At 57.2% G+C, this 55363-nt stretch carries 56 protein-coding genes, 5 tRNA genes and 2 pseudogenes (2 of these 63 cut by a window edge); 41 read left to right on the top strand and 22 right to left on the bottom strand.

Annotated elements, in window-relative coordinates:
- Window positions 1–1174: the 3' end of a Lon protease family protein gene (locus ACP7A4_RS01100; RefSeq protein ID WP_059763973.1), read on the top strand. The gene continues 1265 nt to the left of window position 1, outside the view; only the last 1174 of its 2439 coding nucleotides appear in the window; its start codon lies off the left edge, out of view; the stop codon is at window positions 1172–1174.
- A 236-nt stretch (window positions 1175–1410) separates the two neighbouring features.
- Window positions 1411–1728 (top strand): hypothetical protein, encoded by a 318-nt coding sequence (locus ACP7A4_RS01105; RefSeq protein ID WP_426245199.1) that lies wholly within the window; start codon window positions 1411–1413, stop codon window positions 1726–1728.
- Between the two features lie 10 nt (window positions 1729–1738).
- Here the strand turns inward: ACP7A4_RS01105 and ACP7A4_RS01110 are convergent, their stop codons facing one another.
- Window positions 1739–3571, bottom strand: a complete 1833-nt coding sequence (locus ACP7A4_RS01110) for a hypothetical protein (protein ID WP_426245201.1) — start codon at window positions 3569–3571, stop codon at window positions 1739–1741.
- A gap of 142 nt (window positions 3572–3713) precedes the next feature.
- Here ACP7A4_RS01110 and ACP7A4_RS01115 point away from each other — a divergent pair, with 142 nt between their 5' ends.
- The gene (locus ACP7A4_RS01115; protein WP_048362450.1) at window positions 3714–4202 is read left to right on the top strand and encodes a TIGR00645 family protein; all 489 of its coding nucleotides are present in this window, start codon (window positions 3714–3716) and stop codon (window positions 4200–4202) included.
- A 144-nt stretch (window positions 4203–4346) separates the two neighbouring features.
- Window positions 4347–4964: an FKBP-type peptidyl-prolyl cis-trans isomerase gene (locus tag ACP7A4_RS01120; protein ID WP_048362451.1), complete on the top strand. Its 618-nt coding sequence runs from the start codon at window positions 4347–4349 to the stop codon at window positions 4962–4964.
- 62 nt (window positions 4965–5026) lie between these two features.
- Here ACP7A4_RS01120 and ACP7A4_RS01125 read toward each other — a convergent pair whose 3' ends face one another.
- From ACP7A4_RS01125 to ACP7A4_RS01135, 3 genes are all read right to left on the bottom strand, one after another.
- Window positions 5027–5299 carry a hypothetical protein gene (locus tag ACP7A4_RS01125; RefSeq protein ID WP_048362452.1) on the bottom strand — a complete coding sequence of 91 codons (273 nt, stop codon included), beginning with the start codon at window positions 5297–5299 and terminating at the stop codon, window positions 5027–5029.
- Between the two features lie 207 nt (window positions 5300–5506).
- Window positions 5507–5848, bottom strand: coding sequence for a zinc ribbon domain-containing protein YjdM (locus ACP7A4_RS01130; protein ID WP_426245204.1), 342 nt, complete (start codon window positions 5846–5848; stop codon window positions 5507–5509).
- 184 nt (window positions 5849–6032) lie between these two features.
- Window positions 6033–7001 carry a polyprenyl synthetase family protein gene (locus ACP7A4_RS01135; protein ID WP_048362454.1) on the bottom strand — a complete coding sequence of 323 codons (969 nt, stop codon included), beginning with the start codon at window positions 6999–7001 and terminating at the stop codon, window positions 6033–6035.
- 241 nt (window positions 7002–7242) lie between these two features.
- Between ACP7A4_RS01135 and rplU the strand changes: the two genes are divergently transcribed.
- The 5 genes from rplU (at window position 7243) to ACP7A4_RS01160 (ending at window position 11005) form a co-directional block, all read left to right on the top strand.
- On the top strand, window positions 7243–7557 hold the full coding sequence (rplU, locus tag ACP7A4_RS01140; protein WP_003443915.1) for a 50S ribosomal protein L21: 315 nt from the start codon (window positions 7243–7245) through the stop codon (window positions 7555–7557).
- 34 nt (window positions 7558–7591) lie between these two features.
- Window positions 7592–7867 carry a 50S ribosomal protein L27 gene (rpmA, locus tag ACP7A4_RS01145; protein ID WP_003443913.1) on the top strand — a complete coding sequence of 92 codons (276 nt, stop codon included), beginning with the start codon at window positions 7592–7594 and terminating at the stop codon, window positions 7865–7867.
- A 194-nt stretch (window positions 7868–8061) separates the two neighbouring features.
- Window positions 8062–9288: an Obg family GTPase CgtA gene (gene cgtA, locus ACP7A4_RS01150; protein ID WP_048362455.1), complete on the top strand. Its 1227-nt coding sequence runs from the start codon at window positions 8062–8064 to the stop codon at window positions 9286–9288.
- Between the two features lie 123 nt (window positions 9289–9411).
- Window positions 9412–10530 (top strand): glutamate 5-kinase, encoded by a 1119-nt coding sequence (gene proB / locus ACP7A4_RS01155; protein ID WP_059764041.1) that lies wholly within the window; start codon window positions 9412–9414, stop codon window positions 10528–10530.
- Window positions 10531–10543: 13 nt separating this feature from the next.
- Window positions 10544–11005 (top strand): CreA family protein, encoded by a 462-nt coding sequence (locus ACP7A4_RS01160; RefSeq protein ID WP_203302243.1) that lies wholly within the window; start codon window positions 10544–10546, stop codon window positions 11003–11005.
- A 139-nt stretch (window positions 11006–11144) separates the two neighbouring features.
- On the opposite strand, the gene rpsT is transcribed toward ACP7A4_RS01160, so the two are convergent.
- Window positions 11145–11423: a 30S ribosomal protein S20 gene (gene rpsT, locus ACP7A4_RS01165; protein WP_003443902.1), complete on the bottom strand. Its 279-nt coding sequence runs from the start codon at window positions 11421–11423 to the stop codon at window positions 11145–11147.
- A gap of 251 nt (window positions 11424–11674) precedes the next feature.
- On the opposite strand from rpsT, the gene murJ reads away from it, so the two are divergent.
- From murJ to ispH, 6 genes are all read left to right on the top strand, one after another.
- Window positions 11675–13213, top strand: a complete 1539-nt coding sequence (gene murJ / locus ACP7A4_RS01170) for a murein biosynthesis integral membrane protein MurJ (RefSeq protein ID WP_059763982.1) — start codon at window positions 11675–11677, stop codon at window positions 13211–13213.
- A 118-nt stretch (window positions 13214–13331) separates the two neighbouring features.
- On the top strand, window positions 13332–14282 hold the full coding sequence (gene ribF, locus ACP7A4_RS01175) for a bifunctional riboflavin kinase/FAD synthetase (RefSeq protein ID WP_426245207.1): 951 nt from the start codon (window positions 13332–13334) through the stop codon (window positions 14280–14282).
- On the top strand, window positions 14279–17110 hold the full coding sequence (gene ileS / locus ACP7A4_RS01180; protein ID WP_203302245.1) for an isoleucine--tRNA ligase: 2832 nt from the start codon (window positions 14279–14281) through the stop codon (window positions 17108–17110). Before ribF ends, ileS begins: the two co-directional genes overlap by 4 nt.
- A complete protein-coding gene (gene lspA / locus ACP7A4_RS01185; RefSeq protein WP_048362460.1) occupies window positions 17103–17621 on the top strand; it encodes a signal peptidase II in 519 nt (172 codons plus the stop codon). Before ileS ends, lspA begins: the two co-directional genes overlap by 8 nt.
- Window positions 17614–18051 (top strand): FKBP-type peptidyl-prolyl cis-trans isomerase, encoded by a 438-nt coding sequence (locus ACP7A4_RS01190; protein WP_048362461.1) that lies wholly within the window; start codon window positions 17614–17616, stop codon window positions 18049–18051. Before lspA ends, ACP7A4_RS01190 begins: the two co-directional genes overlap by 8 nt.
- Window positions 18052–18117: 66 nt before the next feature.
- On the top strand, window positions 18118–19065 hold the full coding sequence (ispH, locus tag ACP7A4_RS01195) for a 4-hydroxy-3-methylbut-2-enyl diphosphate reductase (RefSeq protein ID WP_426245210.1): 948 nt from the start codon (window positions 18118–18120) through the stop codon (window positions 19063–19065).
- On the opposite strand, the gene ACP7A4_RS01200 is transcribed toward ispH, so the two are convergent.
- Window positions 19062–19583: a GspH/FimT family pseudopilin gene (locus ACP7A4_RS01200; protein WP_256209886.1), complete on the bottom strand. Its 522-nt coding sequence runs from the start codon at window positions 19581–19583 to the stop codon at window positions 19062–19064. The genes ispH and ACP7A4_RS01200 overlap by 4 nt on opposite strands.
- Before the next feature lie 247 nt (window positions 19584–19830).
- Here ACP7A4_RS01200 and pilV point away from each other — a divergent pair, with 247 nt between their 5' ends.
- From pilV to thiO, 5 genes are read left to right on the top strand one after another with little or no spacing between them, the layout of a single operon-like run.
- Entirely contained in the window at window positions 19831–20313 is a 483-nt protein-coding gene (gene pilV / locus ACP7A4_RS01205; protein WP_426245212.1) for a type IV pilus modification protein PilV, read from the top strand.
- A 13-nt stretch (window positions 20314–20326) separates the two neighbouring features.
- Entirely contained in the window at window positions 20327–20995 is a 669-nt protein-coding gene (locus ACP7A4_RS01210; protein WP_426245214.1) for a PilW family protein, read from the top strand.
- Window positions 20996–21004: 9 nt separating this feature from the next.
- Entirely contained in the window at window positions 21005–21547 is a 543-nt protein-coding gene (locus ACP7A4_RS01215) for a pilus assembly PilX family protein (RefSeq protein ID WP_059763997.1), read from the top strand.
- 10 nt (window positions 21548–21557) lie between these two features.
- Entirely contained in the window at window positions 21558–21959 is a 402-nt protein-coding gene (locus ACP7A4_RS01220; RefSeq protein ID WP_203302248.1) for a type IV pilin protein, read from the top strand.
- 32 nt (window positions 21960–21991) lie between these two features.
- Window positions 21992–23092, top strand: coding sequence for a glycine oxidase ThiO (thiO, locus tag ACP7A4_RS01225; RefSeq protein WP_426245217.1), 1101 nt, complete (start codon window positions 21992–21994; stop codon window positions 23090–23092).
- 710 nt (window positions 23093–23802) lie between these two features.
- Here thiO and ACP7A4_RS01230 read toward each other — a convergent pair.
- Together ACP7A4_RS01230 and ACP7A4_RS01235 are read right to left on the bottom strand one after the other, a co-directional pair.
- Window positions 23803–24030, bottom strand: coding sequence for a PP0621 family protein (locus tag ACP7A4_RS01230; RefSeq protein WP_048362469.1), 228 nt, complete (start codon window positions 24028–24030; stop codon window positions 23803–23805).
- Window positions 24031–24148: 118 nt separating this feature from the next.
- Window positions 24149–25162 carry an outer membrane protein assembly factor BamD gene (locus ACP7A4_RS01235; protein ID WP_048401365.1) on the bottom strand — a complete coding sequence of 338 codons (1014 nt, stop codon included), beginning with the start codon at window positions 25160–25162 and terminating at the stop codon, window positions 24149–24151.
- Between the two features lie 148 nt (window positions 25163–25310).
- Here ACP7A4_RS01235 and rluD point away from each other — a divergent pair, with 148 nt between their 5' ends.
- The 7 genes from rluD (at window position 25311) to ACP7A4_RS01270 (ending at window position 30413) form a co-directional block, all read left to right on the top strand.
- Window positions 25311–26273 (top strand): 23S rRNA pseudouridine(1911/1915/1917) synthase RluD, encoded by a 963-nt coding sequence (rluD, locus tag ACP7A4_RS01240; protein WP_048363011.1) that lies wholly within the window; start codon window positions 25311–25313, stop codon window positions 26271–26273.
- Entirely contained in the window at window positions 26270–27004 is a 735-nt protein-coding gene (pgeF, locus tag ACP7A4_RS01245; protein WP_426245219.1) for a peptidoglycan editing factor PgeF, read from the top strand. Before rluD ends, pgeF begins: the two co-directional genes overlap by 4 nt.
- Window positions 27005–27124: 120 nt before the next feature.
- The gene (clpB, locus tag ACP7A4_RS01250; protein ID WP_048362472.1) at window positions 27125–29689 is read left to right on the top strand and encodes an ATP-dependent chaperone ClpB; all 2565 of its coding nucleotides are present in this window, start codon (window positions 27125–27127) and stop codon (window positions 29687–29689) included.
- 310 nt (window positions 29690–29999) lie between these two features.
- Window positions 30000–30075, top strand: a tRNA-Asn gene (locus tag ACP7A4_RS01255).
- Window positions 30076–30084: 9 nt separating this feature from the next.
- Window positions 30085–30161: transfer RNA gene (locus ACP7A4_RS01260), tRNA-Pro, on the top strand.
- A 5-nt stretch (window positions 30162–30166) separates the two neighbouring features.
- Window positions 30167–30242, top strand: a tRNA-Lys gene (locus ACP7A4_RS01265).
- Between the two features lie 94 nt (window positions 30243–30336).
- Window positions 30337–30413, top strand: a tRNA-Pro gene (locus ACP7A4_RS01270).
- A gap of 286 nt (window positions 30414–30699) precedes the next feature.
- Here ACP7A4_RS01270 and ACP7A4_RS01275 read toward each other — a convergent pair.
- Together ACP7A4_RS01275 and glsA are read right to left on the bottom strand one after the other, a co-directional pair.
- Entirely contained in the window at window positions 30700–32229 is a 1530-nt protein-coding gene (locus tag ACP7A4_RS01275) for an amino acid permease (RefSeq protein WP_048362473.1), read from the bottom strand.
- Between the two features lie 24 nt (window positions 32230–32253).
- Window positions 32254–33198 carry a glutaminase A gene (gene glsA / locus ACP7A4_RS01280; protein WP_203302251.1) on the bottom strand — a complete coding sequence of 315 codons (945 nt, stop codon included), beginning with the start codon at window positions 33196–33198 and terminating at the stop codon, window positions 32254–32256.
- A gap of 168 nt (window positions 33199–33366) precedes the next feature.
- Here glsA and ACP7A4_RS01285 point away from each other — a divergent pair, with 168 nt between their 5' ends.
- Entirely contained in the window at window positions 33367–34764 is a 1398-nt protein-coding gene (locus tag ACP7A4_RS01285; RefSeq protein ID WP_059761487.1) for a glutamate decarboxylase, read from the top strand.
- 71 nt (window positions 34765–34835) lie between these two features.
- Here ACP7A4_RS01285 and ACP7A4_RS01290 read toward each other — a convergent pair whose 3' ends face one another.
- From ACP7A4_RS01290 to ACP7A4_RS01305, 4 genes are all read right to left on the bottom strand, one after another.
- The gene (locus tag ACP7A4_RS01290) at window positions 34836–36137 is read right to left on the bottom strand and encodes an NAD(P)/FAD-dependent oxidoreductase (protein WP_059761488.1); all 1302 of its coding nucleotides are present in this window, start codon (window positions 36135–36137) and stop codon (window positions 34836–34838) included.
- A gap of 66 nt (window positions 36138–36203) precedes the next feature.
- Window positions 36204–36377 carry a DUF3094 family protein gene (locus ACP7A4_RS01295; protein ID WP_048362477.1) on the bottom strand — a complete coding sequence of 58 codons (174 nt, stop codon included), beginning with the start codon at window positions 36375–36377 and terminating at the stop codon, window positions 36204–36206.
- A gap of 55 nt (window positions 36378–36432) precedes the next feature.
- On the bottom strand, window positions 36433–36960 hold the full coding sequence (locus ACP7A4_RS01300; protein ID WP_059761489.1) for an MOSC domain-containing protein: 528 nt from the start codon (window positions 36958–36960) through the stop codon (window positions 36433–36435).
- Window positions 36957–37586: a DUF1780 domain-containing protein gene (locus tag ACP7A4_RS01305; protein ID WP_059761490.1), complete on the bottom strand. Its 630-nt coding sequence runs from the start codon at window positions 37584–37586 to the stop codon at window positions 36957–36959. Before ACP7A4_RS01305 ends, ACP7A4_RS01300 begins: the two co-directional genes overlap by 4 nt.
- A gap of 131 nt (window positions 37587–37717) precedes the next feature.
- Between ACP7A4_RS01305 and ACP7A4_RS01310 the strand changes: the two genes are divergently transcribed.
- Window positions 37718–38404: an energy-coupling factor ABC transporter permease gene (locus ACP7A4_RS01310; RefSeq protein WP_048362480.1), complete on the top strand. Its 687-nt coding sequence runs from the start codon at window positions 37718–37720 to the stop codon at window positions 38402–38404.
- Between the two features lie 95 nt (window positions 38405–38499).
- Here the strand turns inward: ACP7A4_RS01310 and yacG are convergent, their stop codons facing one another.
- The 4 genes from yacG to ACP7A4_RS01330 are packed head-to-tail and all read right to left on the bottom strand — an operon-like array spanning window position 38500 to window position 41405.
- Entirely contained in the window at window positions 38500–38703 is a 204-nt protein-coding gene (gene yacG / locus ACP7A4_RS01315) for a DNA gyrase inhibitor YacG (RefSeq protein WP_059761491.1), read from the bottom strand.
- Entirely contained in the window at window positions 38700–39323 is a 624-nt protein-coding gene (coaE, locus tag ACP7A4_RS01320) for a dephospho-CoA kinase (protein WP_426245225.1), read from the bottom strand. Before coaE ends, yacG begins: the two co-directional genes overlap by 4 nt.
- Before the next feature lies 1 nt (window position 39324).
- Window positions 39325–40185, bottom strand: coding sequence for a prepilin peptidase (locus tag ACP7A4_RS01325; protein WP_426245227.1), 861 nt, complete (start codon window positions 40183–40185; stop codon window positions 39325–39327).
- Between the two features lie 2 nt (window positions 40186–40187).
- Window positions 40188–41405: a type II secretion system F family protein gene (locus ACP7A4_RS01330; protein WP_426245229.1), complete on the bottom strand. Its 1218-nt coding sequence runs from the start codon at window positions 41403–41405 to the stop codon at window positions 40188–40190.
- 222 nt (window positions 41406–41627) lie between these two features.
- Here ACP7A4_RS01330 and ACP7A4_RS01335 point away from each other — a divergent pair, with 222 nt between their 5' ends.
- Both ACP7A4_RS01335 and ACP7A4_RS01340 read left to right on the top strand, forming a co-directional pair.
- Entirely contained in the window at window positions 41628–42035 is a 408-nt protein-coding gene (locus tag ACP7A4_RS01335; RefSeq protein ID WP_059761495.1) for a pilin, read from the top strand.
- A gap of 46 nt (window positions 42036–42081) precedes the next feature.
- A tRNA-Thr gene (locus tag ACP7A4_RS01340) sits at window positions 42082–42157 on the top strand.
- A 68-nt stretch (window positions 42158–42225) separates the two neighbouring features.
- Here the strand turns inward: ACP7A4_RS01340 and ACP7A4_RS01345 are convergent.
- Complete coding sequence (locus ACP7A4_RS01345; RefSeq protein ID WP_426245231.1) at window positions 42226–43107, bottom strand: LysR family transcriptional regulator; 882 nt, start codon at window positions 43105–43107, stop codon at window positions 42226–42228.
- Window positions 43108–43273: 166 nt separating this feature from the next.
- On the opposite strand from ACP7A4_RS01345, the gene ACP7A4_RS01350 reads away from it, so the two are divergent.
- The 4 genes from ACP7A4_RS01350 (at window position 43274) to ACP7A4_RS01365 (ending at window position 47505) form a co-directional block, all read left to right on the top strand.
- Window positions 43274–44503 carry a tetratricopeptide repeat protein gene (locus ACP7A4_RS01350; RefSeq protein WP_426245233.1) on the top strand — a complete coding sequence of 410 codons (1230 nt, stop codon included), beginning with the start codon at window positions 43274–43276 and terminating at the stop codon, window positions 44501–44503.
- An 11-nt stretch (window positions 44504–44514) separates the two neighbouring features.
- On the top strand, window positions 44515–45447 hold the full coding sequence (locus tag ACP7A4_RS01355) for a DMT family transporter (RefSeq protein ID WP_203302259.1): 933 nt from the start codon (window positions 44515–44517) through the stop codon (window positions 45445–45447).
- A gap of 67 nt (window positions 45448–45514) precedes the next feature.
- A complete protein-coding gene (locus ACP7A4_RS01360) occupies window positions 45515–47005 on the top strand; it encodes an AlkA N-terminal domain-containing protein (RefSeq protein WP_426245235.1) in 1491 nt (496 codons plus the stop codon).
- A 2-nt stretch (window positions 47006–47007) separates the two neighbouring features.
- On the top strand, window positions 47008–47505 hold the full coding sequence (locus ACP7A4_RS01365; RefSeq protein WP_426245237.1) for a methylated-DNA--[protein]-cysteine S-methyltransferase: 498 nt from the start codon (window positions 47008–47010) through the stop codon (window positions 47503–47505).
- A 28-nt stretch (window positions 47506–47533) separates the two neighbouring features.
- Here ACP7A4_RS01365 and nadC read toward each other — a convergent pair whose 3' ends face one another.
- Window positions 47534–48382 (bottom strand): carboxylating nicotinate-nucleotide diphosphorylase, encoded by an 849-nt coding sequence (nadC, locus tag ACP7A4_RS01370; RefSeq protein ID WP_048363012.1) that lies wholly within the window; start codon window positions 48380–48382, stop codon window positions 47534–47536.
- A 351-nt stretch (window positions 48383–48733) separates the two neighbouring features.
- Here nadC and ACP7A4_RS01375 point away from each other — a divergent pair.
- The 5 genes and pseudogenes from ACP7A4_RS01375 to ampE form a co-directional block, all read left to right on the top strand.
- Window positions 48734–49411: pseudogene (locus ACP7A4_RS01375) on the top strand (DUF1631 family protein); the annotation flags it as partial.
- Between the two features lie 63 nt (window positions 49412–49474).
- Window positions 49475–49873, top strand: a pseudogene (locus ACP7A4_RS01380) (DUF1631 family protein); the annotation flags it as partial.
- 3 nt (window positions 49874–49876) lie between these two features.
- Complete coding sequence (locus tag ACP7A4_RS01385) at window positions 49877–50224, top strand: DUF1631 family protein (RefSeq protein ID WP_426245874.1); 348 nt, start codon at window positions 49877–49879, stop codon at window positions 50222–50224.
- A 93-nt stretch (window positions 50225–50317) separates the two neighbouring features.
- A complete protein-coding gene (gene ampD / locus ACP7A4_RS01390; protein WP_059761502.1) occupies window positions 50318–50881 on the top strand; it encodes a 1,6-anhydro-N-acetylmuramyl-L-alanine amidase AmpD in 564 nt (187 codons plus the stop codon).
- The gene (gene ampE, locus ACP7A4_RS01395) at window positions 50878–51714 is read left to right on the top strand and encodes a regulatory signaling modulator protein AmpE (protein WP_426245240.1); all 837 of its coding nucleotides are present in this window, start codon (window positions 50878–50880) and stop codon (window positions 51712–51714) included. Before ampD ends, ampE begins: the two co-directional genes overlap by 4 nt.
- A 198-nt stretch (window positions 51715–51912) precedes the next feature.
- Here ampE and ACP7A4_RS01400 read toward each other — a convergent pair whose 3' ends face one another.
- Both ACP7A4_RS01400 and cra read right to left on the bottom strand, forming a co-directional pair.
- A complete protein-coding gene (locus ACP7A4_RS01400) occupies window positions 51913–52695 on the bottom strand; it encodes a TatD family hydrolase (protein WP_203302265.1) in 783 nt (260 codons plus the stop codon).
- A gap of 2 nt (window positions 52696–52697) precedes the next feature.
- A complete protein-coding gene (gene cra, locus ACP7A4_RS01405) occupies window positions 52698–53693 on the bottom strand; it encodes a catabolite repressor/activator (protein WP_048401339.1) in 996 nt (331 codons plus the stop codon).
- Between the two features lie 341 nt (window positions 53694–54034).
- Between cra and ptsP the strand changes: the two genes are divergently transcribed.
- A protein-coding gene (gene ptsP / locus ACP7A4_RS01410; protein WP_426245242.1) for a phosphoenolpyruvate--protein phosphotransferase crosses the window boundary here: on the top strand, window positions 54035–55363 show its beginning. The gene runs 1533 nt beyond the window's last position; the window shows 1329 of its 2862 coding nt (coding positions 1–1329); the start codon lies at window positions 54035–54037; the stop codon falls past the right edge of the window.

The raw sequence follows: 55363 nt of genomic DNA on the forward strand, positions 1-55363 counted from the left end.
TGCCCGCCAGCTGTATTACACGTTGCAAGACCTGGACCCGGACTTCCAGGAGATGTTCCGTGTGCTGGTGGACTTCGACGAAGACATTCCCATGGTCGATGAGAGCCTTGAGCAGTTTGCCCAGTTGCTGACCACGCGCACGTCTGAGGAAGGCATGGCGCCGCTGACAGCTGATGCGGTAGCGCGGCTGGCGACGTACAGCGCCCGTTTGGCCGAGCATCAGGGGCGTTTGTCGGCGCGTATCGGCGATCTGTTCCAGCTGGTCAGCGAGGCGGATTTCATTCGCCATCTGGCCAACGATGAAATGACCGATGCGGGTCATATCGAGCGCGCGCTGAAAGCCAAAGCCACGCGCACCGGTCGAGTGTCGGCACGGATTCTTGACGACATGTTGGCCGGGATCATTCTGATCGACACCGACGGTGCGGCGGTCGGCAAGTGCAACGGCCTGACGGTGCTCGAAGTGGGCGATTCAGCCTTCGGCGTGCCAGCCCGTATTTCGGCCACGGTGTATCCGGGTGGCAGCGGCATCGTCGACATTGAGCGCGAAGTTAACCTCGGCCAACCTATTCACTCCAAAGGCGTGATGATTTTGACCGGGTACCTGGGCAGCCGTTATGCGCAGGAATTCCCGCTGGCGATCTCGGCCAGCATCGCGCTGGAGCAGTCTTACGGCTATGTGGATGGCGACAGTGCGTCACTGGGCGAGGCTTGCACGCTGATTTCAGCGCTGTCGAAAACGCCACTCAAGCAGTGTTTTGCAATCACCGGCTCCATCAACCAGTTCGGCGAAGTGCAGGCTGTGGGTGGCGTCAACGAGAAAATCGAAGGCTTCTTCCGCCTGTGCGAAGCACGCGGGTTGACGGGTGAGCAAGGGGCAATCATTCCCCAGGCCAACGTAGCGACGTTGATGCTGGATGAGAAAGTGTTGCAGGCGGTGCGCGAGGGCAAGTTTCACGTCTACGCGGTGCGCCAGGCGGACGAAGCCTTGAGCTTGTTGGTGGGTGAGCCTGCGGGCGAGCCGGACGCTGAAGGTCAGTTCCCGGAAGGCAGCGTCAATGCGCGGGTGGTTGAGCGGTTACGGGTCATCGCTGAAATGATCAGCGATGAAGACCTCAAAGAGGCCGAAAAGGAGTTGATCGCCGAAACCCTGGCCGCTAAAAAATCGGTTTAAAACCTACCCCGCAGGAGTTGGCGCAGGCTGCGCGCTGTTGATCATTGCGCTAAAGCTCGCAGCCTGCGCCAGCGCCATCGGGATGATTGCAAATGCGCGAACCTTTCCGTTGGTCACGGCGCCTTGGCGAGCGCTGTTTTTCTTCTATTCTCAGCACAAGGACCTCCACTGTCGTCACTGGAACGATGCAGCCCGTTGTGTGCGGCTGAATACAGGATCTACCGAGGGTCGCCGCCATGACGCGCAACCTTTGTCTTACCCGCCAATGCCTGGGGTTGGAAACACGCATCGAGTGCAGCGTGCGCCCGCTTGCAGGTGGTACGGGCATGTGGACGCTGTTGTTTGCCGCAGGGCTTGCCGGCGAGCAGCCGACCACGATCAAGTCCCAAGGCCCGTTCCCTGGCCCGTTCGCGGCTGAAACCATTCTTGAATCCATCTTTGAAAGCCTGACGCTGCACGGCTATCAGTTGGCGGATGATCCGCAGATCTGGTGCCTGCATGTGCAGGCCCAGTTGCGGCAGATCAACGGCGCGCGCAGTCACGCGTCTCGTTGATGGACAGCAATCAATGCGGCGGGTTGACCTCGGGCACTTTGTCCAGTTTGACCTCAAAGCCATATTCCACCGGTGTCAGGTCGGTGCGGGCATAGCTTTCAAGGTACGTCGGCTGGCCATAAAAGTAATGCACGTCAAAGGTGGGCGGGCCATCCGCCTCGCGACTGTGGCTTACGGCTAGCACTTCTTTCAGATAATTACCGGTCTTGTCTTTGGCGTAAAAGCGCCAGGCGTCAGAGGGGAACAGCGTTTGATCAACGATCAACGCATTGCCCTTAAGCTCCAGACCCTTGGGTAAATGGGCAACGTCCAGGGATTGTTGGTCGACGTTGGCGATGTACATCGGGATTGAGCCAATCGCGAAAGCGGGTGTTTCCGGGAACAGGTTGAGGTCATAGGTGATGACGCCGGTGTGCGGGTCAACATCGAAGGCTTCGGCGGGCAACTCCAGGGGTTCACTGCGATTGCCATTGTCGTCTTCGGCAAAGAAGGTCACCGGCGCGTCGGACGAGTCTGGCAGTACGCCCAGCAACTCGTCATTGAAGGTGGCCGGGTGGCTGAACTCCAGGGTCGCGGCGCTGGCGTCGTCAATCGACTGGCTGATGGTGACATTCTTTTTAAACTGCTCAGGGTCGAGGTTGGCGTTCTTCAGGTACGCAGGCGCCTGGTCGTCATAGACCACCACGGCCAGCGGCAATGGCTGTATGTCTTTGTTCACCACGTTTTTGTCGAGCCTGTGTACGGGCAGATCGAGTTCTTTACGCGTGACCGTCGCCGTCGAGAAGTCGAGCACGCTGATGTCGACGTGTTCGACCGTGCCGTTGAAGTAGACCTTGCTGTAGTGATTGGGGTGTTTTTTATCAAAGTCGACTTGTTCGTTGTCCAGCTGTTGCTCAAAGGCCTCGCTCCACGCGGTTTGCTTGAGCATTTCGGCCAGTTGCTGCTGATAAAACGCCAGTTGCTCGGCGTTTTCGTTGATCGAGCCTGCGCGTGAGAGAAATTGCCCGGACAGGTCGTGCGCCTGGATGATCAGCGGGTTTAGCTCGATGTCGCGCACAGGCTCGGCCAGCGCTGCGCTGTTACGAATATCGACCTCTGCAAAGTTTTTGCCCAGCGCCAACAGGGTCACGCTGATGCTGCCCTCGGTGCGGGTCTGGCCAACGTCATCGGCGCTCAGCTTGAAGTTGACCACTCTGCCCGGTGCAATGACTTCGACCTTGCCGTGCAGCATCAGTGGCTGGGGTTGCTGGATGTTCTCGGTTTCGATCCCGTCGATGTAGGGGTAGGTGACGGTCAGGTCGTCCGGGTTGCTCAGGTTGGCGCTGGAGGGGCTCAACTGGATGCCGGGGTCGGTCTCGGACCATTCGGCCTGAAAGGGCACCACCTGTTTGTTGCTCAGGGTGACGGACTGCCATTCCAGCACATGCGGGAACGGGAACTGCGAGGCGCTATTGAGCGGGAACGGGAACACCGGCTCCAGATCGGTCAGGTAGTCAGAGCTGGCGGGTTTGCGCAGCACAAACAAGCCATTGATGTAGGTGTCAGTCAGTGCCTGGGTGGTGGGGTAGTGCTTGAGCAGCGCCAGATCGTCGGTGGTGTATTGGGTCTCAATCGGCTTGTCTTGCAACTTGATACGCGCACGTTCAAGCAACAACAAAGAGCCACCGAGGTCGGCAACGGCATCCTTGAGTGGCTGGTCTTTGATGGTGTCCAGGTTCTGTTCGAACTGCGCGGTCCTTTCTTCCAGGCTGGCGAGTGGGTGTTTCTCATCCGGTGAACAGCCTCCTGTGGCGAGCAGCGCCAATGAGAGTCCGAGACCAGCCAAGGGGAGTCGCAGATCCATTCTTCAGTTTTCCTGTCCGTAAACGATGCCGAGTAGGAGGACACTAGCAGAAAAAGTTTTTACAGACTGTGTCTGGGGCTTCATGCCAGCTGTTTTCTCACTGATATACTCGCGCCCATTTTTCTACATCCTGTGAGATTCAATGGAACGCTTTATCGAAAATGCAATGTACGCTTCGCGCTGGATTCTAGCGCCGATCTATTTTGGTTTGTCCCTGGGGCTGCTGGCGCTGGCCTTGAAATTCTTTCAGGAAGTGTTTCACGTAATCCCTAACGTGTTTGCGCTATCTGAGTCGGACTTGATCCTGGTCATTCTGTCGCTGATCGACATGGCGCTGGTCGGCGGCTTGCTGGTGATGGTGATGATCTCGGGCTACGAGAACTTCGTTTCGCAACTGGACATCGACGAGCACAAAGAGAAGCTCAGCTGGCTGGGTACGATGGACTCCACGTCGCTGAAAATGAAAGTGGCCGCCTCGATTGTTGCGATCTCTTCGATCCACCTGCTGCGGGTGTTTATGGACGCGCGCAACATCGAGCCTCAGTACCTGATGTGGTACGTGATCATTCATATGACGTTCGTGATCTCGGCGTTTGCGATGGGTTATCTGGACAAACTCACCAAGCATTGATGCCCCATGCAGCTCGCGGCGCATAACCCGGGCTGCGAAGGCTTTGGGGGCTGTGGTAGTCTGCTCGCCCTTTTTTGGTTCAGGGCGTTTGGGGTCAGCGGTTGCGACTGGCTGGCCAGGAACGTCCCACAGCGGAGCAGTGTTATGTCCGAAGTAAATCTGTCGACCGACGAAACCCGCGTTAGCTATGGCATTGGCCGTCAGTTGGGCGACCAACTGCGTGACAACCCGCCACCGGGCGTGAGCCTGGATGCAATCCTGGCGGGCCTGACTGATGCGTTCGCCGGTAAAGAAAGCCGCGTAGGTCAGGAAGAAATGTCGGCCAGCTTTAAAGTGATCCGCGAGATCATGCAAGCTGAAGCGGCTGCCAAGGCTGAAGCGGCCGCTGGCGAAGGCAAGGCTTTCCTGGCTGAAAACGCCCAGAAAGACGGCATCACCACCCTGGCATCGGGTCTGCAATTTGAAGTAGTGACGGCCGGTGAAGGCGCTAAGCCATCCCGCGAAGACACTGTTCGCGTTCACTATCACGGCACCCTGATCGACGGCACTGTGTTCGACAGTTCCTACGAGCGCGGTGAACCTGCTGAGTTTCCAGTGGGCGGCGTGATTGCCGGCTGGACTGAGGCACTGCAATTGATGAATGCCGGCAGCAAATGGCGCATCTACGTGCCGAGCGAATTGGCTTACGGCGCACAAGGCGTTGGCAGCATCGCCCCACACAGCGTGTTGGTATTCGACGTTGAGTTGCTGGACGTTCTGTAAGAACCCGGTGTTTTAACGCCAGTGGCGGGTTTGCGGGTAAGCCCGCCACTGCGCAAGACGCATCATATTTCTATTTTGGCGTGATGCTCATGGGTGTCAGTCGAGCCGACAGGGCGCAATGCCCGGGCGTAGCAAAATAGAAACAGATTGCGCACTAACTCCTTGAGCACCACCGGCTCGCTGGAGTTAAGCCCCGAGAAATCCAGATCTCCCTGATCGTGCAGTTCGTTCAGCGCTTCTTCTTCCAGTACCGCACAGACTTCCCCGGTTTCCCGATGCAGGATTCGCAGATAGGGGTGTGGACGGTCCAGCCAGGCATCAATTAAATAAGTCATGGGTGTCGTCTCCTTGATGAATATCAATGAGAATAATTCTTATTCAATTAATAGCAAGTGCCTATTGGCGCAATTGTGTTTTTTCTGCGCAGAAATTGCTGTCGGTCAAAGTGACTGGCTTTTTGATATTGCGCATCAGTAGCGGCGGGATTGGAGCGGGGAGGGCGACACCTTCCTGCGCAGGGCGCAGGAAGGAATGCAGCACAATCAGACTTTACGCACGAACTCGGACTTGAGCTTCATGGGGCCGATGCCGTCGATTTTGCAGTCGATATCGTGGTCGCCGTCGCACAGGCGGATGTTTTTGACCTTGGTGCCAACTTTGACCACCAGCGAGGTGCCTTTGATTTTCAGGTCTTTGATAACGGTGATGGTGTCACCGTCGGTCAGCACAGTGCCCGACGCATCTTTGTAGACTTTTACATCGCTGATGTCTTCAGCCTCGCCATTGGCGGACCACTCATGGGCGCATTCCGGGCAGATCAGCTGTGCGCCGTCTTCGTAGGTGTATTCGGAATTGCATTTTGGGCAGGGTGGCAAAGTGCTCACTTGCGCTCCTTAAAAGTCAGGATGGCTAAAAGGCACGCATTGTATAGGGTTTTGTTGGCGGGCGGGGAAGTGCGGGGTGGTGCGCGCTTATCGCTTGTGCCGAAGGTTGCGGGGAGAGCTTTGGTAGAACGGGGGGACATGCCCCCCGTTTGCAGCCTGCTACGGCGATTACCAGGTGTGAGGTTCAGTGCGTACGTGCGACCGCAAATTCGCTCAACTCCACCAGCGCGTCGCGGTATTCGCTCGGCGGCAGGGCTTCAAGGCAAACAATGGCCTTGGCCACATAGTCGCGTGCCAGTTGGGCGGTGTATTCCAGCGAGCCGGAAGCCTCGACAGCCGCGCGGATGCTTTCCAGGTCTTCAATGCCACCTTTCTGGATCGCCTGGCGAACCAGGGCAGCTTGCTCCGGCGTGCCTTCGCGCATGGTGTAGATCAGCGGCAGGGTCGGCTTGCCTTCGGCCAGGTCGTCACCCACGTTTTTACCCAGGGTCTCGGCATCGCCACGGTAGTCGAGCAAATCGTCCACCAGTTGGAACGCCACGCCCAGGTGATCGCCAAACGTGCGCAGGGCTTCGCTTTGCTCGGGCGTTGCCCCGGCCAGCGCCGCAGCACTGTGGGTCGAGGCCTCAAAGAGCATGGCGGTTTTGCCGCGGATGACTTCCATGTAGGTTTCTTCGGTGGTGCTGGCATCGCGCACTTTGGACAGTTGCAGCACTTCGCCTTCAGCAATGATGCGCGTGGCTTGCGACAGGATTTTCATCACTGGCATCGAGCCCAGCTCCACCATCATTTCGAAGGAGCGCGAGTACAGGAAGTCGCCCACCAATACGCTCGGCGCGTTGCCCCATGTGGCATTGGCGGTCTTGCGGCCGCGGCGCATGCCGGACATGTCGACTACGTCGTCGTGCAACAGGGTGGCGGTGTGCAGGAACTCAATGGTGGCGGCCAGCAGACGCAAGTCGTCGCCTTCACGGCCCAGAGCCTTGCCACACAGCAACACTAATAAAGGACGAAGGCGTTTGCCGCCGGCCGACGTAATGTAGTCGCCGATTTTTGAGACCAGCGGTACGCGTGAGGTCAGCTGCTTCTTGATGATGCCGTCGACGGCGCTAAAATCGTCCGCAACCGTGCGGTAGAAAGCTTGGGGTTGCATCAGCGACAGGTGCTCCAGAAGGGTTGCGCGGCATGCTAGGTCGGGGGGGATGGCCTGTCAAGGCGCGATGGGCGGCCTCTTGCAACGTGCTGTTGCCTTGCGTACAATCGCGCACCCTGAACTTCCTGGGCAGCACCTGCCTTACGCAATTGCACTTGGGCCGTTCCAGCCCCATGCAGCCATGCCAGCCAATACCTTTACTTATAAAGCGCTGGGTGAGCAGGATTATCGGAGAAATACCATGTCGTACGCAGTAATCGTTACTGGTGGCAAGCAGTACAAAGTAGCTCCAGGTGAATACCTGAAGATCGAAAAACTGGAAATCGCTACCGGCGAATCCGTAACTTTTGATCGCGTTCTGTTGGTTGCCAATGGCGACGACGTGAACATCGGCGCTCCAGTTGTTCCTGGCGCCACTGTTGTTGCTGAAGTGATCTCCCAAGGTCGTCACGATAAAATCCGCATCATCAAGTTCCGTCGTCGTAAGCACCACATGAAGCGTATGGGCCACCGCCAGTGGTACACCGAGATCAAAATCACCGGTATTCAGGCTTAATTTCAGCCTAATTCCTCACTAGGAGAATTGACTCATGGCACACAAAAAAGCTGGTGGTAGTACCCGTAACGGTCGCGACTCAGAAGCCAAACGCCTTGGCGTGAAGATGTATGGCGGCCAGGCTATCATTCCGGGCAACATCATCGTGCGTCAGCGCGGCACCCAATTCCACGCTGGCTACGGCGTTGGTATGGGCAAAGATCACACCCTGTTCGCGAAAGTGGAAGGCGTGATCAAGTTCCAGGTTAAAGGCGCCTTCGGTCGTCGCTATGTAAGCATCGTTCCGAAGACTGCAGTCGTCGCGGCGTAATAGCTTGGTAGCTGGAAGAGCCCTGTCTTGCGACGGGGCTTTTTCGTTTGTGGGATGAGTCTCTTGCAAAACTGTTTGTATGGGCTGCCAGCGCTGGATTTAACGGCCGTTGATTGAGGTCGCTGCGCTCATTTTTGCAAGAGTCTTATGTCTTATGTTTATCGGCTCGTCCTGATGACGAGAGGCGTTTTGTTATGAAGTTTGTTGATGAAGTATCGATCAAGGTAAAAGCGGGCGACGGTGGTAACGGTTGCATGAGTTTCCGTCGCGAGAAGTTCATCGAAAATGGCGGCCCTAACGGCGGTGATGGTGGTGATGGCGGCTCGATCTTCATGGTCGCCGACGAAAACCTCAACACGCTGGTTGACTACCGTTACACCCGTCACTTTGACGCTGAGCGCGGTTCGAACGGCGGCAGCGCGGACTGCACTGGTCGCAAGGGTGAGGACCTGATCCTGCGCGTGCCGGTCGGCACCACGGTGATCGATGCGGGTACGCAGGAAGTCATTGGCGACCTGACCAAGGCGGGTCAGAAGTTGATGGTGGTGCAAGGTGGCTGGCACGGTCTGGGTAACACCCGATTCAAGTCCAGTACCAACCGTGCGCCGCGCCAAACCACGCCGGGTAAGCCGGGTGAGTTGCGTGACCTGAAACTGGAGCTCAAAGTGCTGGCCGACGTCGGTCTGCTGGGCTTGCCGAACGCGGGTAAAAGTACCTTTATTCGTTCGGTGTCCGCAGCCAAGCCAAAAGTGGCGGATTATCCGTTCACTACTCTGGTGCCTAACCTGGGCGTCGTCAGCGTTGATCGCTGGAAGAGCTTTGTCATTGCCGACATCCCGGGTTTGATCGAAGGGGCTTCGGATGGTGCGGGCCTGGGGATTCGCTTCCTCAAGCACTTGGCGCGTACTCGTCTGTTGCTGCACCTCGTCGACATGGCGCCGGTGGAGGGCACTGACAGCGCTGCGGATACTGCTGAAGTCATCGTTAACGAGCTGACCAAGTTCAGCCCGTCGCTGGCTGAGCGTGATCGTTGGCTGGTGCTGAACAAGTGTGATTCGTTGCCGCAGGATGAGCACGATGCACGCGTTAAAGAAGTGGTGGATCGTCTTGAGTGGACAGGTCCTGTGTATGTGATTTCGGCGATTGCCAAAATCGGTACCGACAAGCTGTGCCACGACATCATGCGCTACCTCGAAGATCGTGCTGACCGTCTGGCCAATGACCCTGCTTATAAAGCAGAGCTGGCTGAGCTGGATCAGCGCATCGAAGACGAAGCGCGTGCGCAGTTGCAAGCGCTTGATGACAAGCGTGCTCTGCGTCGCAGTGGCGTGAAGAGCGTCCATGATATCGGTGAAGATGACTGGGACGAAGAAGACGTTGATGACGAAGACGGTCCGGAAATCATTTACGTCCGCGACTGATTTGTTGCAGTAAACTACAGCGCCGCTCAATTGAGCGGCGTTTTAGCATCTACGAAACGGTAATCAAAAAATTTCCATGAGTGGCGCTCGGTCGCGCTGCTCTCAGGCATAGGTTGGATGATGATGCGGAGCAAGGTGACGGGTGCCCAGCGTTGGGTTGTGAAGATCGGCAGCGCATTGCTGACAGCCGATGGCAAAGGCCTGGATCGTGCAGCAATGGGTGTTTGGGTTGAGCAAATGGTCGCCCTGCACGAGGCGGGTGTTGAGTTGGTGCTGGTGTCTTCGGGCGCGGTTGCGGCTGGCATGAGTCGTCTGGGCTGGACCGTGCGCCCGAGTGCCATGCACGAGCTGCAGGCCGCTGCAGCAATCGGGCAAATGGGGTTGGTGCAAGCGTGGGAGTCGAGCTTTGCGGAACATTCCCGTCACACCGCACAAATTCTGCTGACGCATGACGATTTGTCTGATCGAAAGCGCTATCTAAATGCCCGCAGCACTTTGCGTGCGTTAGTTGAGCTGGGTGTTATCCCGGTCATCAACGAAAACGACACCGTGGTGACCGATGAGATCCGCTTTGGTGATAACGACACCTTGGCGGCGCTGGTGGCCAACCTGGTCGAAGCTGATCTGCTGGTGATTCTGACGGATCGCGACGGCATGTTTGACGCCGATCCGCGAAACAACCCTGATGCCAAAATGATTTACGAAGCCCGTGCTGATGATCCAGCGCTGGATGCGGTCGCAGGGGGCACGGGTGGCGCGCTGGGGCGTGGTGGCATGCAAACCAAGTTGCGTGCCGCGCGACTGGCCGCGCGCTCCGGGGCGCACACGATTATCGTGGGTGGGCGTCTGGAGCGCGTGTTGGACCGTTTGAAGGCGGGTGAGCGCCTGGGCACATTGCTGTCACCTGAGCGCGGTCTGCTCGCAGCGCGTAAGCAGTGGCTGGCGGGGCATCTCCAGACGCGCGGCACGCTAGTGCTGGATGAGGGCGCGGTAGCGGCCTTGTCGCAGGGCCATAAAAGTCTGCTGCCTGTGGGCGTGAAAGCAGTGCAGGGCGGTTTTCGCCGCGGTGAAATGGTGGTGTGCGTGGCGCCGGACGGGCGAGAAGTTGCACGCGGCCTCGCTAACTACAGTGCGGCGGAAGCGCAAAAAATTATCGGGCAGTCGTCAGATGCGATTGTCAGCGTGTTGGGTTATATGGCGGAGCCAGAGCTGGTTCATCGCGATAACCTGATTTTGGTCTGAGTGTGGGGTGCGTATGCGTTTGATCAAGGGGTTGTTGGGGTTGGTGCTGGCAATGCCGTTGCTGGCGTCGGCGCAGGAGATTGGCACGGTGTCGACCGTATTCAAGCTGGTGGGTCCAAATGATCGCATCGTGGTCGAAGCGTTCGATGATCCTAAGGTTGAAGGCGTTACCTGCTACTTGTCTCGCGCTAAAACGGGCGGTATGAAAGGGGGTTTGGGTTTGGCGGAAGATCGCGCAGAGGCGTCGATTGCATGCCGTCAGACCGGTCCGATCAGCTTTAAGGGTGAGTTGAAAGACGGCGATGAAGTGTTCAAGGAACGCACCTCGTTGGTATTCAAGACCATGCAGGTGGTGCGTTTCCTCGATAAAAAGCGCAATACGCTGGTGTACCTGGTGTACAGCGATCGTCTGATCGAAGGCAGTCCGCAGAACGCGGTCACAGCAATCCCGATCCTGCCGTGGCCTCACGGCTAGCGGCGGTTAGTAAAAAGCTGCGACAGGGGGCACTCTGATCGCAGCTTTTTTATGCCTGTCGATAATGTGAGTCAGCGCCTGCTTTTTTACGGGCAATAAAAAACCGACCCTGAGGTCGGTTTTTTAAAAAGCTTATCGCTTAAGCAGCAGTCGCAAGGTTCAACGCCTTGACGTGGCCATTCAGGCGGCTCTTATGGCGAGCAGCTTTGTTCTTGTGGATGATGCCTTTATCGGCCATACGGTCGATAACAGGAACAGCCAGAACATAAGCAGCTTGCGCTTTAGCGGCGTCTTTTGCGTCGATGGCTTTAACTACATTCTTGATGTAGGTGCGAACCATGGAACGCAGGCTGGCGTTGTGGCTGCGACGCTTCTCAGCCTGTTTTGCACGTTTTTTGGCGGAAGGTGTGTTGGCCACCGTCGAGCTCCTCGAAAGACTTTTAGGAAATAACAAACAAAATAGGCCGCGAATCATGCCGATGACGTGAAGGCTTGTCAAGGGCGATTGATACGATCCGCTGAGTGGTGGATCGAGGGAGACGGGAGATTTATTTCCGGCGCTTGACCTGTAAACTCGCGAGCTTGGCTCTGTGCTGTTGCGGCGCGCAGTATCGCATAAGTGGACGCTTTGTTCGCCTGCTCTTTCTTTAATAGGCAAAAACTCTTTCAATGAATTTGCTCAAATCGTTGGCTGCCGTCAGCTCAATCACCATGATTTCAAGGGTTTTGGGCTTTGTTCGGGACACGATCATTGCACGCACCTTTGGCGCCGGAATGGCCACGGATGCGTTCTTTATCGCCTTTAAACTGCCTAATCTGCTGCGTCGGATCTTCGCCGAGGGTGCATTTTCGCAAGCTTTTGTACCGATATTGGCGGAGTACAAAAGCCAGCAGGGTGAGGAAGCGACACGCACCTTCGTGGCTTATGTGGCCGGTTTGCTGACCCTGGTACTGGCAATTGTCACTGCGTTAGGCATGATTGCTGCGCCTTGGGTGATCTGGGCCACGGCGCCGGGCTTTGCCACCACCCCAGAGAAATTCCAGCTCACCAGTGACATGCTGCGTGTCACCTTCCCTTATATATTGCTGATTTCGCTGTCTTCGCTGGCGGGTGCGATCCTCAACACGTGGAACCGTTTTTCGGTCCCGGCCTTTGTGCCGACCCTGCTCAACGTCAGCATGATTATTTTCGCGCTGTTCCTGACGCCTTATTTTGACCCGCCCGTGATGGCCTTGGGCTGGGCAGTGCTGGCCGGTGGTTTGGCTCAGTTGCTGTTCCAGTTACCGCACCTGAAAAAAATCGGCATGTTGGTGTTGCCTCGCCTGAACCTGCGCGATACCGGTGTCTGGCGGGTCATGAAACAGATGTTGCCCGCCATTCTGGGGGTATCGGTCAGCCAGATTTCATTGATCATCAACACGATTTTCGCCTCGTTTCTGGTCGCAGGCTCGGTGTCCTGGATGTACTACGCCGATCGCCTGATGGAATTGCCTTCCGGTGTTTTGGGCGTCGCGCTGGGTACGATCCTGTTGCCAACCCTGTCCAAAACCTATGCCAATAAAGACCGCCAGGAGTATTCGCGAATTCTCGATTGGGGCTTGCGTCTGTGTTTTGTGCTGGTTTTGCCGTGTTCGCTGGCATTGGCGATTCTGGCTGAGCCGCTGACGGTTTCGCTGTTCCAGTACGGCGAGTTCAGTGCGCTGGATGCGGCGATGACCCAGCGCGCCCTGATGGCGTATTCGGTCGGTTTGCTGGGCATTATCTTGATCAAAGTGCTGGCTCCCGGCTTTTACGCTCAACAAAATATTCGTACGCCGGTGAAAATTGCCGTGTTTACCTTGATCCTCACCCAATTGCTGAACCTGGTGTTCATCGTGCCGTTGCAGCACGCAGGCCTGGCGCTGGCAATCAGTGTGGGGGCGTGCATCAATGCGGGCCTGTTGTTTTGGCAGTTACGCAAACAACAGCTATTTGTGGTCCAGCCTGGCTGGACCAAATACCTGTGCAAGCTGTTACTGGCCGTGGCCGTGATGTCGGGCGTTTTGATTGGGCTTATGCACGTGATGCCAGCGTGGGACCACGGTCATATGCTGGAGCGCTTCCTGCGTTTGGGCGGCTTAGTGGTCGCGGGCGTGCTGGCTTATTTCGGCATGTTGTTGTTGCTTGGCTTGCGTTTGAAGGATTTCGCCCGCAAGTCTCTTATGTAGGGTAATGGTCGCTCAGGCGTCTATTTTGTCGCATTGACTGAATTTGCCGTGCGCTGTTGCCTGTTGTAGCGGGCTGGGTGTGGTTATAATCGGCCACTTTATGAGCAAGAAGCGCGTTATGCAGCTGGTTCGAGGCCTTCACAATCTGCGGCCCCAACATCGGGGCTGTGTCGCCACTATTGGCAACTTTGACGGTGTACACCGTGGTCACCAGGCAATCCTGGGTCGGCTGCGCGAACGTGCACTGGAGTTGGGTGTGCCCAGCTGCGTGGTGATTTTTGAACCGCAGCCGCGCGAATTTTTTGCCCCTGAAACCGCTCCGGCCCGCTTGGCACGCTTGCGTGACAAGTTGCAGTTGCTGGCTGACGAAGGCGTTGATCGCGTACTGTGCCTGGCGTTCAACCAGCGTTTAAGCAAGCTCAGCGCCGCTGAGTTTGTGGACACGATTCTGGTGGACGGCTTGGGTGTGCAGCACCTGGAGGTCGGTGACGACTTCCGTTTTGGCTGCGACCGGGTGGGCGATTTTGACTTCCTGCAACAGGCAGGCGCCCTGCAGGGCTTTACTGTAGAAGCGGCGCAAACCGTTGAGCTGGATAGCCTGCGAGTCAGCAGCACCAAGGTGCGTGATGCGTTGGCCAATGCCGACTTTACCCTTGCTGAGCGTCTGTTGGGGCGTCCTTTTCAGATTGCCGGACGCGTGTTGCATGGGCAAAAACTGGCGCGCCAATTGGGCACGCCAACGGCCAATATTCAGTTAAAGCGTCGCCGTGTGCCGCTCACCGGGGTGTATCTGGTCAGTGTTGAGATCGACGGAAAAACGTGGTCCGGTGTCGCCAATATTGGCGTACGGCCATCAGTTGCAGGGGATGGCAGTGCCCATCTCGAAGTACATCTATTGGATTTCGCTGGCGATTTGTATGGCCAGCGTCTGACCGTGGCATTCCACCACAAGCTGCGTGATGAGCAGCGTTTTGCCTCTCTGGAGGCGCTCAAGACGGCGATCAATGCGGACGTCGCCGCCGCCCGAGCCTATTGGCTGGGTCAACCGCTTAAAAAGAGCCTGAAATGACCGACTACAAAGCCACGCTAAACCTTCCGGACACAGCCTTCCCAATGAAGGCCGGCCTGCCACAGCGCGAACCGCAAATTTTGCAGCGCTGGGACAGCATTGGCCTGTACGGGAAGTTGCGCGAGATTGGCAAGGATCGTCCGAAGTTCGTACTTCACGACGGTCCTCCCTACGCCAACGGCACGATTCACATCGGTCATGCGCTGAACAAAATCCTCAAGGACATGATCATCCGTTCCAAAACCCTCTCGGGTTTTGATGCGCCGTACGTGCCGGGCTGGGATTGCCACGGTTTGCCGATTGAGCACAAAGTTGAAGTGACTCACGGTAAAAACCTGCCCGCGGATAAAACCCGCGAGCTGTGCCGTGCCTACGCCACTGAGCAGATCGAAGGGCAAAAAACCGAGTTTATCCGTTTGGGTGTACTGGGCGACTTCGCTAACCCGTACAAAACCATGGACTTCAAGAACGAAGCCGGTGAAATCCGCGCCCTGGCCGAAATCGTCAAGGCGGGCTTCGTGTTCAAGGGCCTCAAGCCTGTGAACTGGTGTTTTGACTGTGGCTCGGCGCTGGCTGAAGCCGAAGTCGAATATCAGGACAAAAAATCCGCTGCCATCGACGTAGCCTTCCAGGTTGCCGACGAGGCCAAACTGGCTGAAGCCTTTGGTTTGGCAGCCCTGAGCAAGCCGACGTCGATTGTGATCTGGACCACCACCCCGTGGACCATCCCGGCCAACCAGGCGCTCAACGTTCACCCCGAATTCACCTACGCGCTGGTCGATGTGGGTGACAAGTACCTGGTTCTGGCTGAAGAGCTGGTTGAGTCGAGCCTGGCGCGCTACAACCTGCAAGGTTCGGTGATCGCCACCACCACCGGCTCTGCGCTGGAGCTGATTAATTTCCGTCACCCGTTCTACGACCGTCTGTCGCCTGTTTACCTGGCCGAGTACGTTGAGCTGGGTGCGGGCACCGGCGTGGTTCACTCCGCACCGGCTTACGGTGTAGACGACTTCGTGACCTGCAAAGCTTATGGCATGGTCAATGACGACATCATCAACCCGGTTCAGAGCAACGGCGTGTATGTACCGTCGCTGGAGTTCTTCGGTGGCCAGTTCATCTGGAAGGCTAACCAGAACATCATCGACAAGCTGACTGAAGTCGGCTCGCTGATGTTTACCGAAACCATCAGCCACAGCTACATGCACTGCTGGCGTCACAAGACCCCGCTGATCTACCGCGCCACCGCGCAATGGTTCATCGGCATGGACAAAGAACCGGTTGCCGGCGACACCCTGCGTACCCGTGCGTTGCAGGCCATTGAAGACACCCAGTTCGTTCCGGCCTGGGGCCAGGCGCGCCTGCATTCGATGATCGCCAACCGTCCCGACTGGTGCATCTCGCGTCAGCGCAACTGGGGCGTGCCGATCCCGTTCTTCCTGAACAAGGAAAGCGGCGAGCTGCACCCGCGTACCGTCGAAATGATGGAAGAAGTGGCCAAGCGCGTTGAGCTGGAAGGCATTGAAGCCTGGTTCAAGATGGACGCTGCCGAGCTGCTGGGCGACGAAGCGCCGCTGTACGACAAAATCTGCGACACGCTGGACGTGTGGTTCGATTCGGGCACCACGCACTGGCACGTCCTGCGCGGTTCGCACCCAATGGGCCACGAAACCGGTCCGCGTGCCGATCTCTACCTTGAAGGTTCCGACCAGCACCGTGGCTGGTTCCACTCCTCCTTGCTGACCGGTTGCGCCATCGACAACCACGCGCCGTACCGCGAGCTGCTGACCCACGGCTTCACCGTGGACGAAGCCGGTCGCAAGATGTCCAAGTCGTTGGGCAACGTGATTGCACCGCAGAAAGTCAACGATACCCTGGGCGCTGACATCATGCGTCTGTGGGTGGCATCGACCGACTACTCGGGCGAGATCGCCGTGTCCGACCAGATCCTGCAACGTAGCGCGGATGCCTACCGCCGTATCCGTAACACCGCACGCTTCCTGCTGTCGAACCTGACCGGTTTCAACCCGGCCACTGACATCTTGCCTGCTGAAGAAATGCTGGCACTGGATCGTTGGGCGGTTGACCGCGCACTGTTGCTGCAACGCGAGCTGGAACTTCACTACGGTGAATACCGCTTCTGGAACGTGTACTCCAAAGTGCACAACTTCTGCGTGCAAGAGCTGGGCGGTTTCTACCTCGACATCATCAAGGACCGTCAATACACCACGGGCGCCAACAGCAAGGCCCGTCGTTCGTGCCAGACCGCACTGTTCCACATCTCTGAAGCACTGGTGCGCTGGATCGCTCCGATCCTGGCCTTCACCGCCGACGAGTTGTGGCAATACCTGCCGGGCGAGCGCAACGAATCCGTAATGCTCAATACCTGGTACCAGGGCCTGAGCGAAATGCCAGAAGGCACCGAGCTGGGCCGTGCCTACTGGGAACGGATCATGGCAGTCAAAGTGGCGGTCAACAAAGAGATGGAGAACCTGCGTGCGGCCAAAGCCATTGGCGGCAACTTGCAGGCTGAAGTCACCTTGTTCGCCGAAGATGAACTGGCCGCCGACCTGACCAAGCTGAGCAACGAACTGCGCTTCGTACTGATCACCTCCACGGCCAGTGTCGCGCCGTTTGCATCGGCTCCGGCAGATGCAGTGATCACTGAAGTGGCGGGCCTCAAGCTCAAAGTGGTCAAGTCCGCTCACGCCAAGTGCGCGCGTTGCTGGCATTGCCGCGAAGACGTGGGTATTGATCCACAGCACCCGGAAATCTGCGGTCGTTGCGTAGACAACATCAGCGGCGCGGGCGAGGTACGTCACTATGCCTAACACCAGCACTGCCGGGCGCTTCGGGCGCCTGGGCTGGCTGTGGTTGACCCTGCTGGTTCTGGTCATTGACCAGGCCAGCAAGGTCTATTTCGACGGCGCCTTACAGATGTACCAACAGATCGTCATCATCCCTGACTACTTCAGTTGGACTTTGGCCTACAACACTGGCGCCGCTTTCAGCTTTCTGGCTGACAGCGCAGGCTGGCAGCGTTGGCTGTTTGCCCTGATCGCCGTCGTGGTCAGTGCCGTGCTGGTGGTCTGGCTCAAGCGTCTGGGTCGTGATGACACGTGGCTAGCCATTGCGCTGGCCCTGATTCTGGGCGGCGCGTTGGGTAACTTGTATGACCGCATTGCTTACGGCCATGTGATCGATTTCATTCTGGTGCACTGGCAAAATCGCTGGTACTTCCCTGCATTCAACTTCGCTGACAGTGCGATTTGTGTAGGCGCCGTGATGCTGGCACTGGATATGTTCAAAAGTAAAAAGTCCGGAGAACCCGTTCATGACTGAGCCTCGTATTGGCCAGAACACGGAAGTCACCCTGCATTTCGCTTTACGCCTGGAGAATGGCGACACCGTCGACAGTACGTTCGACAAATCCCCTGCAACCTTCAAGGTCGGTGATGGCAACCTGTTGCCAGGTTTTGAGGCGGCTATTTTCGGCTTCAAGGCCGGTGACGTACGCACCCTGGAGATCCTTCCAGAGAACGCGTTCGGCCAGCCCAACCCGCAAAACGTGCAAATCATCCCGCGATCGCAGTTCAAGGACATGGAACTGTCCGAAGGTTTGCTGGTGATTTTCAACGATGCGGCTAACACCGAGTTGCCCGGCGTGGTCAAAGCCTTTGACGACGAGCAGGTCACCATTGATTTCAACCACCCGCTGGCAGGTAAAACCCTGACTTTCGAAGTGGATATCAAAGACGTCAAAGCGCTGTAAATCCAGTGCCCGGCTGCGGCCGGGCCTGTTTGGCATTATTTTTCTGCGCGTCCCACGAGGCCTAGCATGCACATCAAACTCGCCAACCCCCGTGGTTTTTGCGCCGGGGTGGACCGAGCGATTGAAATCGTCAATCGCGCTCTGGAAGTTTTCGGTCCGCCTATCTACGTACGCCACGAAGTGGTGCACAACAAATTTGTGGTCGAAGACCTGCGCTCCCGTGGCGCGATCTTCGTCGAAGAGCTGGACCAGGTGCCAGACGACGTGATTGTGATTTTCAGTGCACACGGCGTTTCCCAGGCTGTTCGCACCGAAGCCGCAGGGCGTGGCCTTAAAGTGTTCGACGCGACCTGCCCGTTGGTCACCAAGGTACATATCGAGGTGGCGCGCTACAGCCGCGACGGCCGCGAATGCATCCTGATCGGGCATGCCGGTCACCCTGAAGTTGAAGGCACGATGGGGCAGTACGACGCCAGCAATGGCGGTGCGATCTATCTGGTTGAAGACGAAAAAGACGTGGCCGACCTGCAAGTGCACAACCCGGAAAAACTGGCGTTCGTGACCCAGACCACTTTGTCGATGGACGATACCAGTCGTGTGATCGATGCCTTGCGTACACGCTTCCCGGCCATCGGCGGCCCGCGTAAGGATGACATTTGCTACGCCACGCAAAACCGTCAGGACGCTGTAAAGCAGTTGGCAGATGAGTGCGACGTGGTGTTGGTGGTGGGCAGCCCGAACAGCTCCAACTCCAACCGCCTGCGTGAATTGGCTGAGCGCATGGCCACGCCGGCGTATCTGATCGACGGCGCCGAAGACCTGCAACAAAGCTGGTTCGATGGCGTCCAGCGCATTGGCATCACCGCAGGCGCCTCGGCGCCCGAAGTGTTGGTACGCGGGGTAATTCAACAATTGCACGCGTGGGGTGCGACCGGCGCCGATGAGTTGGCTGGGCGCGAAGAGAACATTACGTTCTCCATGCCCAAAGAGCTGCGGGTTCGCTCCATCACTTAAGCCATTTCGCACAATGCTTGCGCCGCCATCTGGTTGCGCAGGCTGATTCTCCCGCTTTTCGCGAGCACTATCTGATAGTGGCTCAGCGCCTCTTTTGTGTGACACACATGCAGTGTCCCCGCTTGAAATGCCCCGGCATTCAGCACAGGCTCGCCGAGCGGGTTAAACCGCACGTAGTGTTTGACGGGTGAATTCCCGGCTATCAGAACGTGCAGCCCGGTGTGTCTTTCGGTGAGCACTGGATTGTTTGCATCGGTATGCCCTTGACCGCTGACGTCCAGAATCACCCTCCAGCCCTTGCTCCAATTCTCTTCCAGTGCATGGATCACTACAGATTGATGGCGTATTAACGCTTCACTGCGGGCTTTGCGCAGGCTGCTGGTCAGTTCTTGCGCAAGGGTTTGGCGTCGTTGCTGCTCAATGAGTGTGTTGTAGGCCGGACTGGCAAATTGGGCCGTAATGGCCAATATCGACAACGTAAGCAGCAACTGAATCAGGCTCATGCCTCGTTGGTACACGTTTAATCTCCCTGAAACTCAATGCCCTGATCAGTCCTAGGTATAGCTGGGTGCCCGGCTGCCGCCGATCTTTTTGGCGGTGCCAATCATTGCGCCATGTTTAGGGCTTTTAGCGTGGCTGCGGCTTACGTATTGCAGCGAAAAACCCTTCATCAGCTTCAGTCGTGTCCCGTCTGTGTGCAGTGAACTCAAGGCTAGGCTTTTGGCATGACGACACAGGACGTGTCGCCTCGGTGAATCCTCAAGGATGAATGTGATGCGGCGTTGTAACCAACACCCACAAGCGGGCATGACCTTGAGCGAAGTCTTGATTGCCACGCTGATATTAAGTGTTGGTCTTTTAGGGGCGGCAGGCGCTCAAATCAAAGCGTTGAAATACGTCGACAGCGCGCTGATGAGCACTCAGGCCAGTTTTATCGCGTATGACATGTTGGACCGCATACGGGCCAATTCGGCGGGTGATTATCGTACCTCGGCGTTGACGGCCACCCATCACGGCATCAGTGCGACCAACGTCGCGGGACAGGATCTGAATGAGTTCAAGCGCAACATCCGTCAATTTGCGGGTGACAGTGCGCGGGGCGCTATTTCGGTCAGCGAGCAGCAAGTGACCATTCACCTGGAATGGGACGATTCGCGTGCAGAAGGGCTGGATGGGGCTTTTCAGTCATTCACCCTGCGCAGCCAGTTGCTGCTTCAGCATTCAGTGCCAAGCCATGAGCAAGTCTGACGCAGGCTTCGGCTTGATCGAGTTGACGGTTGCGATGGCGTTGGGCTTGCTGCTGGTGTTGGGCATGACTCAGATCTTTTTGAGCGCCCGCGGGAGCTATTTAGCGCAAGGTGCATCCGCCCAATTACAGGAAGACGCCCGGTATGTATTGAGCAAAATTGCTCAGGAAGTCCGTATGGCCGGCATGTTCGGTTGCCTGCCGAGCGAACGGATGATCGATGCGCCTTCAGCGTTTAAAACGCCGATCTTCTGGAGGGGAACTGTGAGTGCAGGTGCGCTGCATATGATCAGCGCAGATGTGGGGCTTGTTTCCGGCAAGCCTGACTGGACCGTCGTTACAGATTGTAAAAACCGAGCTCAGGCATTTTCGGGTGCGCAATTGGCCTTAGCCCCAGGGGAAATTGGCTTCCCTATACGTCAGGTTGTTTACCTGTTTGAACAGGGCCAATTGAAAAGCGGGCTTACCAAGTCAGTACTTTTGGACAATGTAGCGGCGTTCGATGTGAGTTTTGGTATGTCCAGTTCCAGAGAGACGCAGCCCGTTGTGCACTATGAGTCCAGCCCTGTGGACCCTTCACGTATTCGCAGTGTGCGTATCGCGCTGACAATGAGAGACCCCACGTTGCGGGTCAAAGACCAGGCTTACCATGTGGTGGTCGCCTTACGTAATCGACTGGGATAGGGCAGGGGTATGGCGCTGGGCTCACGTACACAAAAAGGCATGGCGTTATTGGTCAGTCTGATTTTTTTGATGCTGCTTAGCCTGATGGGGCTTGGCGCACTCGAAAATGCCGGGCAGCAGGAAAAAATGGCAGGCAGTGTGCGGCTCGCTCATCAATCTTTTCAGGTCGCTGAAAGTGCATTGCGCATCGGGGAATCGTGGCTTCACATGCAGTGGGCTGATATGGCCGAATGCGTTTCGATAGCGCACTGCGCTCCGCCTTCTGAGGTGAAAGCACGCCTCTCGCCCGGTATTGATCCGCAATCGGGGGTGAATTGGGTGCGCGTGGCAGATGGTTTGTACGGCATCCAATTCCTGGGGCGTAGCAGCGAAGCGCTGGCCTCATCAGCGGGAGGCTCTACCCATCTGTACCGCGTAAGCGGGATTGGATTGCGAGGTCAGTCGCGCACAGTGCTAGAAACTATTTACGCCCGTTATCAAACCTCGGACGAAGGCGTTGGAATGCCTGCACGTCAGAGCTTTCGCCGGAGCATGTGGCGACAGATTCAATAGGAAATGCGCAATGTTTAGACCTGACGCAGGTTTCACCCTGATCGAATTGATGATCGCGGTGACGATCATCGGTATCCTTGGAGCCTTCGTTTACCCGCTCTACAACGATTATGTGAAGCGCGCGTATCGCGCTCAAATTGTCGTACTCCTGTCAGAGCAAGCCCAAAGTCTAGAGCGTTTTTATACGAAAAACGGGTTATATAGCGGCATGCAAGAACTCAGTGAGGGCAATGAGCACTACAACATTGCGTCGAGTCTTGCTGATCACGGGTTTGTGTTGAGCGCTATACGTAAGCAAGGTTTTGCGATGGCAACCGATCCGTGTGGAGATTTCACGCTGACGCATACCGGTTTAACCTCGATAACCCAGGCCGCCCCGAACCTCACAGCGCAGCAGTGTTGGGGGCGCTGACACTTTATTTTGATGATGGGTTGGATGCATAGATGGCTAGGCAGCAACGGGTGGTGATTGTTGGAGGCGGGGTGATAGGCCTGTTAACGGCGTTTAATCTGGCCGCCGACGTTGAACAGGTGACTTTGTTGGACCGCAACACCGTTGGGCAGGAGTCTTCATGGGCGGGCGGGGGTATTGTTTCGCCGCTTTACCCTTGGCGCTACACCCCTGCGGTCACGGCGTTGGCTCATTGGTCGCAAGATTTTTATCCGCGTTTGGCTGAGCGCTTGTTTGCCTCTACTGGCGTCGATCCTGAAGTTCATACAACGGGTTTGTACTGGCTGGATCTGGATGATGAAGCGGAGGCGTTGGCATGGGCCGAGCGTGAAGGCAGGCCTCTGAGTGCGGTGGATATTTCATCGGTTGAAAGTCGTGTGCCTGTGTTGGGTCATGGTTTTTCTCGCGCCATTTATATGAAAGACGTGGCCAATGTGCGTAACCCGCGTCTTGTTAAGTCGCTTAAGGCTGCGCTGCTGGCGATGCCCAATGTGACCATTCATGAGCAGTGTGAGGTACAGGGATTTATTCTTGATGGCACAACTATCAAGGGGGTCGACACGGCTCAAGGCCCGATGCTTGGCGATGAAGTGGTACTGGCCGCGGGTGCCTGGAGTGGCGAACTTCTCAAAATCTTGAACCTGGAGCTGCCCGTAGAACCTGTAAAAGGTCAGATGATTTTGTACAAATGCTCGTCTGATTTCTTGTCGTGTATGGTGTTGGCCAAAGGGCGCTACGCAATACCGCGTCGTGACGGCCATATTTTGATTGGTAGCACCTTGGAGCACGAAGGCTTTGATAAAACGCCTACCGAGTCGGCGCTTGAAAGCCTGAAAGCGTCGGCCGTGGAGCTGATCCCTGCGTTGGCCGATGCCCAGCCTGTGGCGCATTGGGCCGGCTTGCGGCCAGGTTCGCCTGAAGGCATACCCTATATTGGCCGGCTACCAGGCTTTGAAGGCTTGTGGTTGAATTGCGGGCACTATCGAAATGGACTGGTGTTGGCACCGGCTTCTTGCCAGTTGTTTGCCGATTTGTTACTGGGGCGAAGCCCCATCATCGACCCTGCCCCGTACACACCGCACGGGCGAGTTTAATCGTGTAGTCGCTGACGAGGCACGAGGCTGCGATCGAGTGCGCAGCGCTCGTAAACCTGATGACTGCGATGCAACTGAATCACCGGGTTGAATGGCTTTGCGACGGCTATGCCGCCGAACGCAGCCTCGCGTTACTCGTCAGCGACTACACGTTGGTGTTTCTTCGCGTTTCTTCGCGTTTTTTTGTAGTCGCTGACGAGGCACGAGGTTGCGATCGAGTGCGCAGCGCTCGTAAAGCTGATAACTGCGATATGTCTGAATCACCGGGTTGAATGGTTTTGCGACGGTTTTGCCGCCGATCACAGCCTCGCGTTACTCGTCAGCGACTACACGTTGGTGTTTCTTCGCGTTTCTTCGCGTTTTTATGTAGTCGCTGACGAGGCACGAGGCTGCGATCAAGTGCGCAGCGCTCGTAAATCTGATGACTGCGATATGTCTGAATCACCGGATTGAATGGCTTTACGACGGCTTTGCCGCCGATCACAGCCTCGCGTTACTCGTCAGCGGCTACACGTTCGCGTTTCTTCGCGTTTTTATGTAGTCGCTGACGAGGTACGAGGCTGCGATCGAGTGCGCAGCGCTCGTAAAGCTGATGACTGCGATGCGTCTGAATCACCAGGTTGAATGGCTTTACGACGGCTTTGCCGCCGAACGCAGTCTCGCATTACTCGTCAGCACCTACAGGGTTTGGCTGCGCCAGGGGAAACCAATCAGCGCTTGCCCGGGCCTTGTTCCAAATGGTTTTGGGTGCAATACCACTCTTGCTGCTGACTCAAGGCGCGGTCACGTGGCAAGTGCACACCGCAATGGGCGCAACGCACCATTGGCATAGCGCCAGGATCGACCGGCTTTTTAGTGGCTGCGAGGCTGGCCTTGTATTTACGCCAGAACCACACGCCCGCAGCAATCAGTGCCGCCCAGAACAGTAAACGAAACATGGTTATTCGCTATTCGAGAAAAGATGCGCCAGTTTAGCCAAGGACCGGGTAAGCGCCCAGCATCAAATGCAGCGCAAAAAAAAGAGTCCCGAAGGACTCTTTTTTGATGCGTTGACGATCAGTCGAAAAGACCAAGGGTCATGTAGCTGAACCACGAACGGCTGTTGGTTTCCGTTTCTGGCTCTTCGATGATGTTGCCATCAGCATCTTTTGGTTTCAGTTCAGCAGGGATTGCATCTTTTGCATCCTGGAACTGCTTCTGCACGTCTTGGTTGGCGCGGGTTTCACCCGGTGGCAGTGGTGTGCTGGACTCGATCAGCCCCAGCGTCGCCTTGCTCAACCACGAACGGTTGTCCGACTCGGACACTTGCGGTACGAACTGACCGTCAACCAGGCTTGCGTGGTTCGGGTAGTTGTCCTTGAGCACTTCAAGGCTGGTATCTGCCAGTTTGTCGAGGTGCAGGCGCTGATAAGACTCAACCATTACCGCCAGGCCGTCAGCCACCGAAGGGGTTTCCTGGAAGTTCTCAACCACATAACGGCCACGGTTAGCCGAGGCTACATACGCCTGACGCGTCAGGTAGTAGTGAGCTACGTGGATCTCGTACGCTGCCAGCAGGTTACGCAGATAAATCATGCGCTGCTTGGCGTCCGGCGCGTAACGGCTGTTGGGAAAACGGCTGGTGAGCTGGGCGAACTCGTTATAAGAGTCGCGGGCAGCACCCGGGTCACGCTTGGTCATGTCCAGCGGCAGAAAGCGTGCCAGCAGGCCAACGTCCTGGTCAAACGAGGTCAAGCCTTTAAGGTAATAGGCGTAATCAACGTTGGGATGCTGGGGGTGCAGGCGAATGAAACGCTCTGCGGCAGACTTTGCAGCTTCCGGTTCGGAGTTTTTATAGTAGGCATAGATCAGTTCAAGCTGAGCCTGGTCGGCGTAACGCCCGAACGGGTAGCGTGACTCAAGCGCCTTCAGTTTGGCGGTTGCACTGGTATAGCTGTGGTTGTCCAGATCGGCCTGTGCCTGCTGGTACAGCTCGACTTCGCTGAGGTTTTCGTCAACGACTTCCTTTGTCGACGAGCAAGCGGCGGTCAGTGCGAGGATGGCGATCAGCAGCAGGTGTCTCACTTGCATGGCGGCTTGCGTCCCTATGACGGCCGCTGTCTTGGGCGAGGCCGTCCTGTTATGATGAGCGCCCCGTGAAAAGCCTCGGGGCAAAAGACGCCGTATTTAACCACAAGCGCGCAGCCGAAACCAAAGGCTTGGCGCCGTCCTGATGAGCATGTCCGAGAAAATACTACTTCGCGCAGAGGTGCCGTCCGAATTGGGCGGCCAACGCCTCGATCAAGTCGCCGCACAATTATTCGCTGAGCACTCGCGCTCGCGCCTTTCCGCCTGGATCAAGGACGGCCGCCTCACTGTGGACGGAGGCGTCATACGTCCCCGTGACATCGTGCACGGTGGTGCCATCCTGGAGCTGACTGCCGAGCAGGAAGCCCAGGGTGAGTGGGTCGCCCAAGACATCCCCCTGGACATCGTTTACGAAGACGATGAAATCCTGGTCATCAACAAGCCTGCGGGCCTGGTGGTGCACCCGGCTGCCGGGCATGCCGATGGCACTTTGCTCAATGCGTTGCTCCATCACGTACCGGACATTGTCAATGTGCCGCGTGCGGGGATCGTGCACCGTCTGGACAAAGACACCACCGGTCTGATGGTGGTCGCCAAGACCATCCAGGCGCAGACGCAACTGGTCACCCAGTTGCAAAGCCGCAGTGTCAGCCGGATCTATGAGTGCATTGTTATCGGTGTCGTCACCGCCGGGGGCAAGATCGACGCGCCCATCGGCCGTCACGGTCAGCAACGCCAGCGCATGGCGGTAATGGAAGGCGGTAAACAGGCGGTGAGTCATTACCGCGTGCTTGAGCGCTTCCGTTCCCACACGCATGTGCGGGTCAAGCTGGAAACCGGGCGTACGCACCAGATTCGCGTGCATATGTCTCACATCAACTTCCCGTTGGTCGGAGACCCTGCCTACGGCGGTCGCTTCCGCATCCCGCCGGCAGCCAGTGTGACCATGGTCGAGTCGCTGAAAAACTTTCCGCGCCAAGCCTTGCACGCACGCTTCCTTGAGTTGGATCATCCGACGACCGGTAAGCGCATGAGCTGGGAATCACCATTGCCAGACGACTTTGTCTGGTTGCTGACCCTGCTCAAGCAAGACCGCGAGGCGTTCATCGGATGAACACCTTCCTGATTCCTGACTGGCCAGCGCCGGCAGGCATCAGGGCCTGCGTGACCACCCGTGCGAACGGTGTCAGTGTGGCGCCGTTCGACAGCTTCAATCTGGGCGATCATGTCGGCGACGATCCCGTTGCCGTCGCACATAACCGCCAGCGCCTGACCCACATTTTCGATGTGCAGCCCGCGTGGCTCAGCCAGGTTCACGGGGTTGTCGTCGCGCCTGCCGATCCGCAGCAGATTGCCGAGGCTGACGCCAGCTGGACGGCTACGCCAGGTATCGCCTGCACGGTAATGACCGCCGACTGTTTGCCTGCACTGTTCTGCGATCGTGCCGGCACCCGCGTGGCGGCCGCGCATGCGGGGTGGCGGGGGTTGGCCGCAGGTGTCCTTGAAGCCGCAGCTTTAAGCCTCAATGTTGAACCTTGTGACATATTGGTCTGGCTGGGGCCTGCCATCGGCCCGAAAGCCTTTGAAGTGGGTGGGGAGGTGCGTGACGTCTTTATAGAGGACATGCCTCACGCTGGCACCGCGTTTGTACCCAGCATCAACGCCGGGCGCTTTATGGCTGACACTTACGCGCTGGCGCGCCTGCGGTTGGCACGCTGCGGTATCACTGCGGTCTATGGCGGCGGCTTTTGTACGGTCACCGACCCACGCTTTTATTCCTACCGGCGCAGTCCTCGTACTGGCCGTTTCGCATCACTGGTCTGGATCGAATCATCCCCAGGCTGATCTGCGTCATTCGTCTTACGCTTGAAACTCCCAGAATTGCCCGCATCTACTAAGGTATCTGGCAGGTTTCTTCATTCAGGAGTTTCCATCCCTCCGGCCTGCTCATAAGGAAGGTGACGAATGCGTATAGATAGATTAACCAGCAAGTTGCAATTGGCGTTGTCCGATGCTCAGTCATTGGCTGTTGGCCATGACCATCCGGCAATTGAGCCCGCGCACTTGATGCAGGCATTGCTGGAACAGCAGGGCGGCTCGATCAAGCCTTTGCTGATGCAAGTCGGTTTTGATGTAAACAGCCTGCGTAAAGAGCTGACCAAAGAGCTCGATCAACTGCCAAAAATTCAGAATCCTACCGGCGACGTCAACATGTCGCAGGATTTGGCACGTTTGCTGAACCAGGCAGACCGTCTGGCGCAACAGAAAGGCGACCAGTACATCACCAGCGAAATCGTATTGCTGGCGGCGATGGACGATAACAGCAAGCTGGGCAAGCTGTTGCTGGGGCAGGGCGTGAGCAAAAAAGCCCTGGAAAACGCCATCAACAACCTGCGCGGCGGCGAAGCCGTCAATGACCCGAACGCTGAAGAGTCGCGCCAGGCGCTGGACAAATACACCATCGACCTGACCAAGCGTGCCGAAGAAGGCAAGCTCGACCCGGTGATTGGCCGTGACGATGAAATTCGTCGCACCATTCAAGTGTTGCAGCGTCGGACTAAAAACAACCCGGTGCTGATCGGTGAGCCTGGCGTGGGTAAAACCGCCATCGCCGAAGGTTTGGCTCAACGGATCATCAACGGTGAAGTGCCTGACGGCTTGAAAGGCAAACGCCTGCTGTCGCTGGACATTGGTGCGCTGATTGCGGGTGCCAAGTTCCGTGGCGAGTTCGAAGAGCGCCTCAAATCATTGCTCAACGAGCTGTCGAAACAGGAAGGGCAAATCATCCTGTTTATCGACGAGTTGCATGTCATGGTCGGTGCCGGTAAAGGCGAAGGCGCGATGGACGCGGGCAACATGCTCAAGCCTGCGTTGGCTCGCGGTGAGTTGCATTGCGTGGGTGCTACCACCCTCAACGAGTACCGCCAATACATTGAAAAAGACGCAGCACTTGAGCGTCGTTTCCAAAAAGTACTGGTGGATGAGCCGAGCGAAGAAGACACCATCGCCATCCTGCGTGGCCTGAAAGAGCGTTATGAGGTTCACCACAAGGTTGCGATTACGGACGGTGCGATCATTGCGGCGGCCAAACTCAGCCATCGCTACATCACCGATCGCCAGTTGCCTGACAAGGCGATTGACCTGATCGACGAAGCGGCCAGCCGTATTCGCATGGAAATTGACTCCAAGCCCGAAGTGCTGGACCGCCTGGAGCGCCGCCTGATTCAACTGAAAGTTGAAGCCCAAGCGTTGAAGAAAGAAGAAGACGAGGCAGCGAAAAAACGTCTCGAAAAATTGCAGGAAGAAATCGAGCGCCTTGAGCGTGAGTATTCCGACCTGGAAGAAATTTGGACTTCGGAAAAAGCCGAAGTGCAGGGCTCTGCCCAGATCCAGCAAAAGATCGAGCAAGCGCGTCAGGAACTGGAAGTCGCACGCCGCAGCGGTAACCTGAACCGCATGGCCGAGTTGCAGTACGGGATCATTCCTGACCTGGAACGCAGCCTGCAAATGGTCGACGAGCACAGCAAAACTGAGAACCAGTTGTTGCGCAGCAAAGTGACCGAAGAGGAAATCGCTGAAGTCGTCTCGAAATGGACCGGTATTCCCGTGTCTAAAATGCTCGAAGGCGAGCGCGACAAGCTGATGAAGATGGAAAGCTTGCTGCACCAACGTGTGATTGGTCAGGACGAGGCGGTTGTAGCCGTGTCCAATGCGGTACGTCGTTCGCGTGCAGGGTTGAGTGACCCGAACCGTCCTAGCGGCTCGTTCATGTTCCTTGGCCCAACCGGTGTCGGTAAAACCGAGTTGTGCAAGGCGCTGGCCGAGTTCCTCTTTGATACTGAAGAGGCGATGGTGCGCATCGACATGTCCGAGTTCATGGAGAAACATTCCGTGGCTCGTCTGATTGGTGCACCACCAGGCTATGTGGGCTACGAAGAGGGTGGCTACCTGACCGAAGCTGTGCGCCGCAAGCCTTACTCGGTGATTCTGCTGGACGAAGTCGAGAAGGCGCATCCGGACGTGTTCAACGTGCTGCTGCAAGTGCTTGAGGACGGTCGACTGACAGACAGCCACGGTCGTACAGTCGATTTCCGCAACACGGTGATCGTGATGACCTCCAACCTGGGGTCTGCACAGATCCAGGAGCTGGTCGGTGATCGCGAAGCGCAACGGGCTGCGGTGATGGATGCGGTGAGTACGCACTTCCGGCCGGAGTTTGTGAACCGGATCGACGAAGTGGTGATCTTCGAGCCTCTGGCCCGTGATCAGATCGCCGGTATCGCTGAGATCCAGTTGGGTCGCCTGCGCAGTCGTCTGGTTGAGCGTGACCTGAGGCTGGAATTGAGCCAGGAGGCTTTGGACAAGTTGATTGCGGTAGGTTACGACCCGGTATATGGCGCGCGGCCTCTGAAACGTGCGATCCAGCGCTGGATCGAAAACCCGCTGGCTCAACTGATTCTGTCCGGTCAGTTCCTGCCAGGCTCGACGGTCGTGGCTACGGTGAAAGACGACGAAATCGTCTTCGCCTAACGCTCTACAGCGGTGTTTTGAAGAAGGCCTCGCACTGCGAGGCCTTTTTTTAGTTTTTTTCGTTAGGGTGTTGATCCGTAAGGAAAACACTTGTAAGATGCGCCCCGCAGTAAGTCACCCGCAACGGCAACTTGGCCCAAACCAGGAAGCCCGCTAGAAGAGCTAACACATTGTCTTCTAACGAAAAATAAGGGTTGACAAGGGTTTGAAAGGTTGTAGAATGGCCCGCCTCAGAGACGTCAACGTAGCGATACGCTGAAGTCAACGAGAGTTGCAAAGAGTTACAATGTTGTAGATTGAAATATGTAGTTCCGCGATAGCTCAGTTGGTAGAGCAAATGACTGTTAATCATTGGGTCCCTGGTTCGAGTCCAGGTCGTGGAGCCATTTTCAAGCCGGGGTATAGCGCAGTCCGGTAGCGCGCCTGCTTTGGGAGCAGGATGTCAGGAGTTCGAATCCCCTTACCCCGACCATTTTTGGGTCGTTAGCTCAGTTGGTAGAGCAGTTGGCTTTTAACCAATTGGTCGTAGGTTCGAATCCCACACGACCCACCATTTTTGGCTCCAGTTGACTGGGGTTAGATCTTAAGATCAGAGGCCAAAAGCACTGATCGCAGAAGGCGCCTCTTTGAAGGTGCCTTTTTTTTACCGGGGTATAGCGCAGTCCGGTAGCGCGCCTGCTTTGGGAGCAGGATGTCAGGAGTTCGAATCCCCTTACCCCGACCATTTTCTGCCCGGCAGTAATGGGTGTAGAAAATCAGGCTCTGACGCCAATCGCGTCAAAAGCCATTAAAAAAAGCGTCCTGCGGGACGCTTTTTTTATGCCTGTAGAAAAGTCATTTGAAGCCATGTAGCCGATGACGAGTTCCGCGCGGCTACGTCGGGCAGCGCAGCGGTTGTAAATCAGCTGTCGCGACGGCTCAAAGGGTCGTGGACTCAGGATTTACAATCACCGCGCATTCGCGCGTAGCCTGCGGCACCTGCTACGTGAGCCAGGTGCGCCTGCGACGGTTCAAGCTTTGGCCGCCTTATCATCCGCGTCCTGTAGATCCTGCAATGCAGCTGAATATTGATCGGCTTCCGCCTTTGGCACCATCTGCCATGACGGTTTGCGCACCGCATAGAAGATAAAAGGCGGCACGCCAGCAATCACCAGGCCAATTAGCAAGATCCCCGCATATTCGAAAAACGGCATATGGCTGAAGTTGTTGGGCGGAATAAACCCAAAGATCAGTGCCACGCACGTCGAGAACAGCCCCAAGTAACACCAGCCATGCAGCCCTTTGAGAACAAAGCCGCGTTTAACCGTAGGTTGGGTTTTACGTAGCTTCATGGCCGCCAAAAACATAAACACATAAATAATCAGATACATCAGTGCCGCCATGGCGCTGATCATCCAAAACGCGTCGGACACGTTGTCGATAAAGATGTAAATGGTCGACAGCAAGGTCACGATGACCGCTTGCAGATACAAAATATTTTTTTGTACCCCCTTAGCGTTCACTTTTTGCAGGCTGGGCGGCAGCATCCCCGCTTTACCGACAAATAACAGGCCGGTCGACGGTCCGCCTGTCCAGGCCAACACGCCACCCAAAGCACCAATAATCAACAATACAGCCATGATTTTGGTTGCCCACGGCATGCCAAAGCCCTCGAAGAACGCGGCATACGCTTGAATCACACCAGCGGTGAGGCTGGTTGAATCGGCGGGCACGACCAGTGAAATCGCCACGGTAGGCGGGATAAACACCAGCATGATCAACACAAACGCTAGCAAGATAGCCCGCGGCATTTCTTTTTGCGGATTACGCAGCTCGCGGGCGTGAATGGCGTTCATTTCGATACCGGCAAATGCCAGAAAGTTACCCACAATCAACACCAGCCCCGAGATGGAGCCGGTGAACTCGCGCCACAGATCGCCGTGCAAATTATGCGCACCGGACTTCACGGTTTGGTGGGTGTCAAAAATGGTAGGGATCAAGGCATCCCAGGTCAGTGGGGTCGCCGATTTATGCCCCAATACCAACCACGCAACGCCTAATATCACCAGCAACGCGGCGGGTAGCGCAGTACCCAGTAGCATGAACCACGACGTCAGCTTGGACAGCGTGGTCATGCCGTTCAGCGTGATAAACGTCGACATCCAATACAGCACGATGATCACCGTGGCGGTAAAAACGCCACTTTTGGCCAACTCAGGATTTATGAGATAGGCCATGGTGCTCGCGCCGAACCCCAGCACGATGGGATACCACACCACCACTTGAATCCACATGAACCACATGATGAAAAAGCCGGGCCTATCGCCATATGCCTGGCGTACCCAGCCATAAATTCCGCCGTTCCAGCCCGTACCCAGTTCAGAGGCGACCAGCGATACGGGGATGAAGAACAACAGCGCCGGGATGATGTACAAAAAAACCGAACCCAGGCCATACACCGCCATGCTCGGCAGTGAACGGATACTGGCCACTGCGGCGACCATCATGAAGCAGATGGTCAGCCATGAGATGTAAGTTTTAGCCTTGCTGGTGGTAGCCATAACGTCACCCTCCATGTCGCGTGATTAATCCAGCAGGCTCAAATTGAGCGTGCGGCTGAGGTGCTCGGCGGCCAGTTGGCCGCGAACGCTGTTGCCCGCTACATCCAGTGGTGGCGCAAACGCTGCGATTGCACAGACACCCGGCACCACGGCCAGAATCCCGCCGCCCACTCCGCTTTTGCCAGGCAGGCCGACTTTGTAATACCAGTCGCCCGTGGTGTCATACAGGCCATTCAAAGTCATTTCGGCCAATATAGGGGCGACGTTTTTGGCCTCGACCACGCGTTGTTGCGTCACCGGGTTGACCCCGCGATTGGCCAGCGTTGCGCCCATCGTCACCAAATCGCGGCAGGTAATGGCCACCGAGCATTGACGGGTATATACGTCGCACACTTGCATTGGATCGGCATGCATGTAGCCGTAGCTCTGAAGCAGCCAGGCAATCCCCCGGTTGTGCTGATTGCTCGACGCTTCGGACGCATACACCTCTTCGTTTACTGCCAGTTCGTGTCCGGCAAACGCGTTGTAGGTCGCGTGAATTTTCTCCCAGTGCTCTTTTGCCGTCTGGGCCTTGAGCAAGCTCACGGTGGCCATTGCCCCGGCGTTGACGAATGGGTTGAGCGGTCGCCCCTTATGCAGCTCCAGCGCTACCACCGAGTTGAAAGGTTCGCCCGTGGGGTCACAGCCAATCTTGCTGCGCAAGGACTGCGGCCCAATGTCATCCAGTACATGGGCCAGGGTAAATACCTTGGAAATCGACTCGATGGCAAAGGCGTAATCGGTGTCACCGACCTCGGCATGGGTGCCATCACAAAACATGATGCTGATGCCGAACAGGTTGGCCGGGACTGAAGCCAGGTACGGGATGTAGCTGGCATTTTTACCGTGGTGGTTGCTGGCAAAGCGTTGATGGGCTGTTTGCAGTGCGTGAGTCACTGAATCGTCAACCGTGGTGGGTTGTATTTTCATTGCGCTCGCTCCGTGCGGACGATGGGTCGCGAGGAACTATAGGACGGAATTCGGGGACATGCCCGCAGGCAGGGCAAAGTCGAAATGCTTGTCTATGCTGTTAGCCCAACGCTGAGCCAGTGAGAGGAGGTCGGCCCAGCCACTGTCGATTACACAAGGAGAGTTCACATGGCGCTGCACCGAATCAAACGTCATCGCGACACCGACCCCGTTTTTGGCTCATCGGCACTGGCCCATGCCGCAGCAACCAAATTGTTCCCCGAGGCAGAGCAATCTGCGCGTGAGGTTTACCAACTGGTTCATGACGAGTTGTACCTGGACGGTAACGCTCGCCAGAACCTCGCGACTTTCTGCCAGACCTGGGAAGAAGACGAAGTTCACAAACTCATGGACCTGTCGATCGACAAGAACATGATCGACAAGGACGAGTACCCGCAGTCCGCCGAGCTTGAAAGTCGGTGTATCCACATGCTTGCCGACTTATGGCATTCGCCTGCTGCCGCGACCACCATCGGCACGTCCACGGTAGGTTCCAGCGAAGCGTGCATGCTCGGAGGCCTGGCCGCCCTGTGGCGCTGGCGTGCAGCCCGCAAAACCGCAGGCAAACCGACCACCACTCCGAATATGGTCTGCGGACCGGTTCAAGTGTGCTGGCATAAATTTGCGCGTTATTGGGACGTTGAAATTCGCGAAGTGCCCATGTCAGAAGGGCAATGGTTCATGACCCCGCAGGACATGCTCGAACGAGTCGATGAAAACACCATCGTGGTGGTCCCGACTTTTGGCCAAACCTTTACGGGCCTGTATGAAACGGTGAAGCCGCTTTCTGATGCGCTGGATGATCTTGAAAAGCGCAACGGTCTGAACGTGGCAATTCACGTCGACGGGGCAAGTGGCGCAATGCTGGCCCCGTTCTGTGCGCCGGACATTGAGTGGGACTTCCGCCTGTCGCGGGTCAAGTCCATCAGCACCTCAGGGCATAAGTTCGGTTTAGCTCCGCTGGGTGCAGGCTGGGTGGTATGGCGCGATGCGCAGGACTTACCTGAGGGTCTGATTTTTCATGTGAATTATCTGGGCGGAGACATGCCGACATTCGCCCTCAACTTTTCGCGTCCGGCGGGGCAGATCATTGCGCAGTACTACAACTTTTTGCGTTTAGGCCGTGAAGGGTATGAGCGGATTCACTCGGCGTGCTACGAAACTGCGCAGTTTTTAGCGCGTGAACTGGTCAAAATCGGGCCGTTTGAAATGCTCTATAACGGTGATCCGCAGTTGGGGATTCCGGCGTTGACCTGGCGACTGAAGCCGGGCGCTAACGCCAATTTTTCGCTGTACGACTTGGCAGACCGTTTGCGCATACGCGGATGGCTCGTCCCGGCATATAGCCTGCCGGCAAACGTTGAAAAGGTAGTCGTGCAAAGGATTTTGGTGCGTCAGGGCTTGTCGATCGACATGGCCAAGCTGTTGCTGGCGGACTTTGAGCGGGACATTAAATTCTTTGAGGAGCATCAGCCCCACGGCTTTAAAGGCCGTGAAGCTGAGGCGGGCAATCACGCCGGGCGCTAATAGCCTTGTCGCTGGCAAAGGTTGCGAGTTTTTAACCTTCGCAGCCTGCGGCAGCGACTACAGATTTAGCATTAATGCAGTTTCAGGCGCGGCTCGGTGCCGCGTCCGATTCGGCTACCCAGCATCAGCATCAAGGTGCGGAAGGTGCCGTAAAGCGCCATTTGGTGCATGCGATACAACGATATATAGAACATTCGCGCCAGCCAGCCTTCGAGCATGACGGTGCCCATCAAGCTGCCCATCAAGTTACCCACAGCCGAAAAGCTCGACAGCGAAATCAGCGAGCCGTAATCGCGGTAGTGGTAATCCGGCAGGTTGGGTTTACCTTCCAGTCGCAGTTTCAACGATTTGGCCAGCAGCGATGCTTGTTGGTGGGCCGCTTGAGCGCGAGGCGGCACCATCCGGTCTGTGCCGGGTTGCGGGCATGCCGCGCAGTCACCAAAGGCGAAAATATTGTCATCGCGGGTGGTTTGCAGGGTCGGGCGCACCACCAATTGGTTGATGCGGTTGGTTTCCAGCCCGGCAATGTCTTTCAAAAAGCCCGGCGCACGAATCCCGGCGGCCCATACCTTCAGGCTTGCAGGAATGACCTGGCCGTCTTTGGTGATCAGGCTATCGGCCGTCACTTCGCTCACGGCTGAGTTGGTCAGCACCGTGACCCCGAGTTTTTCCAGCGTCTTGTGCACAGGCCCGCCGATGCGCTCCGGCAGCGCGGGCAATACCCGCGGCCCGGCTTCGATCACGGTGATGTGCATGTTTTCGGGTTTGATTCGGTCCAGCCCATAAGCCGCCAGTTCGTGTGCGGCATTGTGCAACTCGGCCGCCAATTCAACGCCGGTAGCACCCGCACCGACGATGGCGACGCTGATGTTTTCAATGGCGTCGGTTTGGCCTGCGTGCGCGCGCAGGTAATGGTTAAGCAACTGTTGATGGAATTTTTCGGCTTGTTTGCGCGTATCCAAAAACAGGCAATGCTCAGCGGCGCCCAAGGTGCCGAAATCATTAGTGGTACTGCCCACCGCAATCACCAGCGTGTCATAGCTCAGCTCGCGTGCGGGGACCAGTTCTTCGCCATTTTCATCGAGGGTTGCCGACAATGAGATCTTTTTCGCCTCACGATCCAAACCACTCATGCGCCCCAGCTGAAACTCGAAATGGTTCCATTTGGCTTGAGCCACGTAGTTGAGTTCATCTTCGGAGGAGTTCAGCGACCCCGCAGCGACTTCATGCAGCAAGGGTTTCCAGATGTGGGTCAGGTTGGCGTCGACCAGCGTAACGCTGGCTTTGCCGCGTTTACCCAGAGTTTTGCCCAGGCGGGTCGCCAACTCCAGGCCGCCGGCGCCGCCGCCGACAATCACAATACGATGGGTCATAGGTATCACTCTCAAGGCTTGAAAAAAAATTCTGTGCTGGAGTCAGTTGGGCGAGCGCCATGCAGCTCATAGCGCCAAATAACTCAGTAGGCGGCTCAAAAAACCCATGCTGATGACCACGATCAATACCACCCCAAGGAGCAACCACGGCCTGAAGGGCCGGCGCTCAACCTGATGCTGTGGCAGTTTCAGATACTCTTCGACACGTTGTTGGTCATCTGGGTTCAAGCGACTGGACATAGCATTTGCCTCGTCAGATAGACGTTGCGGGATGTGTAAAAGCTACAGCTTTGATTCAACCGGGATGAAAAGAAGCATAGCCGCTGGGGCCTAAAGGCTCGACCCGCAGTTCGTCGTCTAGACGAATGATTCCGCTTTCTATAACCCTGGCCGTAATCCCTCCGTGGCCGCGCACGGCTTGAAACGTGCCTGCTCCCAGCCGCTGTTCAAGTCGCGCACACGGTTGGCACCAGCCCGTGGTCTCAAAAATCGCCCCGCCAATGCTGAAGCGCCGCCCTTTGAGGCTGAACAAATTGATACCGCTGACCACAATGTTGCGTCGCAAATCTTGAGGTAATACGGGGTTGTCAGCAGGTCGGCCCAGCAGCGAATTTATCACCGCCAAGTGCTCCCATTGAACCAACGTGACTTGTCGCGCATTGCGCGCACCGGGGCGGGCATGATCGCCAGTCAATCCGGCTTCGCGGCGTGCTTCTACCGCGGCAAGCTCCAACAGGTCGGCGCGCGAGGCGGGGCGCACACCGATCCAGCGTACACGCCCCGTTTGCGGTACGTGGGCGATCAGTTCTTGCAATGGGCTCACAGACTGATTCCGACATCAAAAATAATGCTGCGCCCCAAATTACTGCGCAGAAAGTCAGGGGCATCCGGTTGCGCAAACAGCACCCTGGCGAAGGTTGGCCCCACCAGCGACAGCGAGCGCCACCCCATGCGCAAATATTCGGTGGGCGGCGGGAAGTGGCTGTTGAGGTCCAGCACCTCTCGTTTGAGGCTGGAAAACGCAATGATGTCCAACTGCCCCAAGTCGATATCGCGCTCGCGGTAATTGGTGGCCTTTTTGTGCAGTGTGGGGCTGAGCCGTTGCAGCAACTTGCTAGCGGGTATGCGTTTGGGGCGGGCTTCGCGGCGTACCAATTGGCTCAATGAGTAAGCGTTGCGACGACGTTGCAGCTCGTCGCGCCATTCATCGCTCAGGCGCCGGCCTTCATCAAGGACAAAGAACACCTCAAACCGCGCATCGCGAAACAAAACGTCCGGCGGCTCGTGATCGGGTTGGGTGAAGTCTTGCGTGTGATAGCCAATATTCAAGCCTTGTAGCAGGCGCTGGCAGACCCAACGCTCACGCTCCCATTTGCGGGCATTGGACAAAAAGGCATTGGCTTGCTCGGCCTGAATGGTTAACAGGCGTAAATAATCAGAGTCATCCATGCGCGCAGCTTAGCCTCCAAACGGGTGTGACTCCAAGTGCGCGGTGTAGACTGAGCCGTATTATCCACACAGGCTTTAAACAGGGAGGATTGAGCGGTGTGCTTGAGTAAGGTTAAGTGGGGGGCACTCGTATGATTGCCGCCGAGGTGTTATCTGCCCAAACGATGGTGATCGGTTGGCTGTTGTATGTGCCCGTTGTGCTGTGGGCAGTGGCGCGAGCGCCGTGGGTAGAACTATTTAGCGATACCCGGCGTCAGCATTTGCTGTTTGGCACTGTGTTTGCGCTGTTTTTGTTGTGGCTGGTGCGGCGCGACTTTGACACCGGAGTGTCCTATCACTTCATTGGGTTGACCGTCGTTACGTTGCTGCTGGATTGGCCGTTGGCGATAGTCGGCGCGCTGATGGCGCAAACAGGGTTGGTGTTGTTGGGGCGACAGGATCTGGCCGCAATGGGCCTCAATGGCGTGTTGTTGATTGTCTTGCCGATCGCGGTGACTGAAACCTGTGCTCGTCTGGTTGAGCGTGCGCAACCACGCAATCCGTTTGTGTATATCTTTTGTTCCGGTTTTTTTGCTGCGGCCCTGGCGGCGTTGCTGTGTTTGCTGGTGGGGTTGGGGGTGTTGTGGCTGGACGGGTTGTTTGTAATGCCCGAGTGGCTGGAAGACTTTATCGGTTATTTGTGGCTGATCATCTTCCCGGAAGCGTTCATCAACGGGATGTTGGTCACGGCGCTGGTGGTGTTTTGCCCTGAGTGGCTTGAAACGTTCAATCGAACCCGCTACCTGGCGGCGCCGTGGAAGGACGATGGTCCCTCGTAAGCCCCGTAGTCGCTGCCAAGGCTGCGAGCTTTTGACATTTATCTGGAAAAGCCCGCAGCCGTCGGCAGCGACTACGGTGATGAAGGGTTTATGGATCAGTGAGTGAGCGACTCCATATCTTGCGAAAACATTTCATCTTCCGCATCCGGCATGACCGGGATTTTGTGTTCTTCGCTGGCCCAGGCACCCAGGTCGATCAGTTTGCAACGGTCCGAGCAGAAAGGCCTGAAGGCGTTGGCAGCGTCCCATTGCACGGCAGAGCCGCAGGTTGGGCAGTCTACGGTCATCGGTTTGGTCATGATTGGCCTCCACTCAAGGTTAAATAAGTTTGATGCAGGCGCTCGACTTGGGTGTGTAGCGCCTTCAGGTCTTTGTCGTTGATCAGCACATCATCGGCAAAACTCAAGCGTTCTTCGCGGCTGGCTTGGGCTTTGAGGATGGCCTGAATTTGCTCTTCGCTGGTGTTGTCACGTAATAGCGTGCGCTGGATTTGCAGCGCTTGCGGCGCATCGACCACCAGCACCCGCTGTGTTGTAGAGTGCTGCCCGGACTCGACCAACAGTGGCGATACCAAAATGGCATACGGTGACTGCGCCTTGGCCAGGTTGAGTGCGATCTCTTCACGAATTAGCGGGTGTAGCAGCGACTCCAGCCAAAGGCGTTGCTGCGGGTCGGCAAAAATCAGGCTGCGCAAGGCACCACGGTTAAGTTGGCCATCAGCCTGCAGCACGTCAGCGCCGAAATGCTCAGCTATTTTTGCCAAGGCCGCACGCCCCGGTTCAACCACCCAGCGCGCGGCGTGATCGGCGTCCACCACATGAACGCCGAGGGCAGCAAAGTGCTCGGCAGCGGCACTTTTACCACTGCCAATCCCGCCGGTCAGGCCAAGAATCCAGGGTTTCGAAGAGGCGGTATTCATGTCAGGTCGCAAGTTGCCAATAGAAAGCGCTCATTTGACCACCCCAGAGCAATGCAATCCACCCGGTAATCGCCAGATACGGCGCAAAAGGGATAGCCGTTGCCCTATGAGCACGGCGCAAGCCCATCAACCCCAGGCCAACAGCCGCGGCGACCAGTGACGAGAGCAAAAGGGTCAGCGGCAATACGGCTACGCCGCCCCACGCGCCAAACAAGGCCAGCAGTTTGAAGTCGCCATGCCCCATGCCGTCCTTGCCGGTGATCAGTTTGAACAGCCAGAAAATCACCCACAAACTCATATAGCCGATGGCGGCGCCCCAGACCGCCAGCGATAGCGTGGTGAACATCTCGAACGTGTTGAGCAGCAAGCCCAGCCATAGCAGCGGCAGCACGATCACATCGGGCACGATGCGGTGTTTGGCATCTATGAGGCAAATGGCGATCAGCCCCCATGTCAGTAACAGCACCCAGCCGGTTTGCGCGTTGACCCCCAGGTGCCAGGCGATGAAAGCGCAGATGAGTGCACAGGCCAGTTCGGTCAGGGGGTAGCGCGGGCTGATGGTTTTTTTGCAGTGTGAGCATTTGCCGCCTAGCAGCCCATAACTGAGCAGCGGGATGTTTTCCCATGCCTTTAAGCGATGCTGGCACTGCGGGCAGTGAGACGCGGGCAAAAGCAGGTTATAGGTCGGATTCTTGGCTGGCGCGGGCTGCTCGAGCAGTTCGCGCGCCTGGGTTTGCCAGTCGTGCTCAAGCATCTTGGGCAGGCGCCAGACCAGTACATTTATAAAGCTGCCCACCAGCAGACCGAGCACTAAAACGCACGCGACAAAGGCATCAGGATGGCGGCTAAAGAAATCGATCATGCTCAAATCACTTGGCCCAAGGTAAAAATCGGTAAATACATGGCGATCACCAGACCGCCCACCACGACACCCAATACCACCATGATTGCGGGCTCCATTAACGTTGTCAGGGTGTCGACGAGGTGATCGACCTCGCTCTCATAATAGGTCGCTACGTGATTGAGCATGCCGTCCAATGTGCCAGATTCTTCGCCTATGGCTGTCATTTGAATCGCCATGCCCGGAAAGACGCGGGTATTGCTCATGGCCACATGGATCTGTGTGCCCGTGGCGACCTGATGTTTGAGCCGCAACACGGCCTCTTTGAGCACGCAATTACCGGTAGCCCCTGCCACTGAATCCAGTGCCTCAAGCAACGGTACACCCGCCGCCAGGGTGGTGGACAAGGTGCGGGCAAACCGGGCAATCGCCGAGATATGTTGCAGGTGCCCCAGCACGGGCAGCTTCAACAGCCAGCCGTCCAGGCGCTGGCGCCACGGTGGCGAGTGTTTATAGCGATGACGAAGAGTGCCCAGTGCGCCCGCTGTCGCGATTAATAGCCAGGCGCCATGGTCTTGCAGCGCTTGCGACACGCCGATAACCCACAGGGTGAAGGCGGGTAACTGGGCATTGAACGATGCAAATATGCTCTGAAACTGCGGCACCACTTTGATCAACAGAATGGCGCTTACCAGTAGCGCTACCAGCAATATGGCGATGGGATAGGTCATGGCCTTTTTGATTTTTTGTGCCAGCGCCTCACTCTTCTCCCGGTCGCTGGCGATGCGTTGCAGCAACACATCCAGAGCGCCTGCCTGTTCCCCGGCTTCCACCAGATGGCAAAACATGGCATCGAAGTGGACCGGTTTTTTACGCAGTGCGGCACTCAGGCTGGTGCCTGCGGCGATGTCGAGTGTGAGATCGGTCACCAGTTGACGGGTGGCCGGTTGTTCGAAACCTTTGGCGATGACCTCCAGCGCTTGCAGCAGCGGTATTCCAGCGTTGATCAGCGTTGCCAATTGGCGGCTGAAGAGCGTGATGTCTGACGCGTTTACGGTGCGATTTATGAATGATTGAGCGCTGCCCAGGCGTCGAACTTTAGCTGCGCTGACGCCTTGGCGTCGCAGTTGGGCGCGGATCATTGCGAGGCTGTTAGCCCTGATTTCGCCCTGGCGTCGCTCACCGTTTACGTCTGTGCCCTCCCAGCGATACAGGTGGGTATTGATTGCCAGCGTTGACATGCATTCGTCCTTGAAATGCAGCGCGATAAGCCGCGTTGTGTAGGTCCAAGCCTAGACAGGCTCAAGAGCGACGTGCCGACAGGAGTATGCCTAAAGGTGTCGAACGCGGTTGTTCAGAAGCTTCTGACAACGATCCTTGATAGCCTGTGCGCACTTTTTGCCAGCTCAGCATTGGCATTGGCCCATATTCGCTGAGCCGCGTCTTATTTTTGGAGGCCACACATGAAACAACAACAGGGCATTACCTTGATTGAGCTGATGATCGTGGTCGCGATCATTGGTCTGATCGCTTCTTTCGCTTTACCGGCTTACAACGACCACACCATGAAGGCGCGGTTTGCCGAAGTGAACACCCTCAGCAACACCTATAAGACGGCCGTCGCCTTGTGCTACAGCGAAACCAACGATCTGGCGGCGTGCGACGCCGGCACCCACGGCATTCCTGGCCCGGCTGACGCGACCGACAATCTGGCCGCCGGTATGACCGTTATCGACGGCGTGATCACCATGACCGGCACCAAAGCGGCGGGTGGCTGGAGCAGCGTGATGGTCCCGGCCTTGAGCGGCGCGGGTAATGCGCTGGTGTGGACGCAAAGCGGTACGTGCCTGGCCAGCGGTGCCTGCAAATAGCCACGAATTGCCCGGTGTTGCGAGCGGTGTTAGTTTTGCAGGCACCGCCGGTGTAGCTCAGTCGGTAGAGCAGCGCACTCGTAACGCGAAGGTCGCAGGTTCGATTCCTGTCTCCGGCACCATTTAAATAAACGCCCTGCCTGTGTTCAGGGCGTTTTTTATGGCGCCTCTGATGCCGGTGACGGGCGGTTCACCCTTGCTGCAAACCTGTGGCAATTTCGATAAAGGCTTTGGTCGCCGGGGAGGCGTGTCCTTCATTCAGTACCGCCAGGCCCACGCTGCGTTTGACCGGCGGGTCCAGCGGCTTTGTGACGTAGCTACCAGCCTGTCGTAAAGGGCGCTCCGGCAGGGCCTGTTCGGCCAGTATGCTGACGCCGTAGCCCATCTCGACCATCGCCAGGGTGCTGATCAACTGCGCGCTGCGATGCAGTACGTTGGGCACTCGTTTTTGCGAAGAGAACAACCGTTCCAGCAATGGCCCGGACCCGGCCTCGGTCATGATGAACGGTTCGCGGCACAAGGCTTCAAGGCTCACGCTGGACGCTGTGGCCAGGGCATGGTTGGCGGGCAAAATCGCTACCATTTGGTCCTCACACAGGGTGAAGGTGTCGAGCTTGTCTTCGGGTAGCACCACAAATCCGACATCTACCCGCCGCTCCTGAAGCCAGCTCACGACTTCCTGATCGGTGCCTTCATCGATTCTGATCTCAATATTGGGATAGCGCTGGCGATAGCGCTCCAGAATGCGCGGCAACAATCTCATCGACGACGATGGCCCAAAAGAGCCGATGCGCAGTGTGCCGCGCTTCATGCCACGGGCATCGGCTGCCTCCTGACGCATGGTTTCTGCAAGACCGAGAATCTCCCTTGCCCGCAGTAACAACTGTGCGCCGATGTCCGTCAGCTCGATGGCTGCTTGATGACGATGAATCAGCTCGACGCCCATTTCCTGCTCCAGCGCTTTGATCGCATGGGAGACGGCCGACTGGCTGATATGGAGTCGTGTGGCCGCCAGCGTGAAGCCGCGCAGTTCGGCAACTCGGGCAAACACTTCAAGTTGGGTGAGGGTCATCGTGGGTGTCTCATGAGCTTTTGCTAATTTCCGTATGAGCTAGCATCTGCGCGAGTATAGGCGTGCAACCGGACATACCGGAATACAGCGGTGCGGGAAAGGTGACTGACCCTGACGCTTGAAGGGATTCGTAAAACATTATTCTGGATAACCGGACTATTTACGCATGAGCAACAGTGAACATGCTTCGCGCGCAGACGGCTGCTGTCGTCTCTGGCCTGACGTTAATACGCATTTTTTGTCGTTAAAGGGGCTACCGCCCGATGCGGTCCCTCGCACGGCGGCGCAACAGGTGTTGCACCCGTTGCTGGTCGGGTTTGATGCGATTGCCGGCTGCGAACTCAAAGAGTTTTATCGCTTCAAGATGCACTTGCAGAGACTGCCCGAGGCACCCGTTGCTTGCCCTGAACTGATACAGGTGGTGGCTGCATTTCGTTGCTGGGTCGACTTTGACTACAGTGGCGCGCGTGCACTGTTTATAGCGCACTTGCATGAATATCCCGGCGATGTGCTGACGGTGTTTTTTGTGCATATGCTGGATTTTTGCACCGGCAAGACCTGCGACCTGGTCGATGTGTTTGAAATCTGCGATTCCAGTGTCGACGCAACGCACCCACTGTCTTCGTTCTATTTAGGGATCAAGTCGTTTGTGTTGTGCGAACGGGTAGAGTTCGAACAGGCGCGGGTGCTGGGGCTACAAGCCGTGGCGCAACGGCCTGATAACATTTACGCCATTCACGGTGTGGTGCATGCCCTGCACGAACAACAGCAATGGGCAGCGCTGTGCGAGTTCCTTGAGGGCTGCAAAGACAATTGGGCTTTCAACCCAGGCATGCGCATGCATATTTATTGGCATCTGGCGATTGCCTATTTGATGAGCAGTCAGTACGAACTTTCTACGGCCACGTTCCGAGAGTTCTACGCGCTCAAGGATTTTCGCTATGCCAAACAAGACCTCGATGCGGTCGGTTTTTTGTGGCGCCTGAAGTTGCAAAACCTGGAAGACCGTCAATTCGATGAGTTGTGGCAAGACTTGTCGATTTTGTGGTCTGGCAGCATTGGCACCTCCACATCGCACTTTCACAACATGCATGCCGCGTTTGCATTTGCCGCCGCTGATCGGCCGTTATTGATTGATAAGTTGATCGCGGAAAGTGACGGTTTCGGCATCGAACCTGCGACCCAGAAAGTGGGTGTTGACGTGCTCAATGCCATCGCGTTTTTTGCCCGGGGCGCCTACGCCGAGTGCTATCAAATCCTGGCCGCCTCGCAGTCAGTGTGGTTGCGACTGGGCGGCAGCCGGGCACAGCGCGAACTGTTGATGAAAACCATGAACATGGCCCAAAAAATGATGCCCTCGCATCAACCCCGAGCACGGCTCGTCAACGCGCTATAGGCCAAATCCTGATGAACAATGCTGTCGCATGTGCGCCGTTACACACCGGGTATACGGTGTATGCAAAGCTGGTTGCCGTGTCGTGTTTGTGGGGCGGCACTTTCGTGGCCGGGCGTTATTTGTCCGCTGATGTGGCGCCACTGCTGTCGGCCAGCGTGCGTTTCGTGCTGGCGAGCCTGACGCTGTTATTGGTGTTGAGCCTCAAGGGCCAATTGGTGCGCCAGGTGACAGCATCGCAAGCCCTGCAACTGGTGCTGCTCGGCTTTTTTGGGGTGTTTGCCTACAACGTGTTTTTCTTTTATGGGTTGCACTACATCAGCTCATCCCGCGCGTCTTTGATCGTGGCGCTGAATCCGGCGCTGATTGCGCTGACGGCGTTTGCTTTCGGGCGTGAGCGCCTGAGCCGAATCAACGTGGCGGGCATCGCGCTGTGCATCATTGGCGCGATGACCGTCATCGTCAGCAAAAATACAGTGTCGTTGACCTCAGTGGTGGCGGGCGCCTGGCGCGGCGATCTGTTGATTCTGGGGTGCGTCATGAGCTGGGTGATTTACAGCGTTTTTGCCCGGGGCCTGGTCAGGGACATCGGTCCGCTGCACACCGTGACTTATTCCGTACTGGCGGGCACCCTGATGTTGCTGGCAGCGGCACTGGCGCAGGGTGAGTTGAGCGCCCACGCGCTGGCCGCTGTCAACAGCACCCAGTGGCTGAGCCTGATTTACCTCGGTGTGCTGGGGTCGGCGCTGGCTTATATCTGGTATTACGACGGTATCCAGAAAATCGGTGTAACCCAATCCGGGGTCTTTATTGCCCTCAATCCATTGTCGGCGGTGGTGCTGGGGATGCTGATTTTGGGGGAGCACCTGAGCATGCCCATGTTGTTGGGCGGTCTGCTGGCCATCAGTGGCATCGTGCTGTGCAATCGTAAGGCCAAAATAACCTGATCAATGGTCAACATTGACGTCCGAAAATGGCGAGAACCGTTAAAAGCCCGGTGCTATTGTGCGGGCCATGAACACACACGACGCCTCACTCACTCCTTCAATTGCCGCGTGCGAAATCGCACGGCTGAGCCGTGATGCGCGCTTTGACGGGGTGTTTTTTACTGCCGTCCTGACCACGCGAATCTATTGCCGCCCGGTATGCCCGGCGCGCGCGCCCAAAGCGTCGAACGTTGTGTATTACCCCAGCGCGGCGGCGGCGCAAGCACTGGGATTTCGCCCTTGCTTGCGCTGTCGGCCCGAGCTGGCACCCGGTAATCAGCTGTGGTTGCAGGGTGAGCATTTAGTGACGCGGGCCTTGAAGCTGATTAACGAAGGGTTTTTGGCGGATAACTCGCTTGAGGCGTTGGCCCTGCGCCTGAATGTGGGGGCGCGTCAGTTACGACGCGTGTTTGTTAAGTATTTGGGGGCACCGCCGATGGCCGTGCACGCCACTCAACGCCTGTTGTTTGCCAAGCAACTGCTGACCGAAACGCATTTATCAATCACTGAAGTGGCGCTTGCGTCGGGTTTTGGCAGTGTCAGGCGCTTCAATTCAGCGTTTGCCGAGGCCAATCATGCCGAACCTCGGGCCTTCAGGCGCAGTCCAAAAACACGCGCTGGCACTGCACTGATCCTGCGCTTGGGCTACCGCCCGCCCTACGACTTCAATGCCGTACTCGGATTTTTACAACAGCGCGCCTTGCCCGGTATCGAACAGGTTGACGCGTTCAGTTATCAGCGGGTGTTTGGCCCTGCGCAATCGCCCGGCTGGCTGCGGGTTAGCGCGTGGCCCGCGGGGCAACACGCCCTGCAATTGGAGCTGTTGAACGTTGCCCCGGCACACATGCTCCCTGTGGTGACGCGCATTCGGCGCATGTTCGATCTGGACGCCGACCCGCAGGCCATCGCCCATACCCTGGGTGCCAGCCCCCAGCTGGCGCCCCTGATCGAGCGCTATCCGGGCTTGCGTTTACCGGGGGGCTGGGATGGTTTCGAAGTGGCTGTGCGTGCGGTGTTAGGCCAGCAAGTGAGTGTGGCAGCGGCGCGTACCCTGGCCAGCCGCCTCGTGCAGCGCTATGGCACGCCGATTGAAGCGCCGGGTACCTCGGGGCTGGATCGCTTGTTCCCCGACGCTCAGCAATTGGCAGTGGCTAACCTGGACCAAATGGGCATCACCCAGGCACGCATCAATACCCTTCACGGCATTGCACAGGCGTTGATTGAAGGGCGGGTTGATTTTGGCATGGAGCAAGCGCTCGACACCTTTGTTCGGCGTTGGGTACAACTGCCGGGGATCGGCGAATGGACAGCACATTACATTGCCATGCGCGTACTCAAACACCCGGATGCCTTCCCGGCCGCAGACTTGATCCTGCGGCGCGAGGCCAACCCTGACGGCCCGCCGTTGAGCACAAAAGCGATGCAAACGCTGGCCGAGAGCTGGCGCCCGTGGCGCGCGTACAGCGTCCTGTATTTATGGCGCGCAGCCACCGATGCCGCTGCGCTCAAGAGGATTTGACCATGTCTCAGATTTACTACGCGCAGATGCCATCGCCGATTGGTCCACTGTTTTTGGTGGCCGACGACGAAGGCTTGCGTGAGGTTCGATTTGAATGCGAGCGCAGAGCGCATATCGCTGAAGACGGCTGGCTGCATGCGCCGCAAAAACTGGCTGAGGTGATACGCCAGCTAGAGGCGTATTTTGCGGGCGAGCGATACACCTTTGATGTAGCGCTTAAACCCCAGGGCACTGAGTTTCAGCAAACGGTATGGCGGGCGCTGACCACCATCCCCTATGCCGTGACCACCAGTTATGGCCAATTGTCGCAGCAGCTCCAGCGCCCGACCGCATCACGGGCTGTGGGGGCCGCCAATGGGCGCAACCCGATCCCGATCATCATCCCGTGCCACCGGGTAATCGGCAGCAATGGCACGTTGACCGGCTTTGCCGGTGGTCTGGCAGCCAAGCAATGGTTGCTGGCGCATGAAGCCAAGTGTCGAGGGTTTGTGCTGTCCTGACCCCGGCACCGCGTTAAGAGCGTGGCGCTTACAAACTCAGACGCATCGACAAATCCACGGCCTTTACGTCTTTGGTCATGGCGCCAATCGAAATGTAGTCCACGCCTGTTTGTGCGATAGGCAGCAGCGTGCTTTCGTTGATGCCGCCGCTGGCTTCCAGCTTGGCTTTACCCGCATTCAGACGCACAGCTTCACGCATGTCATCCATGCTCAGTTCGTCGAGCATGATGATGTCTGCACCTGCCGCCAGCGCTTCTTTAAGTTCTGCCAGGCTTTCGACTTCGATCTCTACCGGTTTGCCAGGCGCGATTTTATGCGCAGCGCTGATCGCCTGGGCGATGCCGCCGCAGGCTGCGATGTGGTTTTCCTTGATCAAAAACGCGTCGTACAAACCAATGCGGTGGTTATGACAGCCACCACAGGTGACGGCGTACTTTTGCGCCAGGCGCAAGCCCGGCAGGGTTTTGCGGGTGTCCAGCAACTTGACCTGCGTCTGCGCGACCTGGTCCGCCAACTGTTGGGCATGGGTCGCAACCCCCGACAACATTTGCAGAAAATTCAGCGCACTGCGCTCACCACTGAGCAGCGAGCGGGCAGGGCCCTCAAGGTGAAACAACACTTGATTGGGGCTGACACGCTCGCCATCTGCCACCTGCCAATGCACGGCGACACGCGGGTCCAGTTGGCGGAAAACCGCGTCCACCCATGCGGTGCCGCTGATCACAGCGTTGTCGCGCGTAATGATCGTGGCCTTGGCCAGGCGTTCTGCCGGGATCAACCGCGCAGTGATGTCGCCGCTGCCAATGTCTTCGGCAAGCGCACGGCGTACGTTGGCTTCAATCTCGGCGGTGAGATCGGCCAGATGTAAATTCGGCATAACCAGCTCCACAAACAAAGTGCGCCGATTATAGGGCCATGCCGGGAGCGAACCCAAGGCGCGTGGCTGCGCCGCAGGCAAATGCCTGTAACTGTGTTGTTTGGGCCGCATCCCGGTATTTATTTGACCGTTCAGTAAATGAATCGCGCTGTTTAGTAGCACAAGGCTCGTCTTTTGCAAGATAATCAGCGCCTTGTAATTGGCGTCATAGCTTTGACATGCCATTAAAGTCCTAATTCAGATACACCGGCGAGTGCGAGATGCACTGGCCGGTTTCTGTTTGCGAGCGTCAAAAGTGGCCTGTGCCACCTGTGCGTCATTCGCAAGCGAACACCGTTCCAGGAGGCTTGGATGCAAAATGACGGGAAAGTGGGACCTGCCCACTGGGCCACGGCAGAGCTGGCGATGCGTTCGCCACTTGCGCGCCTGCCGGTCATTTTGTTGCAGGTTCACGATAAAGCCGCGCAGCAGCTCAAAAACGGGTTGCAAGTGCTGTTTGACAGTGCCGATGAAACGCTGTTCGAGATGGCGGATAAAGCCCGGAGTGACGTCGAACAAAGCTTGTTTTTTGAAGCCATGCGCGACGTCAGGCTCAAGCGTAAATACATCGAGCGCGGCTTTCTTGACCGATTTTTTGACGCCTTCAGTCAGCTGGCGCTCGCCGACCCCGGCGAGCGCACGTTGCAGGGTGCAGCCCCCGCAGGCGGGCCTTTTACGCTGATGACCCATGACCTTGAGCGCGCTCAAGTGATCAATGCGATGGTGGATCACGTCATGACGCGCGATCAGTTGGCGCTGTGCCAATTGACCACACGCCTCGCAACGCTCAGTTGCACGCCGCTGGACGATCACAACAACCCCTTGGGGCCAGGCATGTTGTGCGAATATTTTTTGCTGGCTGAGCGTGATCAGGGCATGGACATCAAGGTCAAGCTGATCATGTTGCAACTGTTCGAAAAGTACCTGCTCAGCCACACCACGCAGTTGTACGCCGATGCCAACCAATTACTGATTGCCACCGGTGTATTGCCAACGCTGAGCGAGAACGATGGTTGCTGCGCAGAGAAAGCACGGGCCACAGAAACGGCGGCCGTGGCTGAGGAGGCGAGCAACCTGGTCGGGTTGCTGTTTGAGTACATCGCCAAAGATCGCAATGTGCCGCCTGCGTTGAAATCGCTGATTGCCCAGTTGCAGGAACCGATGCTGAAGATCGCGCAACGCGATCAAAACTTTTTCAGCTGTGACACTCATCCCGCCCGACGCCTCTTGAACGTGATTGCGGCGGCGGCCATCGGCTGGGACGTCAGCACGGATGAGAGCAGCGATCCGTTGTTCCGACAGATTGAATGTGTGGTGCAACAACTGGCGACGTACGCGGGCGACAATCGCACGCTGCTCGAAGCCCTGCTGCATGAGTTTTTGGTCTTTACCCACGGTGAGCGTTGTCGCATCGAACTGTTCGAGCAGCGCACTCGCGAGGCAGAGCAAGCGCGTCTGAAACATCCACTCAAGGCGAGTGAGCGGGCTGCACATACGCCACCCGCAGTGGATGAGCAGGACCACTTGGGTTTATTGCTGGTCAGCCAACTGCGCCTGGGCACCTGGATTGAGTTACAGGAAGACGAAGAGTTTCGCCTGCGATGCAAGCTGATCGCCATTCTGGAGCCGGGCGGCAAGCATATTTTCGTCAACCGCACGGGCATGAAAGTGCTGGAGCAAAGCCGCACCGACCTGATCGCTCAACTGCGCAATGGCAAAGTATTGTTACTGGATGACCGTTTACTGTTCGACCGGGCGCTGGAGTCGGTGATCGGTAGCTTGTACCAACGTAACGCGCAGTGACTGGCCTGCGGCTTTGGCGTCACAGATAGCTGCCAATTGAGCTGCACATCGCGGCATACTGCGCCTTTGGTTTTGCACGTTGAAGGAGTCTGTATGCAGCTGGACCCCACGAGCGGTTGGTGCCATGACGTGCGCCATTGCCCGTCGCCCAACTTCAATGAACGCCCGCACGGCGAAATCTCCTTGCTGGTTATCCACAACATCAGCTTGCCGCCGGGGCAGTTCGCCACGGGTCAAGTCCAGAGGTTTTTCCAAAATCAACTGGACCCCGCTGAGCATCCTTTTTTTGAAACCATCAAAGCGCTGCGAGTCAGTGCGCATTTTCTGATTGAGCGCGACGGTCAGGTCACGCAGTTTGTCTCGTGTCTGGACCGCGCCTGGCATGCGGGGATTTCCAGTTTCGAGGGTCGCGAGACTTGTAACGATTTTTCGATAGGCATCGAACTGGAAGGCACCGATGATCAGCCGTTCTGCGACGCCCAGTATCAGGCGCTGATTGCTCTGACGCGGGAGCTGCAAACCCACTATGGCGACATTACCCTTCAACGAATATGTGGCCACAGTGACGTGGCACCGGGGCGCAAAACAGATCCAGGCCCCCATTTCGACTGGACGCGCTATCGCAGCGCGTTGCAGCACAGAGGAGACAATCAATGAGTTTTGTGGTGCTACTGCTGGCGATTCTGGTCGAAAAGTTCTCGGCCTTGCGCCAGCGCCTTCAATGCGACGGCGGCTGGGTACGCGAGCTGAACAAGCTCGAAGCCTCGCCCAAACTGGCGAAAAACCCGTGGTGGGTGTTGATCATCCTGATTCTGCTGCCGGTCATTTTACTGGGGTTGTTGCTGGTGGTGCTCGACCCGGTGGCTTATGGCCTGCTGGCGTTACCGGTGCACCTGGTGGTGTTGATCTTCAGCTTGGGCCGGGGTGACTTGCTGGCAGATCTGGGGCCATTTCGTGATGCCTGGCGTCGGGGTGATCTGCAGGCAGCAGCCCATGTGGCCGAACGTGACATTAGCGTGCGGGCCGAGAATGGTGAGCAACTGCTGGAACACGTTCAGGCGCACTTGCTGTGGCAAGCCTACCAAAGTTTTTTTGCGGTGATTTTCTGGTACTTCCTGTTGGGACCGGTGGCGGCACTCAGTTATCGCTTGCTGGCGCTGGCGGTCGAGCACGGCAAGAACCCCGAACTGGTCGAGCACGCTCAACAAATGCGTCATGCGTTTGACTGGCTGCCGGTGCGATTGCTGGCGGCAAGTTTTGCATTGGTCGGCAACTTCGCCGCGGTCAGCCGCGTGATGTTGCACGAACTGCTGAGCTGGGAAATCAGTGCCGCGCAGTTGATCAACAAAGCCGGGTGTGCGGCGGCTGAACTTGCGTCACCGCAGACCGGTCCGGAAGGCGTTTCCAGCCTTGATGCCTTGTGGGAACTGCTGCTGCGTGCTGCCGTGGTGTGGTACGCCGGTTTTGCCGTGTGGACGTTGCTACTTTAAGACACAGGCCCAGCGGTCGCTAAACCCGTCAACATGGCGCTTCTGAGGCACCGGGTTGGCGGATTTAGGATCGCTGCGCAATCTGACGTCGCCTTCGGCAACTGCTACATGAACCGCGATCATTACCCTGTAGTCGCTGACGAGTAATGCGAGGCTGCGTCCGGGCGCGCAGCGGTCGTAATTGCGGTCTTTAACGGCTTATCGTGCCCAGTTAAACAGCGCGCACGCATTGGCCGTGGTGGCGTCGGCCAATTGCTCGGGGCTGATGTTCAGCACCTCGGCCAGTGCCTGGCAAATGTTGGGCAGATGCACCGGGCTGTTGCGCTGGTGGGGGAACATGGCTGGCGCCATGTCGGGCGCGTCGGTTTCGAGCACGAGGGCCTCCAGCGGCAAATCAGTCAGCACTTTGCGCAAGCGTAACGCTTGCGGCCAGGTCGCGGCACCGCCCACGCCCAGCTTGAAACCCAGCTTGATGTATTCGCGCGCTTCCTCGCGGCTGCCCGCAAACGCATGAATGATCCCGCCGCGCTTTAGCTTGAAACGCTTGAGTGTGGCAATCACCTGCGCATGGCTGCGGCGCACGTGCAGCAGCGCTGGCAGATTAAAGTCTGCGGCCAACTGCAACTGACCTTCAAACAAGCGCTGTTGAGCGTCGCGGTCCAGTTGCGGGAGAAAGTAATCGAGGCCGATTTCACCCACCGCACACAGCTGCGCATGCCCGTCCAGCCGGGTCAGCCATGCCCTCAGCTCAGTGAGGTGCTCAGGGCGATGCTCATTCAGATACACCGGGTGCAAGCCAAACGCGGCATACAAATGAGGGTCGGTTTGTACCAGATCCCACACCCGTTGCCAGTGACGCTGATCGACCCCCAGCACCACCATGCGCTCCACCCCCAATGCCCGACTGCGCGCCAGCAACGGCGTACGGTCGGCGTCAAAGTCGGGGAAGTCGAGGTGGGTGTGGGTGTCGATCAGTTGCATGCTTAAACCTGATCAATACGCTGTTTGAAGTTACGTGCAATGGCGTGGATACCGGGTGCGTAACGTTGCTCTTCAATGGCGGCCAGAGCGAGATTGAGTGCCGTTTCGGCGATCAACTGATGCTGTTGGCCCATGGCATTCACCGGCAAGGGCAAGAAGTCCAGCAACTGCGTGTCGCCGAAGGTGGCGAGACGCGTAGGTGCTTTGTGCTCCGGGTGATCGAGCAAGGCATCAAACATCCCTTGCAGCAGCACGTAAGAGGTTGTGACCAGCGCTTCAGGAAAATGCCCCAGGCGCGCCAGCAAATCATCAATCATGCGTCGCCCGCATTCGCGGCTGAACGCGGTGCCATGCTCAATCAGTACGTCGCCTTCAAAACCTTCCAGCGCCTGTTTGAAACCCGCCGCCCGTGCCTGACTCACGCTCAGTTCCGGGCGCGCGCCGATCAGGGCGATTTGCCGTGGCATGGGCTTTAACACACTACGGGTCAGCTGCAGGCTGGCTTCACAGTCATCACTGATCACCGAGCAAAACCGTTCGGGCTGCATCGTGCGGTCAATCGCGATAATGGGCATGCCCAAGTCTTGCAGTTGACGGTAACTGTCGTCTTCTGCTGGCAGGCAACTGGCCACAAACAGGGCGTCGCATCGTCGGGCGCGGAACAGCTTGAGCAGTTGGCGTTCGCTGTCGGGAGCGTCGTCGGAGCTGGCGATCAGCAATTGATAGCCACGGGCGCGGGCACCTTGTTCGAGTTGCTTGGCAATGCGCGCGTAACTGGGGTTTTCAAGGTCGGGCAGGATAAAACCCAGCGTGCGGGTATGCCGGCTGCGCAAACCTGCGGCTTGCGGGTTAGGGGTGAAACCATGCGCCTCGACCACCGCGCGTACGCGCTCCACCGTCGTGCTGCTGATGCGTTGCTGTTCAGCTTTGCCATTGATGACATAGCTGGCGGTGGTCACGGAAACACCTGCCAGTTGAGCGATATCGCTGAGCTTCACGCCGATAATTCCTTATTTTTTGTAGTACATGTCGACATTCTGGCCAATCCTACCCGATAAAGGCAGCCGACCATCGTCTGCCTTATCGCTACTGTATTTTTTTGCAGCCTCGTCCACATGACGCTGATCAATGCGACAGGTTGGGCTTCAAGCGCGAGCGATTATGCAGTAACGTGCCGCACATTCATGATTAAACGTTTCAGCAGGCGTGTTTTGTAGCCGTAAGCCCCTGTATGGATGTGCTTGCCACACATCGGGTGACCTATTGAGGGGCGGGCGGCCTAAGCTGATTAAATTCAAAACAATACCGGGTGCCACGGAGCGCCGGATAAGGAGAACGCATGCTTGAGCTCACCATAGAGCAGATATCCATGGGTCAATCGGCTGTGGATAAGTCTGCTGCGTTGCAATTACTCGCCGATAAACTGGTCGCCGACGGATTGGTGGCCGAGGGCTATCTGGACGGTTTGCGAGCGCGTGAGGCTCAAGGTTCGACTTTTCTGGGCCAGGGCATTGCCATCCCTCATGGCACTCCCGACACCCGCGACCTGGTGTTCACCACCGGTGTGCGTTTGTTGCAGTTCCCCGAAGGGGTGGACTGGGGCGATGGGCAAATGGTCTATCTGGCGATTGGCATTGCCGCCAAGTCCGATGAACACCTGCGTTTATTGCAACTGTTGACCCGTGCCTTGGGTGAAACCGATCTGGGCGAAGCCCTGCGTCGCGCCAGTTCTGCTGAAGCCTTGCTCAAACTGTTGCAAGGCGCACCGCAAGAGCTGGCGCTTGATGCGCAAATGATTGGCCTGGGTGTGTCGGCAGACGACTTTGAAGAGTTGGTGTGGCGCGGTGCCCGTTTATTGCGCCAGGCCGATTGCGTAAGCAATGGCTTTGCCGCCGTATTGCAACAAGTTGAAGCGCTGCCGCTGGGCGATGGCCTGTGGTGGTTGCACAGCGAGCAAACGGTCAAGCGTCCGGGGTTGGCGTTCGTCACGCCCGATAAACCGATCCGCTACCTGGGCAAACCGCTCAGTGGCCTATTCTGCCTGGCCAGTCTGGGTGAAGCGCATCAGGCACTGCTCGAACGCTTGTGCGCCTTGCTGATTGAGGGGCGCGGTCACGAACTGGGCAGTGCCACCAGTCGGCGTGCCGTGCTTGAAGTGTTGGGCGGCGAACTGCCCGCTGACTGGCCAAGTGCGCGCATCACCTTGGCCAACGCCCACGGGCTGCATGCGCGCCCGGCAAAAATCCTTGCGCAGCTGGCCAAGCGGTTTGACGGTGACATTCGCGTCAGCATCGTCGGCGGCCATGAGTCGCCAGTATCGGCCAAGAGCCTAAGCAAACTGCTGAGTCTGGGCGCTCGGCGTGGGCAAGTGCTCGAGTTTGTGGCCGAACCGAGCGTGGCCGACGACGCGTTACCGGCGATTTTAGCGGCGATTGAAGAGGGTCTGGGCGAAGACGTTGAACCGTTGCCTGCGGTCAGCGAAGCGGCCCCGGCCGTTGCCGACATTGCGCAAGTCATCAGCGCCCCGGCGGCTGGCAGCGTCATTCACGCCATCGCGGCAGCGCCCGGCATCGCCGTGGGGCCAGCGCATATCCAGGTGTTACAAACCTTCGACTACCCGCTGCGCGGCGAGTCATCAGTGGTGGAGCGCGAGCGCTTGCACAACGCA

This window comes from Pseudomonas sp. TWR3-1-1 (assembly GCF_049896545.1).
GTDB lineage: Bacteria > Pseudomonadota > Gammaproteobacteria > Pseudomonadales > Pseudomonadaceae > Aquipseudomonas > Aquipseudomonas weihenstephanensis.

Coding starts and splice junctions, on each gene's coding strand:
- rplU (WP_003443915.1), top strand. CDS start 7,243: ATGTCGTACGCAGTAATCGTTACTGGTGGCAAGCAGTACAAAGTAGCT.
- yacG (WP_059761491.1), bottom strand. CDS start 38,703: ATGACCAAACCGATGACCGTAGACTGCCCAACCTGCGGCTCTGCCGTG.
- ACP7A4_RS01125 (WP_048362452.1), bottom strand. CDS start 5,299: ATGACTTATTTAATTGATGCCTGGCTGGACCGTCCACACCCCTATCTG.
- nadC (WP_048363012.1), bottom strand. CDS start 48,382: ATGCCGAATTTACATCTGGCCGATCTCACCGCCGAGATTGAAGCCAAC.
- ACP7A4_RS01160 (WP_203302243.1), top strand. CDS start 10,544: ATGCGTTTGATCAAGGGGTTGTTGGGGTTGGTGCTGGCAATGCCGTTG.
- ACP7A4_RS01110 (WP_426245201.1), bottom strand. CDS start 3,571: ATGGATCTGCGACTCCCCTTGGCTGGTCTCGGACTCTCATTGGCGCTG.
- ampD (WP_059761502.1), top strand. CDS start 50,318: ATGCAGCTGGACCCCACGAGCGGTTGGTGCCATGACGTGCGCCATTGC.
- rpmA (WP_003443913.1), top strand. CDS start 7,592: ATGGCACACAAAAAAGCTGGTGGTAGTACCCGTAACGGTCGCGACTCA.
- ACP7A4_RS01295 (WP_048362477.1), bottom strand. CDS start 36,377: ATGTCCAGTCGCTTGAACCCAGATGACCAACAACGTGTCGAAGAGTAT.
- ACP7A4_RS01345 (WP_426245231.1), bottom strand. CDS start 43,107: ATGACCCTCACCCAACTTGAAGTGTTTGCCCGAGTTGCCGAACTGCGC.
- murJ (WP_059763982.1), top strand. CDS start 11,675: ATGAATTTGCTCAAATCGTTGGCTGCCGTCAGCTCAATCACCATGATT.
- ileS (WP_203302245.1), top strand. CDS start 14,279: ATGACCGACTACAAAGCCACGCTAAACCTTCCGGACACAGCCTTCCCA.
- ACP7A4_RS01325 (WP_426245227.1), bottom strand. CDS start 40,185: ATGATCGATTTCTTTAGCCGCCATCCTGATGCCTTTGTCGCGTGCGTT.
- ACP7A4_RS01135 (WP_048362454.1), bottom strand. CDS start 7,001: ATGCAACCCCAAGCTTTCTACCGCACGGTTGCGGACGATTTTAGCGCC.
- rluD (WP_048363011.1), top strand. CDS start 25,311: ATGTCCGAGAAAATACTACTTCGCGCAGAGGTGCCGTCCGAATTGGGC.
- ACP7A4_RS01220 (WP_203302248.1), top strand. CDS start 21,558: ATGTTTAGACCTGACGCAGGTTTCACCCTGATCGAATTGATGATCGCG.
- ACP7A4_RS01120 (WP_048362451.1), top strand. CDS start 4,347: ATGTCCGAAGTAAATCTGTCGACCGACGAAACCCGCGTTAGCTATGGC.
- ACP7A4_RS01235 (WP_048401365.1), bottom strand. CDS start 25,162: ATGCAAGTGAGACACCTGCTGCTGATCGCCATCCTCGCACTGACCGCC.
- cgtA (WP_048362455.1), top strand. CDS start 8,062: ATGAAGTTTGTTGATGAAGTATCGATCAAGGTAAAAGCGGGCGACGGT.
- ACP7A4_RS01335 (WP_059761495.1), top strand. CDS start 41,628: ATGAAACAACAACAGGGCATTACCTTGATTGAGCTGATGATCGTGGTC.
- ACP7A4_RS01190 (WP_048362461.1), top strand. CDS start 17,614: ATGACTGAGCCTCGTATTGGCCAGAACACGGAAGTCACCCTGCATTTC.
- ACP7A4_RS01285 (WP_059761487.1), top strand. CDS start 33,367: ATGGCGCTGCACCGAATCAAACGTCATCGCGACACCGACCCCGTTTTT.
- proB (WP_059764041.1), top strand. CDS start 9,412: ATGCGGAGCAAGGTGACGGGTGCCCAGCGTTGGGTTGTGAAGATCGGC.
- ACP7A4_RS01360 (WP_426245235.1), top strand. CDS start 45,515: ATGAACACACACGACGCCTCACTCACTCCTTCAATTGCCGCGTGCGAA.
- ACP7A4_RS01350 (WP_426245233.1), top strand. CDS start 43,274: ATGAGCAACAGTGAACATGCTTCGCGCGCAGACGGCTGCTGTCGTCTC.
- glsA (WP_203302251.1), bottom strand. CDS start 33,198: ATGAAAATACAACCCACCACGGTTGACGATTCAGTGACTCACGCACTG.
- ACP7A4_RS01290 (WP_059761488.1), bottom strand. CDS start 36,137: ATGACCCATCGTATTGTGATTGTCGGCGGCGGCGCCGGCGGCCTGGAG.
- ACP7A4_RS01305 (WP_059761490.1), bottom strand. CDS start 37,586: ATGGATGACTCTGATTATTTACGCCTGTTAACCATTCAGGCCGAGCAA.
- ACP7A4_RS01400 (WP_203302265.1), bottom strand. CDS start 52,695: ATGCAACTGATCGACACCCACACCCACCTCGACTTCCCCGACTTTGAC.
- ACP7A4_RS01310 (WP_048362480.1), top strand. CDS start 37,718: ATGATTGCCGCCGAGGTGTTATCTGCCCAAACGATGGTGATCGGTTGG.
- ACP7A4_RS01355 (WP_203302259.1), top strand. CDS start 44,515: ATGAACAATGCTGTCGCATGTGCGCCGTTACACACCGGGTATACGGTG.
- ribF (WP_426245207.1), top strand. CDS start 13,332: ATGCAGCTGGTTCGAGGCCTTCACAATCTGCGGCCCCAACATCGGGGC.
- coaE (WP_426245225.1), bottom strand. CDS start 39,323: ATGAATACCGCCTCTTCGAAACCCTGGATTCTTGGCCTGACCGGCGGG.
- ACP7A4_RS01215 (WP_059763997.1), top strand. CDS start 21,005: ATGGCGCTGGGCTCACGTACACAAAAAGGCATGGCGTTATTGGTCAGT.
- ispH (WP_426245210.1), top strand. CDS start 18,118: ATGCACATCAAACTCGCCAACCCCCGTGGTTTTTGCGCCGGGGTGGAC.
- pilV (WP_426245212.1), top strand. CDS start 19,831: ATGAATGTGATGCGGCGTTGTAACCAACACCCACAAGCGGGCATGACC.
- ACP7A4_RS01365 (WP_426245237.1), top strand. CDS start 47,008: ATGTCTCAGATTTACTACGCGCAGATGCCATCGCCGATTGGTCCACTG.
- thiO (WP_426245217.1), top strand. CDS start 21,992: ATGGCTAGGCAGCAACGGGTGGTGATTGTTGGAGGCGGGGTGATAGGC.
- ACP7A4_RS01115 (WP_048362450.1), top strand. CDS start 3,714: ATGGAACGCTTTATCGAAAATGCAATGTACGCTTCGCGCTGGATTCTA.
- ACP7A4_RS01105 (WP_426245199.1), top strand. CDS start 1,411: ATGACGCGCAACCTTTGTCTTACCCGCCAATGCCTGGGGTTGGAAACA.
- pgeF (WP_426245219.1), top strand. CDS start 26,270: ATGAACACCTTCCTGATTCCTGACTGGCCAGCGCCGGCAGGCATCAGG.
- ACP7A4_RS01330 (WP_426245229.1), bottom strand. CDS start 41,405: ATGTCAACGCTGGCAATCAATACCCACCTGTATCGCTGGGAGGGCACA.
- ACP7A4_RS01275 (WP_048362473.1), bottom strand. CDS start 32,229: ATGGCTACCACCAGCAAGGCTAAAACTTACATCTCATGGCTGACCATC.
- ampE (WP_426245240.1), top strand. CDS start 50,878: ATGAGTTTTGTGGTGCTACTGCTGGCGATTCTGGTCGAAAAGTTCTCG.
- clpB (WP_048362472.1), top strand. CDS start 27,125: ATGCGTATAGATAGATTAACCAGCAAGTTGCAATTGGCGTTGTCCGAT.
- lspA (WP_048362460.1), top strand. CDS start 17,103: ATGCCTAACACCAGCACTGCCGGGCGCTTCGGGCGCCTGGGCTGGCTG.
- ACP7A4_RS01230 (WP_048362469.1), bottom strand. CDS start 24,030: ATGTTTCGTTTACTGTTCTGGGCGGCACTGATTGCTGCGGGCGTGTGG.